General features: G+C 42.5%; 54 protein-coding genes and 2 pseudogenes (2 of these 56 only partly in view). 29 read left to right on the top strand and 27 right to left on the bottom strand.

What is annotated here, in order from left to right:
• The 4 genes in view from ABD036_RS05220 to hemB are tightly spaced (at most 22 nt apart) and all read left to right on the top strand, a layout consistent with a single transcriptional unit that may run on beyond the window.
• Positions 1–143, top strand: the end of a protein-coding gene (locus ABD036_RS05220; RefSeq protein ID WP_343857206.1) for a hypothetical protein. Its footprint begins 433 nt before the window's first position; only the last 143 of its 576 coding nucleotides appear in the window; its start codon lies beyond the left edge, outside the window; its stop codon occupies positions 141–143.
• Positions 144–145: 2 nt separating this feature from the next.
• Positions 146–943, top strand: coding sequence for a TatD family hydrolase (locus ABD036_RS05215; RefSeq protein ID WP_343857204.1), 798 nt, complete (start codon positions 146–148; stop codon positions 941–943).
• The gene (locus tag ABD036_RS05210; protein WP_343857202.1) at positions 933–2,831 is read left to right on the top strand and encodes a sensor domain-containing diguanylate cyclase; all 1,899 of its coding nucleotides are present in this window, start codon (positions 933–935) and stop codon (positions 2,829–2,831) included. The genes ABD036_RS05215 and ABD036_RS05210 overlap by 11 nt, the downstream gene beginning before the upstream one ends.
• A 22-nt stretch (positions 2,832–2,853) precedes the next feature.
• Positions 2,854–3,855, top strand: coding sequence for a porphobilinogen synthase (hemB, locus tag ABD036_RS05205; RefSeq protein WP_343857199.1), 1,002 nt, complete (start codon positions 2,854–2,856; stop codon positions 3,853–3,855).
• 74 nt (positions 3,856–3,929) lie between these two features.
• Here hemB and ABD036_RS05200 read toward each other — a convergent pair whose 3' ends face one another.
• On the bottom strand, positions 3,930–5,141 hold the full coding sequence (locus ABD036_RS05200) for an MFS transporter (RefSeq protein ID WP_343857197.1): 1,212 nt from the start codon (positions 5,139–5,141) through the stop codon (positions 3,930–3,932).
• A 229-nt stretch (positions 5,142–5,370) separates the two neighbouring features.
• Between ABD036_RS05200 and ABD036_RS05195 the strand changes: the two genes are divergently transcribed.
• The 7 genes from ABD036_RS05195 (at position 5,371) to ABD036_RS05165 (ending at position 9,978) form a co-directional block, all read left to right on the top strand.
• Positions 5,371–5,547, top strand: coding sequence for a DUF1328 domain-containing protein (locus tag ABD036_RS05195; RefSeq protein WP_343857195.1), 177 nt, complete (start codon positions 5,371–5,373; stop codon positions 5,545–5,547).
• 64 nt (positions 5,548–5,611) lie between these two features.
• Positions 5,612–5,788, top strand: coding sequence for a DUF1328 domain-containing protein (locus ABD036_RS05190; protein WP_343857192.1), 177 nt, complete (start codon positions 5,612–5,614; stop codon positions 5,786–5,788).
• Between the two features lie 56 nt (positions 5,789–5,844).
• Complete coding sequence (locus tag ABD036_RS05185) at positions 5,845–6,093, top strand: hypothetical protein (protein ID WP_343857190.1); 249 nt, start codon at positions 5,845–5,847, stop codon at positions 6,091–6,093.
• A 59-nt stretch (positions 6,094–6,152) separates the two neighbouring features.
• Positions 6,153–6,335: a hypothetical protein gene (locus ABD036_RS05180; protein WP_343857189.1), complete on the top strand. Its 183-nt coding sequence runs from the start codon at positions 6,153–6,155 to the stop codon at positions 6,333–6,335.
• Between the two features lie 24 nt (positions 6,336–6,359).
• On the top strand, positions 6,360–7,679 hold the full coding sequence (locus tag ABD036_RS05175) for a DUF2254 domain-containing protein (protein ID WP_343857187.1): 1,320 nt from the start codon (positions 6,360–6,362) through the stop codon (positions 7,677–7,679).
• 225 nt (positions 7,680–7,904) lie between these two features.
• Positions 7,905–8,456, top strand: coding sequence for a BON domain-containing protein (locus ABD036_RS05170; RefSeq protein ID WP_343857185.1), 552 nt, complete (start codon positions 7,905–7,907; stop codon positions 8,454–8,456).
• Positions 8,457–8,577: 121 nt separating this feature from the next.
• Complete coding sequence (locus tag ABD036_RS05165; RefSeq protein WP_343857183.1) at positions 8,578–9,978, top strand: hypothetical protein; 1,401 nt, start codon at positions 8,578–8,580, stop codon at positions 9,976–9,978.
• 99 nt (positions 9,979–10,077) lie between these two features.
• On the opposite strand, the gene ABD036_RS05160 is transcribed toward ABD036_RS05165, so the two are convergent.
• The 7 genes and pseudogenes from ABD036_RS05160 to ABD036_RS05130 all read right to left on the bottom strand — a co-directional run bounded on the left by ABD036_RS05160 (position 10,078) and on the right by ABD036_RS05130 (position 17,190).
• Complete coding sequence (locus ABD036_RS05160; protein ID WP_343857181.1) at positions 10,078–11,079, bottom strand: mechanosensitive ion channel family protein; 1,002 nt, start codon at positions 11,077–11,079, stop codon at positions 10,078–10,080.
• A gap of 13 nt (positions 11,080–11,092) precedes the next feature.
• The gene (locus ABD036_RS05155) at positions 11,093–11,584 is read right to left on the bottom strand and encodes a hypothetical protein (protein ID WP_343857179.1); all 492 of its coding nucleotides are present in this window, start codon (positions 11,582–11,584) and stop codon (positions 11,093–11,095) included.
• Between the two features lie 483 nt (positions 11,585–12,067).
• A pseudogene (locus ABD036_RS05150) lies at positions 12,068–12,745 on the bottom strand (transposase); the annotation flags it as partial.
• Between the two features lie 276 nt (positions 12,746–13,021).
• Complete coding sequence (locus tag ABD036_RS05145) at positions 13,022–14,005, bottom strand: transposase (protein ID WP_343857177.1); 984 nt, start codon at positions 14,003–14,005, stop codon at positions 13,022–13,024.
• Between the two features lie 196 nt (positions 14,006–14,201).
• Positions 14,202–14,438 (bottom strand): RNA recognition motif domain-containing protein, encoded by a 237-nt coding sequence (locus ABD036_RS05140; protein ID WP_343857175.1) that lies wholly within the window; start codon positions 14,436–14,438, stop codon positions 14,202–14,204.
• A 373-nt stretch (positions 14,439–14,811) separates the two neighbouring features.
• Entirely contained in the window at positions 14,812–16,152 is a 1,341-nt protein-coding gene (gene gdhA, locus ABD036_RS05135) for an NADP-specific glutamate dehydrogenase (RefSeq protein WP_343857173.1), read from the bottom strand.
• A gap of 24 nt (positions 16,153–16,176) precedes the next feature.
• Positions 16,177–17,190 carry a mechanosensitive ion channel family protein gene (locus ABD036_RS05130; RefSeq protein ID WP_425542555.1) on the bottom strand — a complete coding sequence of 338 codons (1,014 nt, stop codon included), beginning with the start codon at positions 17,188–17,190 and terminating at the stop codon, positions 16,177–16,179.
• Between the two features lie 429 nt (positions 17,191–17,619).
• On the opposite strand from ABD036_RS05130, the gene ABD036_RS05125 reads away from it, so the two are divergent.
• The gene (locus tag ABD036_RS05125) at positions 17,620–17,778 is read left to right on the top strand and encodes a YqaE/Pmp3 family membrane protein (RefSeq protein ID WP_343857169.1); all 159 of its coding nucleotides are present in this window, start codon (positions 17,620–17,622) and stop codon (positions 17,776–17,778) included.
• 75 nt (positions 17,779–17,853) lie between these two features.
• Positions 17,854–18,810 carry an endonuclease/exonuclease/phosphatase family protein gene (locus ABD036_RS05120; protein WP_343857167.1) on the top strand — a complete coding sequence of 319 codons (957 nt, stop codon included), beginning with the start codon at positions 17,854–17,856 and terminating at the stop codon, positions 18,808–18,810.
• A 62-nt stretch (positions 18,811–18,872) separates the two neighbouring features.
• Here ABD036_RS05120 and ABD036_RS05115 read toward each other — a convergent pair whose 3' ends face one another.
• The 9 genes and pseudogenes from ABD036_RS05115 to proB all read right to left on the bottom strand — a co-directional run bounded on the left by ABD036_RS05115 (position 18,873) and on the right by proB (position 27,965).
• Positions 18,873–19,319 carry a ferritin-like domain-containing protein gene (locus tag ABD036_RS05115; RefSeq protein ID WP_343857166.1) on the bottom strand — a complete coding sequence of 149 codons (447 nt, stop codon included), beginning with the start codon at positions 19,317–19,319 and terminating at the stop codon, positions 18,873–18,875.
• A 309-nt stretch (positions 19,320–19,628) separates the two neighbouring features.
• Positions 19,629–21,269: a diacylglycerol kinase family protein gene (locus ABD036_RS05110; protein ID WP_343857164.1), complete on the bottom strand. Its 1,641-nt coding sequence runs from the start codon at positions 21,267–21,269 to the stop codon at positions 19,629–19,631.
• Between the two features lie 497 nt (positions 21,270–21,766).
• The gene (locus ABD036_RS05105) at positions 21,767–22,723 is read right to left on the bottom strand and encodes a phospholipase A (protein WP_343857161.1); all 957 of its coding nucleotides are present in this window, start codon (positions 22,721–22,723) and stop codon (positions 21,767–21,769) included.
• A gap of 350 nt (positions 22,724–23,073) precedes the next feature.
• Positions 23,074–23,631 (bottom strand): redoxin domain-containing protein, encoded by a 558-nt coding sequence (locus ABD036_RS05100; RefSeq protein ID WP_343857159.1) that lies wholly within the window; start codon positions 23,629–23,631, stop codon positions 23,074–23,076.
• A pseudogene (locus tag ABD036_RS05095) lies at positions 23,618–23,809 on the bottom strand (HVA1 family protein); the annotation flags it as partial. The gene ABD036_RS05100 and the pseudogene ABD036_RS05095, both read right to left, overlap by 14 nt.
• 56 nt (positions 23,810–23,865) lie before the next feature.
• A complete protein-coding gene (locus ABD036_RS05090) occupies positions 23,866–24,300 on the bottom strand; it encodes a hemerythrin domain-containing protein (RefSeq protein WP_343857156.1) in 435 nt (144 codons plus the stop codon).
• A gap of 453 nt (positions 24,301–24,753) precedes the next feature.
• The gene (gene proC, locus ABD036_RS05085) at positions 24,754–25,605 is read right to left on the bottom strand and encodes a pyrroline-5-carboxylate reductase (RefSeq protein WP_343857154.1); all 852 of its coding nucleotides are present in this window, start codon (positions 25,603–25,605) and stop codon (positions 24,754–24,756) included.
• Between the two features lie 9 nt (positions 25,606–25,614).
• A complete protein-coding gene (locus ABD036_RS05080) occupies positions 25,615–26,862 on the bottom strand; it encodes a glutamate-5-semialdehyde dehydrogenase (protein ID WP_343857152.1) in 1,248 nt (415 codons plus the stop codon).
• On the bottom strand, positions 26,859–27,965 hold the full coding sequence (gene proB, locus ABD036_RS05075) for a glutamate 5-kinase (RefSeq protein WP_343857149.1): 1,107 nt from the start codon (positions 27,963–27,965) through the stop codon (positions 26,859–26,861). The genes ABD036_RS05080 and proB overlap by 4 nt, the downstream gene beginning before the upstream one ends.
• A 443-nt stretch (positions 27,966–28,408) precedes the next feature.
• On the opposite strand from proB, the gene ABD036_RS05070 reads away from it, so the two are divergent.
• On the top strand, positions 28,409–28,897 hold the full coding sequence (locus ABD036_RS05070; protein WP_343857147.1) for a MarR family winged helix-turn-helix transcriptional regulator: 489 nt from the start codon (positions 28,409–28,411) through the stop codon (positions 28,895–28,897).
• Positions 28,898–28,997: 100 nt separating this feature from the next.
• Here the strand turns inward: ABD036_RS05070 and ABD036_RS05065 are convergent, their stop codons facing one another.
• Positions 28,998–29,456 carry a BLUF domain-containing protein gene (locus ABD036_RS05065; RefSeq protein WP_343857144.1) on the bottom strand — a complete coding sequence of 153 codons (459 nt, stop codon included), beginning with the start codon at positions 29,454–29,456 and terminating at the stop codon, positions 28,998–29,000.
• A gap of 100 nt (positions 29,457–29,556) precedes the next feature.
• On the opposite strand from ABD036_RS05065, the gene ABD036_RS05060 reads away from it, so the two are divergent.
• The 5 genes from ABD036_RS05060 to ABD036_RS05040 are packed head-to-tail and all read left to right on the top strand — an operon-like array spanning position 29,557 to position 37,148.
• Positions 29,557–30,546: a hypothetical protein gene (locus ABD036_RS05060; RefSeq protein WP_343857142.1), complete on the top strand. Its 990-nt coding sequence runs from the start codon at positions 29,557–29,559 to the stop codon at positions 30,544–30,546.
• A 1-nt stretch (position 30,547) separates the two neighbouring features.
• Entirely contained in the window at positions 30,548–34,003 is a 3,456-nt protein-coding gene (locus ABD036_RS05055) for a hybrid sensor histidine kinase/response regulator (RefSeq protein WP_343857140.1), read from the top strand.
• Entirely contained in the window at positions 33,996–34,823 is an 828-nt protein-coding gene (locus tag ABD036_RS05050; protein ID WP_343857138.1) for a CheR family methyltransferase, read from the top strand. Before ABD036_RS05055 ends, ABD036_RS05050 begins: the two co-directional genes overlap by 8 nt.
• 55 nt (positions 34,824–34,878) lie before the next feature.
• Positions 34,879–35,448, top strand: a complete 570-nt coding sequence (locus tag ABD036_RS05045; protein ID WP_343858003.1) for a chemotaxis protein CheB — start codon at positions 34,879–34,881, stop codon at positions 35,446–35,448.
• Positions 35,445–37,148 carry a two-component system response regulator gene (locus ABD036_RS05040; RefSeq protein WP_343857135.1) on the top strand — a complete coding sequence of 568 codons (1,704 nt, stop codon included), beginning with the start codon at positions 35,445–35,447 and terminating at the stop codon, positions 37,146–37,148. Before ABD036_RS05045 ends, ABD036_RS05040 begins: the two co-directional genes overlap by 4 nt.
• 43 nt (positions 37,149–37,191) lie before the next feature.
• Here ABD036_RS05040 and tamB read toward each other — a convergent pair whose 3' ends face one another.
• The 5 genes from tamB to ABD036_RS05015 form a co-directional block, all read right to left on the bottom strand.
• Positions 37,192–40,935 (bottom strand): autotransporter assembly complex protein TamB, encoded by a 3,744-nt coding sequence (tamB, locus tag ABD036_RS05035; protein WP_343857133.1) that lies wholly within the window; start codon positions 40,933–40,935, stop codon positions 37,192–37,194.
• Positions 40,932–42,683, bottom strand: a complete 1,752-nt coding sequence (locus ABD036_RS05030; protein ID WP_343857131.1) for an autotransporter assembly complex protein TamA — start codon at positions 42,681–42,683, stop codon at positions 40,932–40,934. The genes tamB and ABD036_RS05030 overlap by 4 nt, the downstream gene beginning before the upstream one ends.
• Before the next feature lie 137 nt (positions 42,684–42,820).
• Positions 42,821–44,158 carry a magnesium transporter gene (locus tag ABD036_RS05025; RefSeq protein ID WP_343857129.1) on the bottom strand — a complete coding sequence of 446 codons (1,338 nt, stop codon included), beginning with the start codon at positions 44,156–44,158 and terminating at the stop codon, positions 42,821–42,823.
• Between the two features lie 64 nt (positions 44,159–44,222).
• The gene (locus ABD036_RS05020) at positions 44,223–45,218 is read right to left on the bottom strand and encodes a zinc transporter ZntB (RefSeq protein WP_343857126.1); all 996 of its coding nucleotides are present in this window, start codon (positions 45,216–45,218) and stop codon (positions 44,223–44,225) included.
• Between the two features lie 13 nt (positions 45,219–45,231).
• Positions 45,232–46,095, bottom strand: coding sequence for a mechanosensitive ion channel family protein (locus ABD036_RS05015; RefSeq protein WP_343857124.1), 864 nt, complete (start codon positions 46,093–46,095; stop codon positions 45,232–45,234).
• Positions 46,096–46,297: 202 nt separating this feature from the next.
• On the opposite strand from ABD036_RS05015, the gene ABD036_RS05010 reads away from it, so the two are divergent.
• Positions 46,298–46,810 (top strand): hypothetical protein, encoded by a 513-nt coding sequence (locus tag ABD036_RS05010; RefSeq protein ID WP_343857122.1) that lies wholly within the window; start codon positions 46,298–46,300, stop codon positions 46,808–46,810.
• On the opposite strand, the gene ABD036_RS05005 is transcribed toward ABD036_RS05010, so the two are convergent.
• Entirely contained in the window at positions 46,807–47,649 is an 843-nt protein-coding gene (locus ABD036_RS05005; RefSeq protein WP_343858001.1) for a mechanosensitive ion channel family protein, read from the bottom strand. The two genes, ABD036_RS05010 and ABD036_RS05005, sit on opposite strands and share 4 nt — an antisense overlap.
• Before the next feature lie 97 nt (positions 47,650–47,746).
• Here ABD036_RS05005 and rimK point away from each other — a divergent pair, with 97 nt between their 5' ends.
• The 7 genes from rimK (at position 47,747) to ABD036_RS04970 (ending at position 53,995) form a co-directional block, all read left to right on the top strand.
• Positions 47,747–48,652: a 30S ribosomal protein S6--L-glutamate ligase gene (rimK, locus tag ABD036_RS05000; RefSeq protein ID WP_343857120.1), complete on the top strand. Its 906-nt coding sequence runs from the start codon at positions 47,747–47,749 to the stop codon at positions 48,650–48,652.
• Positions 48,652–49,680: a succinylglutamate desuccinylase/aspartoacylase family protein gene (locus tag ABD036_RS04995; RefSeq protein ID WP_343857118.1), complete on the top strand. Its 1,029-nt coding sequence runs from the start codon at positions 48,652–48,654 to the stop codon at positions 49,678–49,680. Before rimK ends, ABD036_RS04995 begins: the two co-directional genes overlap by 1 nt.
• A gap of 18 nt (positions 49,681–49,698) precedes the next feature.
• Positions 49,699–50,145 carry an ATP-dependent zinc protease family protein gene (locus tag ABD036_RS04990; RefSeq protein ID WP_343857116.1) on the top strand — a complete coding sequence of 149 codons (447 nt, stop codon included), beginning with the start codon at positions 49,699–49,701 and terminating at the stop codon, positions 50,143–50,145.
• Positions 50,146–50,198: 53 nt separating this feature from the next.
• On the top strand, positions 50,199–50,387 hold the full coding sequence (locus ABD036_RS04985; RefSeq protein ID WP_343857114.1) for a DUF2065 domain-containing protein: 189 nt from the start codon (positions 50,199–50,201) through the stop codon (positions 50,385–50,387).
• A gap of 248 nt (positions 50,388–50,635) precedes the next feature.
• Positions 50,636–51,934, top strand: coding sequence for an adenylosuccinate synthase (locus tag ABD036_RS04980; RefSeq protein WP_343857112.1), 1,299 nt, complete (start codon positions 50,636–50,638; stop codon positions 51,932–51,934).
• 223 nt (positions 51,935–52,157) lie between these two features.
• Positions 52,158–53,567: an aldehyde dehydrogenase family protein gene (locus tag ABD036_RS04975; protein ID WP_343857109.1), complete on the top strand. Its 1,410-nt coding sequence runs from the start codon at positions 52,158–52,160 to the stop codon at positions 53,565–53,567.
• 2 nt (positions 53,568–53,569) lie between these two features.
• Positions 53,570–53,995 carry a VOC family protein gene (locus ABD036_RS04970; RefSeq protein WP_343857107.1) on the top strand — a complete coding sequence of 142 codons (426 nt, stop codon included), beginning with the start codon at positions 53,570–53,572 and terminating at the stop codon, positions 53,993–53,995.
• 205 nt (positions 53,996–54,200) lie between these two features.
• Here ABD036_RS04970 and ABD036_RS04965 read toward each other — a convergent pair whose 3' ends face one another.
• The 3 genes from ABD036_RS04965 to ABD036_RS04955 are packed head-to-tail and all read right to left on the bottom strand — an operon-like array spanning position 54,201 to position 55,835.
• Entirely contained in the window at positions 54,201–55,226 is a 1,026-nt protein-coding gene (locus tag ABD036_RS04965) for a hypothetical protein (protein ID WP_343857104.1), read from the bottom strand.
• A complete protein-coding gene (locus ABD036_RS04960; RefSeq protein WP_343857101.1) occupies positions 55,207–55,416 on the bottom strand; it encodes a helix-turn-helix transcriptional regulator in 210 nt (69 codons plus the stop codon). Before ABD036_RS04960 ends, ABD036_RS04965 begins: the two co-directional genes overlap by 20 nt.
• Positions 55,413–55,835, bottom strand: a complete 423-nt coding sequence (locus ABD036_RS04955; RefSeq protein ID WP_343857099.1) for a hypothetical protein — start codon at positions 55,833–55,835, stop codon at positions 55,413–55,415. The genes ABD036_RS04960 and ABD036_RS04955 overlap by 4 nt, the downstream gene beginning before the upstream one ends.
• Before the next feature lie 550 nt (positions 55,836–56,385).
• On the opposite strand from ABD036_RS04955, the gene ABD036_RS04950 reads away from it, so the two are divergent.
• Together ABD036_RS04950 and ABD036_RS04945 are read left to right on the top strand one after the other, a co-directional pair.
• The gene (locus ABD036_RS04950) at positions 56,386–56,874 is read left to right on the top strand and encodes a chloramphenicol phosphotransferase CPT family protein (RefSeq protein WP_343857097.1); all 489 of its coding nucleotides are present in this window, start codon (positions 56,386–56,388) and stop codon (positions 56,872–56,874) included.
• A gap of 231 nt (positions 56,875–57,105) precedes the next feature.
• On the top strand, positions 57,106–57,671 hold the 5' portion of the coding sequence (locus ABD036_RS04945) for a hypothetical protein (protein WP_343857095.1). Its footprint extends 220 nt past the window's final position; the window shows 566 of its 786 coding nt (coding positions 1–566); its start codon is at positions 57,106–57,108; its stop codon lies off the right edge, out of view.

The following is a 57,671-nucleotide window of genomic DNA, read 5'->3' as shown; positions in this document are numbered from 1 at the left end:
GCCATGTCTGGCGCGAGACCGAAGGAAGTTCGTTCAAAGTGGATAACAATGATCTGATTTACATTGAACGCGGAGCGATAGGATCTTTTCACTTAAGCAAAGACGATGTTAATCGTCGGATCAGAGTGAAAAGAGTTAAGTAATTTTGACGCACTGGTTTGATATTGGGGTAAATATGCCCGATAAGCGGTTACCTCTCGAAGAGGTAATCAATGGCGCTGAAGCACAAGATGTACTTGGCATCGTGTTGATCGGTACTGATGTTGAGCAAAGCCAACAAGCACTTGAATTGACCCGCGATGCTAGTGCTGTGCATTTGGCTGCTACGGCGGGGGTTCACCCGCATAATGCTAAAGACGTAAAGCAAGGCTATATTGAAGAATTACGTCAATTAGCGTCAGCGCAAAACGTGGTTGCCATCGGTGAGTGTGGGTTGGATTTTAATCGCAATTTTTCACCGGCTGATGCGCAGTTAAGGGTTTTTGAACAGCAGTTAGAATTAGCCTGTGAACTTGGTTTGCCAGTGTACTTGCATGAACGTGACGCATTTGAGCCGCAAATACGCTTGCTGAATCAATATGCTCCTCGGTTGAAAGGCGCCATCGTGCATTGTTTCACTGGCAGCAAACAACAAGCGGAAGCTTATCTGCAACTGGGTTTTTCAATCGGTATCACGGGGTGGGTTTGCGACCCAAAACGCGGCGATGCGTTAAGAGAAGCTCTGTCGGTGATACCATTGGACAGATTATTACTTGAGACCGATGCACCTTATTTAATGCCGAAAACCTTAAAAACTAAGTCACGAAATAATCAACCTGCAAATCTACCGCATATTGCTCAGGAAGTTGCAGCAATTAAAAAAGTCGACATTCAGTACTTGAAGCAATGTTGTTGGCGAAATAGTATTAATTTTTTTGAGTTGGAGTCTGATTTTGCAGGTTAATGGGCAAACTGTCCGATTTAATCAAACCTGGTCAGTTGCGCTGGTTTGTATTTTTGCATTGTTGTGTATCTTTGCTATTTCTCAGGTAAGCAGTGATAGCAATCCACTGTATGGTATTGACCAAAACACGCTGTACTTGGAAGATACTGACGGCTCGCTGACGATTGAGCAGATTCAAACGCTACCGCAACAGGAGTGGCAAAAGGAAACCGGCGAACTGCTGTCGTACGGTATGAATACCAATCCGTTTTGGTTTAAAGCCGTTATCCCAGCCCATTCCAACACGCAACCACGGATACTCGAAATTGATTATGCCATGCTCGATGAAGTCGACATCTGGTATTACCAAAATAATGTATTAATAGCTCAGTACCATGAAGGTGATAGCTATCCATTCGATACCCGTACTATTAAAAATGAGAAGCTACTTTTCCCGATTCCTCAATCTAACGCACAAATCGATTTAGTGGTACGAATTCAAACGGCTGGTACGGTTAAACTGCCCATGCGTGTTTGGGAAGAAGGTGAGTATTTAATCTATAACGGTGAGCACAATTTAATTTTAGGGCTGTTTTTTGGCTTCATGGCAGCCATGACGCTGAGTAATTTATTTTTCTTCGTTACCACCGGCTCAATCACCTTTTTAACCTACAGTCTGTACGTGGTTTCAATGGCGTTAACACTTGCCACTATGCATGGTTTGGGTTTCAAATATTTGTGGCCAGATTGGGTGTGGCTGCAAAGTCGAAGCATTGGCATTTTCGCTACTATGACGCTGTTGTTCGTCACTATCTTCAGCCAGCAATTACTCAATGTAAAAGCCTACAGTGCGCTCATGGACAAAAGTCTTAATGTCACCGCGGGCGTTTTAACGGTTGCTTTGATACTAAGTTTTGTCGTGCCGTATCACATCTTCATCAAGCTATTCTTAGTTATTCTATGTATTACAGTTACTTTGGTTTTCGCCACTGGCTTATTGTTGTGGTACAGAGGCGTCAAGGTCGCTCGATTCTATTTGCTGGCATGGTCAGCACTGCTTATTAGCGGGTTTTTATCCAGTTTTGAAAGTGCCAATATTATCAAAATGGATACTGCCGCGCATTACCTATTGATGCTAGGTGCTTCAATTGAAACTTTTATGTTAGCGTTTGCCTTGGCAATTACTTATGGCACCCAGCGAGACGAACAGTTTCGCACTCAAGAGCTTGCATTGGTTGAAGAGCGTTTGGCACGAGAGTCTCAAGATGAGGCTCTCAGACTCAAAGAAGAAGCCCAAGAAGAGCTAGAATATAAGGTTCAAGAACGCACTTTAGAGCTTGAGATTGCGCTTCGAGAATTATCTGAAACCAACAATGAATTGGAACAACAAACGCTGACAGATAGTCTCACCGGCATTCGCAATCGCAAACATTTTGACAAAAAATATCAGGCAGAGGTACGCCGCTGTCGACGCGAACAAACAGAGTTATCGATTGTCATGCTAGACATTGACCATTTTAAAAGTATCAATGATAACCACGGGCATGTCGCTGGCGATGAGGTGATCAAAGAAGTCGCTCGATTGCTGAAGCGAAATCTTAAACGTACTACGGATGATGCATGTCGCTATGGTGGCGAAGAGTTTGCTTTGATTTTGCCAAATACCGACTTGCAAGGTGCGATGGGGGTTGCTGAAAATGTCAGACAAGAAGTTGAGGCGCTGATAGTTGAGTTGGATGACTTATCGCTGAAAGTGACCTTAAGTGCCGGAGTCTCCACAACCGTGGTGACCACTGCAGAAGATGAGAAAAATTTGCTCGAAGCAGCAGATAAAGCGTTGTATCAAGCTAAACGAAATGGTCGAAATCGTGTAGAAGGTGGCCACCTGCATGCCAGAGATATCCTTTAACTGAAAACTGAGTGTAACAAATATGTCTAATCAACAATTTCCAGCATGCCGTATGCGTCGAATGCGACAGCATGATTTCACCCGAGATCTGATGGCAGAGCATAGATTGAATGTTAAAGACCTGATTTACCCCATGTTTGTCGTTGAGGGCAACAATCGTACTGAATCTATCGCATCCATGCCGGGCATCGAGCGCTTGTCGATTGATCTTTTAGTTAAAGAAGCGACAGAGCTGGCCACTCTTGGGATCCCTGCCATTGCGATTTTCCCCGTAACCCCAATGGCGTTAAAATCTGATTGTGCAAGTGAAGCGTTCAATCCCGAGGGATTGGCGCAAAAAGCCGTACGTGCTGTTAAAGCTGCAGTGCCTGAGCTCGCCATTATTACCGACGTAGCCCTAGACCCATTCACGTCACATGGTCAGGATGGGTTGATTAATGATGCAGGTTACGTGATGAATGATGAAACTTGCGAAGTATTAGTTAAACAGGCTCTGTCCCACGCAGACGCGGGGGCTGATATTGTGGCTCCTTCAGATATGATGGACGGTCGAATAGGCCTAATTAGGCAAGCTTTAGAAGATGCCGGGCACGTGAATACTTGTATCATGGCATATTCGGCCAAATATGCGTCCAGTTACTACGGCCCCTTCCGCGACGCTGTTGGCTCGGCGGGCAACATTAAAGGTGGCAATAAAAAGAACTATCAAATGGACCCGGCGAACTCAAATGAAGCGCTGCGTGAAATTGAATTGGATCTTAATGAAGGTGCAGACATGGTCATGGTCAAGCCCGGTATGCCGTATCTTGATATTGTTCGACGTTGCAAAGACACTTTTCAGGTGCCTACTTTTGCTTATCAGGTAAGCGGCGAGTACGCTATGCACAAAGCGGCGTTTGCAAATGGTTGGCTGAAAGAGGAAGACGTGATTATGGAATCATTGCTGGCTTTTAAACGAGCTGGTGCGGATGGTATTTTGACCTATTTTGCCAAGCAAGCAGCACAAATGTTGGCTTCCAAGTAGTTAATATGAACTTTGGATAATAATTGCTCGCACATCTTATCCAGAGTTCAGATTAACCTTTGAAATAGCGAAAATCAGTCGGATTCTTTTACTTCTTCGAGCAGAAAACTATGTACAAAACCTATGGCCATGAGCATTGCCATAAACAATACGATTGTGACGCCAAACTGACTGTAACAATAAGCATAGAACGCGCCTAACAACAGCAATCCAATACCCACGCAACTATTGGCTGCAGCGACATAACCGGTGCGGTTGCTTCGATCAGTAATGTCTAGCAAGTAGGTTTTCCTGCCGGTGCGGATGCCCGCATGCCCCAACGTGAGAATAAAAAACAAAATCAAACTTGCATAACTAGGTAGCTGCTCAATCCACATTCCAACACATACAGCAGCGGCAATACAAATCACTGTGGCGAATCGTAAAGTTGCTACCGCGCCCTTGTCGGAAAACACTCCCCAAACGTAAGATGAAATCAAAGATGCAAATGCTGACAAGCCTACAAAATAGGCCAGCGATGAAGCCGAGTCGTTATTGGTAGCGGCAGAAGACACCACAAAAGGCACAATAAGCGCACTGTGAAGCAGTAAGATACGACTGATAATGATGTGCCTGAGATTAGGTTCTGATCTGACAAGTTGCATAAATCCTTGCTGATCTCCTTCTTCTGCTTTTGGATCGTATTCGACATGCAAAAATAGTGAGCACAATAAGGCAATCAAAAATAACAGCCCGCCGACGATAAGTAAGCCATAAGAAATAGCTTGAGTAAGAGGTTGCTCGCTCGCTACAAAAACAATGGAAGAGAGTAATGTTAAACCGCCAGAAATGGATGAGGCCAAGCCAATTAACTTTCCTCTGCGGCCTTGCTGAATCGTCTCAGCTTGAATATCTTTCATGGTTAATGAACAAATCGCCCTGCCGCCAGCTATCGCCATTAGCAGTATCAATACTATGATGGCTAATAGGTTGTTTTGAGCAGCAATGATTGTCACTACCAACAATATTATGCCGATCCCCTGAATCAGAGCGCCAAGTCGCCATAAGGCTGTGCGATTGCTAAATCGATGCGCGACTTGTGTTTTTAACAACCACTGTGGCAGCAAGCTACCAGACTCTTTAATTGGCACTAGCAGTGAGATCAGCCATGAAGGCGCGCCACTGGCTGTTAAGATATAGGGCAAAGTGGTTTTGGGAGACACTAGTAAATCAGCCAGTTTCGTCAAACTGGAAATGATCAGCAATATCACAAATGGCTTTTTTGAGCGGTGCTTCTCGTTACTCACCTATTCTTCACCTCTGGTTTAATAATTCTCGTGAAAAAGTTTCTTGTGCCAGTGTAATACTTGCAATTCGCAAAGTGAGATCTTTTTCAATGAAATTTTATAGTCCATAAAAATAGCATGTAAAACAATGGGTTAACGTATTTTTTGAAACTTGGCATGCTCCAAGCATTAGTTAAACCAGACGCGTTATCTTATTAACGTAAACGATAAATAGCAAAAGGAGAAAACTATGTTAGGCTGGGCTATTACATTTTTAATCATTGCTTTAATTGCAGCTGTATTCGGGTTTGGCGGAGTTGCCGGTACGGCAGCGGGCATCGCTAAAATCATCTTTTTTATCTTTGTTGTATTACTTGTTGTATCACTGATCGCAAACGCGATTCGTGGGAAAGGTCCTGGAGTGTAAAAAACGAGTTAATCAGGTTACCAAAAAACATCAGTAATAAACAATAAGCAAGAAGGAGAACATTATGTTAGGTTGGGCAATTACATTTTTCATTATAGCACTGGTAGCTGCAGTGTTTGGCTTTGGTGGTATCGCCGGAGCAGCAGCAGGGATAGCGAAAATCATATTCTTTATTTTCGTTGTCTTACTGGTTATTTCCCTAATTGCGAATGCACTCAGGGGTCGAGGTCCAAAAGTTTAACTTTAATCTATGATTGTAAAAATAGATTAAAACTACCGTTATTCAAGGAGAAACACATGACTACATTTAATAAAACGCTTCAAATGTTGCTAATAGCGGGGTCACTTTTTGCGCTTACCGCTTGCGAGCAAAGTAACACTGAAGAAGCTGGTGATGCTATGGAACAGATGGCAGACGATGCAGGTGATGCAGTAGATGATGCTGCAGACTCGGTAGACGATGCGATGACTGATGCAGGCAATGCGGTTGAAGATGCTTGTGAAAATGTCAAAGACGGTGTGGACGCAGAAGATACAGACTGCTAATCACGGCTTTTTAAACTATGCTAAGGGCCTATCGGCCCTTTTTCTTTGTGAGAAATAGTATGAAACTTAGTTTAATTATTATCGCATTCGTGATCACGGTAGGTTTCTTCTTGGTATCTAGTGGTCTTGGTCAAGGCAGTATGCTCTACACTTTTTTAGCCTCTTTTGGATTATTTATGGTGATCATTGTGGTGGGCGTGATGTTAGCAGCCAAAAAGCAAAAAGATGACGATCAAACATAGCATTTAGCGACCCTGATCCTATAAATGAATCTCCAGACCGGTTTTAAAAAATTTTATTACACTGTCAAAACCAGTTTTTGGTTTATTCCTGTGTTGATGGTGCTTACTTCAGTATTGACTTCCATCTTATGCGTATGGATCGACCGCAGCTTAATATTGGTCGATATTACTTGGTTTAAGCATCTCTATCATCTCGATCAAGAAACGCTACGCTCTTTGGTGAATACCATTGCGGGCTCGATGATCACGGTTACCAGTATCGCATTTTCCATCACTATAGTGACCCTGACTTTAGCGTCATCACAGTTTGGACCGCGTCTTATCCGCAACTTTATGGATGATACGGGCACTCAAGTCGTACTAGGTACATTCATTGCAAATTTTAGTTTTTGCCTTGTTTTAGTGTATGTGATGAGTATGCAAGCGCATCAGAATCTGGCGCTTGGGTTTTCTATCGCATGGTGTCTTGCGGCTACCTTTATGAGTGTGTTTGTACTTATCTACTTTATCCATCATGTAGCGCGAAGTATCCAAGCGGATAACGTGGTTGACCAAGTGTATTGTGAGGTCTTAAAAGCCTTACAGCATTTATCAGATGAGCTCGATTCACCAAAGTGCTCTGACAGTAAAAAAGCAGATAACACGCTGCTCACTATGACTATCACAGCTGGCAAAAATGGTTATCTTCAGGTGCTCAATAAGGCATCATTATTGAAGCTAGCATGTGAGCACGACCTCACCATACGCTTTTCATCTCGTCCAGGAGACATGTTAGCAAAAGATATTAAAGTGGCGGAGGTTGACGCCAACTACCCAGTTAGTGAAAAAGTTATTGAAAAAATCAGAGCATTATTTATTGTCGGTAGTAAACGTACACCAATTCAAGATCCAGAATATGCCATTCATCAATTAGTCGAGATTGCAGTGCGCGCTTTATCTCCTGGCGTAAATGATCCTTACACTGCCATTTCGTGCGTCGACAAACTATCCGTCGCTTTGTGCGAACTAGCGAACGCTAAAGTGCATTCAGGGCGGTATTATGATCAGCAGAAAAATTTGAGATTGCAATGTAAAGCTCACGATTTCAATGGTCTCGCTAGTGCTGCATTTGACCAAATAAGACAGTATGCAGAAACGTCTATTGCAGTTACCATTAGGCTTGTTGAAAGTTTACAGCGCTTAGTCAGTATATCTCAAAGACAGGATGTCCATCAGTTTGCAAAGTCGCAGTTACAAGCGATTCTACAGAAAAGTAATGATCACGCTTTTGCCGAGCAAGACATGCAAGATATCAACGCTATTGTGAACCAAGTACGTAAAACATTGATATCCCATTCGGATTAATTGTTTGCTTCATTTACGTTTCTTGAACGCATTATTTTATTGTCAAACCTGCCATTAAACCTCTTTATTTATCATGAAGATCTTACAAAGATGTGTTTACAAACTACACAGCCATTCACTTTTCTAAATACCATAAAGTTCGATATTTCATTTAAAAACAATGGGTTAGTAGTTGGCATTAAATTGGCAATACCATGGGTGTCTTTACAAAAAAAGGAGTAAATTATGAAACGTACTACATGTTCACTAATGATTGCCGCTGCCCTGACAACAGCATCAATGAGTGCTAATGCAGAAAACACTTGGACGGACACAGCGAAAGACGCGTGGATTGACGGTAAAGCCGAAACCACCTTAATGTTTAATGGTAATTTAGATGCTTTTGACATCAATACTGATGTCAAACAAGGTGTTATTACTCTAACCGGTAAAGTCGATACTGAAGTAGACAGAGCGCTAGCGGAAGAGCTCATGTTATCGCTTGACGGAGTTGAAGGTGTTGATAACCAGCTAAGTGTTGAAGGTGATACAGAGCGATCAGATACTGCGATCATTATGCAAAATTTGAAAGATTCGAAAGTAGAGTCTGTGGTTAAAACCCGCCTGCTGTTTGAATCAGAAGTTAGTGGTACCGATATCGAAGTGGAAGTGGAAGAAGGTATTGTGACACTAACGGGTAAAGTAGACAGCAACGCTGAGCGTGACCTAGCAGTTAGCATTGCTAAAAAAACCAGTGATGTGAAAGACGTAGTTAGTAACTTAACTATCGGTAAATAGTCACTAAATAACGATTAGAAAAGCGCCAGCAATGGCGCTTTTTTTTGCTTTTTTTTCGTTGTGGGCACTGGTGTAGCGTGTTTAAATAACACTCACTCATTAGCCCCTACACGATGGATACATGAAAAAACAAGCGGTGGTGCTGGTTCACGGAATAGGTGAGCAACGGCCTATGGACACAGTGAGAGAGTTTGTTAAAAGTGTTTGGGTTAAAGACAAAGCACTGGACAACACACGGTATTGGAATAAACCCAGTGAAATATCAGGATCCTTTGAACATCGTCGACTGACCACTGATTACGCAACAATTAAGGGGCAGAATAAACAGACTTCAAGAGTCGATTTCTACGAATACTATTGGGCGCATCACACGGTTGGCACCAGCACTGAGCATCTCAAAGCGTGGTTATTTTCGGTTTTATTGAGAAAGCCATCAGATTTTCCAAAACCGCTCCAAAGATTATTGTTTTTGGTTTGGTTTTTAATTGCGGCCATATTCGCGTTAACCTGGTTTATTGCCGATCCGTTAAATCAATCTTCGATGACTGCGCCTGATGTTAGCAAGTCACTTCTTGTTAGCTTGATTAAGCCGCTGATCGTAATTGTGCTTAGTGCGCTATTGGTAAAAATTGTCAGCTATCTTGGCGATGTTGCCCGATATGTGATGGCGTCACCCAGTAATATAAGAGTAAGACAGGCTATTCGCGACGGAGGCGTGGACTTACTGAAAAACATAGCAGCTACGGGGAAATATGATCGAATTGTGTTAGTCGGCCACAGTTTAGGTTCGATCATCGCCTATGACGTGTTAACTCAGTATTGGGCACAAAATAATAAATTTAAGAATGTACAGGGTGAACCACTTGAATTGTCGAAGCCTGCTTTGACTTTGATTGAAAAAATGGAAACTTTGTCTGTTGAAGAGGAATGCGAAGAATATCAGCGATTACAGTACGCACTTTTCCGTCAGCTACAATTAGACTGCGCCGATGTCGAAAATGACCGAGCTGCGCATTGTCCCTGGCTTATTTCCGACCTAGTTACCATTGGCAGCCCTTTGACCTATGCTGATTTTTTGTTGTTTAAGCATGCTCAGGAATTTACGGACCGCAAATTGGATAGGCAATATCCCACACTTCCCCCTGTCAAAGAAAATGGTCACTACACCTATCAAACCGGTGAACGTAAATACTTGCACCATAGTGCAGTATTTTGTCTGACACGTTGGACTAATATCTACTCGAAGCCTTTCTGGGTTTTTGGCGGAGACATTGTTTCAGGTCCAGTGGAAAACGCGTTTTCTGCTCCTTACTCTTGCGGGAAGACCCAATCGGAAAAAACAAATGGGTTGTTGCCTATCAAAGATATTGATGTTGAGGCTGCTTTTCCTGGCTTATTTCCACGATTATTTACCCACACACATTATTGGCGCTGGCACCCAGAGTTTGAAAAAAAGTTACCTGAGCATATCGTCGTATTGCAAGACAGTTTGGATCTTAAGCGAAAGCGATCCCCGAACTAAATCCATTGACGTGACTGCACCTATCGCAAATAGAAAACCGCGTATTTAATAGTTAAAATACGCGGTTTATTTCCGTGTTTCTATACCTCTTAAGCGCTATCAGTTCTCTCCCTCAGAATCACCATTAGCCGTGTCTGAGCCTGAGCTAGTGTCAGGCTCACCGTACTTTTCATTGGTCGATGCAGAAGATTGCTCAGATCCGTCCGATTTTTTCTCAGACAACATGGCATTTAATTTCTCTCCACCTTTGGCTCCAAAATCTAAGGTTCTGATTGGGAACGGGATCAGAATATCTGCTTTCTCTAGCGCTTTTTTGATTTCGACAACCGCTGTGTGTCTGGCTTTCATAAAGCCAGTTTGGCCAGGATAATCAATCCAAAACCAAACCAGCAAATTAATGCTACTGTCCGCGAACTCTTTGGCAAAAACGGCGGTTTCGTCTTGTTTTATAACAAAGTCGCAGGCGTTTATAGCTTCTACAATTACTTCAGCTGCCTTTTCAGGATCATCAGCATAGGAGATACCCACAGGAACCTCTATTCTTCTTACCCCTGTCGTTGAGTAGTTGGTTAAAATGTTACGAAAGAGAATTTTGTTTGGGACAACTTCTATTTGGCCAAAAAAAGTTTCCACTAAAGTATTACGCAAGTTGATGGTTCTTACGGTACCAAAAACGTCGTCCGCCTCAACCACGTCTCCTATCTGGAATGGCTTCCGGATCCCCATGGCAATACCAGCGATTAAGTTCTCAGCCATGTCTTGGAAGGCAAAACCTAAGGCCAAGCCGATGATACCTGCCCCTGCTAGAAGTGATGTTACTGTGCCGGTTAACCCTAAAAATTCTAAGGCGATGAAGAGCCCAGCAATGAGCACTAAAACTTTAATGATTGAAGCAAGTAAATCGGCAATTTGCTCAGACTCAAGTGTTCGGTGTAAAACTTTCTGCACTACTCTGCCAACATATTTAGCGATCAAACCGAATATCATAGCTAATAAAATAGCGACAATGAAATTAGGCAAATGTTTGATGCCCGATTCTAGCCAGCCTTGTAGCTTCTCATTGATAAGTTGCCAGAATTTATCTAGCGCAATAATATCCATAGATATAAGGTTCCTATTGTTTAGAGTATTCGTTCTTCAGAGCGGATTCAGCTAATGTATTTAGCTTATCCAAGGTTGTTTGAATGTGTGCTGCAATATCAGACAAGTGATTTTTTATATTGCGATCTTGAATCTGCTGGATAGAATCCTTTAAAGCCGATAAGTTTTGGTACTCCATTTTACTTAAAGCTACAATAGTCTCTTCTCCAGTTTGAGTGGCAATTTGCTCGATATCTGCGTCATAAACTTTTTCAATGTGGAATTGTGACACTTTATCCTGTTGTTTCTTATGATTGTTGTAAGTGGCAGTTCTGTTCATTCTGTCAGCTAAATATTGATAATGCTTGGCCATTTCAAAACATACTTTTTTCAAAGAATAGCTTTTTACGATCATTGCAATTTTTTGATAAAAAAGATCGCCTTGATGACAAAGACTAATAATCGATTTGACGATACCCTTGTTGCTTGGGGTTTCTAACGTCGGCTTCATTTCAGGTAAACTCATAAAGGTCTACTCCTACCTGTTTACTCATGCTTAAATTTAGGATTGAGTGCGCAAACACCACAGTATTAGTTTCTTTACAAGTTGCGTGCCACAATATAACTCATTGATATTTTTAGTATATTTTAATATCGATGTGTTTAGGGAGAAGAATAATGGTAACTTTTACAATAAACAGTATAGAAATAGTAGGATGAGTTTGCATAAAATTTTTATCTAGACACCCATGTTTTCTAGATATTTATCAAATATTTATCAATATTTATCAAGACAGTCATGTTAAGCCAGACTATTTATCAAGACAGCCATGCTACATGAGTTAACTCGTTTAGAGTCTAATGAATTCTAGTGAGGTAAAAGTCGGGGTTCGGATTGTGAATTAGCTTATTCTAGGTTCAGTTTGTTTAAAAGTAATAAAATTCCATATATACAGCCATAACAAAAAGCACCTGCAGGTGCCAAGAGCTGGTTGTTGGGGGAGGGGGCTTAAGAATGGCCGAGTAGGGTTCTTGCCTGGCCCATACCCCGCAACCGTTTATGGTTGGTATGTGATTTAAATTTGTTCATCACCAGCTCTGAACCAGCGGCGTAGCAAAAATGCTTTTCGAAATTTATACTTAAACTCAGCCATTGGTTAGAGTGCAATCCTAAACGTTCTAAAATCGGGTTTTGAGTATTTTCAATATAGGCAGCTTTGTCATTACGAATACATCGGCCTGTCATATCCACAAGTTCAAAATAATCGTTTAAATTAAAAGCAATACCCTTTCGTCTGCTTTGTCGTTGGCCACCTATAAAAGGCATGAGTATTGATGCCTGTTTCCCCTTATTTTTAACCGCTTCTATGCGTTTTTTAATGCTGGTGAACTCGGCCGTTTCCGGCGCTTTGCTTATCTTGGCTCGTATAGGATTTAAGTCAACATAAGCCATACAAGATAGCAGTGCACTTTCGTCCAACAAAGCTTGGGACTTAAATCTACCTTCCCAAAATCGACCAGAACAATTATCTTCTTTGTTCGCTTGGCGAGCAATATGCTCATTAAGGTCGCGCATAAACCAACTTATATTGTATAAACGAGCCCGGTAAACCTCGACGGTCTCAATAAAACTGACGTATTCAGCCGAACTAAGCTCGTTACCACTCATGTATTTCTGGGTTAATAGTTTTATCTAGACACCCATGTTTTCTAGATATTTATCAAATATTTATCAATATTTATCAAGACAGTCATGTTAAGCCAGACTATTTATCAAGACAGCCATGCTACATGAGTTAACTCGTTTAGAGTCTAATGAATTCTAGTGAGGTAAAAGTCGGGGTTCGGATTGTGAATTAGCTTATTCTAGGTTCAGTTTGTTTAAAAGTAATAAAATTCCATATATACAGCCATAACAAAAAGCACCTGCAGGTGCCAAGAGCTGGTTGTTGGGGGAGGGGGCTTAAGAATGGCCGAGTATGGTTCTTGCCTGGCCCATACCCCGCAACCGTTTATGGTTGGTATGTGATTTAAATTTGTTCATCACCAGCTCTGAACCAGCGGCGTAGCAAAAATGCTTTTCGAAATTTATACTTAAACTCAGCCATTGGTTAGAGTGCAATCCTAAACGTTCTAAAATCGGGTTTTGAGTATTTTCAATATAGGCAGCTTTGTCATTACGAATACATCGGCCTGTCATATCCACAAGTTCAAAATAATCGTTTAAATTAAAAGCAATACCCTTTCGTCTGCTTTGTCGTTGGCCACCTATAAAAGGCATGAGTATTGATGCCTGTTTCCCCTTATTTTTAACCGCTTCTATGCGTTTTTTAATGCTGGTGAACTCGGCCGTTTCCGGCGCTTTGCTTATCTTGGCTCGTATAGGATTTAAGTCAACATAAGCCATACAAGATAGCAGTGCACTTTCGTCCAACAAAGCTTGGGACTTAAATCTACCTTCCCAAAATCGACCAGAACAATTATCTTCTTTGTTCGCTTGGCGAGCAATATGCTCATTAAGGTCGCGCATAAACCAACTTATATTGTATAAACGAGCCCGGTAAACCTCGACGGTCTCAATAAAACTGACGTATTCACCCGAACTAAGCTCGTTACCACTCATGTATTTCTGGGTTAATAGGGTCCCTTTATGCAACCTATGATAACGCAGTAATACTTCATTAATTGTCCAAGATAATGCTATCTCTTTATCCACGTGAACCACAACGTGTGTGTGGTTGCTCATTACCGCGTAAGCACAAAGTTGAATGGAAAATATGTCGGATAAAAATAAAAGGCGATTCTCAACCCAGCTTCGCCGATGCTCGTAGCTCTGTCCTGAATAGATATCTTTTCCACATAGAAACGATCGCCTAACGCAGCGTGAAACACAGTGGTAAAAAGGAGTATCAAATAAACTTATTTGATCTTTACGTGCCTGAGGCATAAATCACCATCCATTGGTTTTATTTCCTTAACTAAGCCTAGAAGAAGGAACTTTTTTTAGCAAATTGGATTGAAAGCTTGGATAGGAGTCTATGTTACTGCTGGACTAAAAGGGCAATGTGGTACGATTGTCCAGAGCTAATTCAAAAGTGGGATATGGTGGGCATTCTCATCTTTAACGTTGAACACAACCAAGTCTATTGCGCTAACTTGACGCGTATTTTACTTTTGTCTACCTCTTTATAATTTAATTCAGCTATCGCAGCGTTAGCTTCGGCGTCATTCGACATCTCTACAAATGCAAATCCTTTGGATTGCCCTGTTATTTGATCAAAAACCAAACTACATTCTTCGACTGTTCCAAGTTCAGAAAATAGATTATTGATATCTTGTTCAGTTGTTTTACGAGATAAATTACGGACTAAAAGTTTCATAAGTAACCAGATGATAAGTAGGATGAGATTGGATTGTCTCAGTAAAAGGCTGTTAGACCAAGTTATTCATCGTTAAAGCTGGAATTAATTTGTTTTTAAAGAGTGAGATCAAGCCGATTTGTTTGTTTTGTCGTGATTCTATAAAAATATTTAAATATGGATGTCTCTGTAATTCTGTAATTTGGGAGTGATGATTGTCTTTGGAAATTGTTCCGTATAGATGGGTGTCTTTTTAAATTCATGATTGTCTTTGGAAATTGTTTCGTAAAGATGGGTGTCTTTTTAAATTCTCTGGGCTGCCGCCAGCGCTATTGCAGAAATGACGGCATGTGTTAAAAAGGGGGATTGTTTAAAGTATGCGGCTGATTGGGTATCAAACGCCCTGAGCAACTAATGCCGAAGCGAGTCGATTGAACGCTGCGCGGTTGGCTCCAAGTGCATAGTCAATGGTGCCATCTTGCCGTCTGCCAAACTCCACACATTTGTCGTGAATGGTTTGCATGATTGATTGCAATTGACTGTCCAATTCTGCAAATCCACGGCGCTCAAATCCAGCGTTTTGGGACATTTCCAAACCGGATACTGCTACCCCTCCGGCATTAGAAGCCTTGCCTGGAATGTGAACTACTCCGTGTTTTTTAAACACATTCACTGCTTTTGCCGTGCACGGCATGTTGGCGCCTTCAATAGTGAATTTACATCCGTTATTGGCTAAGCACTTGGCATCGTGTTCATCAAGTTCATTTTGTGTTGCACAAGGTGCAGCAATATCACATTCAAGTTGCCAAGGTTTTTGGTCTGCTAACCAATTAGCGGAGTCATGTTCTTCAGCGAAGGATTTCAATACATTGTCTTTGTCTGAGTGAGCTTTGAGCCAATATAATTCGTCTGAACTCAACCCTTTTTCCACCGAGAGCGTCCCTTTACTGTTAGACATGGAAACAATCACAGCGCCTTCTTCAATTGCTTTTTGAGCTGCGTAAGTTGCAACATTTCCTGCCCCGGAAAGCGTAATACGTTTGCTTTTAAGGTTTACGTTGTGATGTTTAAGGACATTCTCCAAAAAGTAGATCACACCAAATCCCGTTGCTTCGGTCCGCACATGGCTGCCACCAAATTCGATGTCTTTGCCCGTTAGGTAACCGCCAAACTCATTTTTGATACGTTTATATTGGCCGTACAAATACCCAATCTCTTTGGCTCCCACGTTAATATCGCCTGCAGGAACGTCCGTTTTTGGACCAATGTGACGGTGTAGTTCCATCATAAATGCCTGACAAAATCGCATTATTTCATTGTCAGACCGCCCTTTGGGATCAAAGTCTGCCCCTCCTTTACCGCCGCCAATAGGCAAGTCAGTCAGGGCATTTTTGAAACATTGCTCGAAAGCCAAAAACTTAAGCACGGACTCATTTACCGTTGGGTGAAATCTCAGGCCGCCTTTGTAGGGGCCTAATGCATTTGATTGTTGAACACGCCAGCCTTTATTAATTTGAATTTCGTCGTTGTCGTCTACCCATGTTATACGAAACGAAATGATGCGGTCAGGTTCCGCTAATCTTTGCAATATTTTGTTGTTTTTAAAAGTTGGGGAGTCATTTATCATTGATTTGAGATTCAGTGCTACCTCTTCAGCTGCCTGCAAAAACTCTGTTTGTTCGCCGTGCTTTTGTCTTAACCACTCGACAAATTCCGTTGGTTCGAACTGACTCATATAAAATAACTCCTGTTCTTTTTCTTAAAGTATATTTTCGCCTTGCTCGGGATCTCGAGCCTGCTTTGCTTGCTCTCTTATATCTTCTGCGTCACTACTAAGATCAACTTTTTGTCCCTCAGCAGCAATCAGATCCTCTTCATTACTCTTAGGTTTAGGCTCTTCTTTTTCCTGTTCAACAATTGGCGCGGCGCGTTTTTCATCGTGTTGGTGAACGGTGATACCTTGAGGGAAAATAATTTCTCTGGCGTCATCTGGCATACTCATTCCGGCTTTTTCAAAACTACGCATAATGGTTCGCATCAGCAGTGACTTTACCTTCAAAAGACTATGCTCATGAATATTGACCCAAAAATAGATTTTCAGGTTGATAGTCGAAGACGCAAGAATATCCACTAACACCTGAGGCTCTGGATCACTGAGCACCGCAGAGGTTTCTTTAAGTGTATCCATCGCTAATTGTTGGGCTTTAATTATGCTCGAGTCATAACCAATACCAATGACGAAATATCCACGGCATTTAGGATTTGCAGTCATATTGCGAATAACATTTTTATATACAGTAGAGTTAGGAATCTGTATGTGATTACCATCAAAATCGACCAGCGTTGTTGCTCTAGCAGTAACTTGTTTGACAACTCCCATGTGACCCTGAACTTCTATCACATCATCAATTTTAAATGGCTTTTGAACGCTAAGTAGCAAGCTTGAGATGAAGTTTTCCGCAATATCCTTAAAGGCAAAACCGATTATTAGACCAACGACGCCTGTTCCACTGAGAATGGCAATGGCAAACTCTTCGAGTCCAGCAAGTCTCAGAAATATATAGATTCCTAGCAATATAACTAACAAGCTAAAAATACGCCTGACAACCTTCTGGATCAAAATACTTGAACTGATATAAGAAATCGGTTTAATCATTTGCGAAGACAATGGTTTTGCAAGCATTAACATCACTAATGCAATGACAAGGCCAATTGTTGCTAGTGGTAAAGCTGCAACAAATTCAGACCAGTAAACGGATAACTCTTTACTCATTTCACTTGTTTGCGAAAACAAACTTTTGCTGCTATCCGTTACTTGCGCATTCACGTTGCAAACCTGCAGTATTAAACTACAAAAAATGATGCTCAAAGATCGTATTGAGATGAATGTTAGACGTTTCTCTTGCATATTGTTGCCTTAAAAGTATCGAACATTTAATGTGGTCCCTACTATTTCGATAGGTACTTATGGAGTTTCAATAAATGGAGCAAATACAGTGCCAACCGCACATTAGAAAACCATATTCGAAGTCGGTAGAAACATAAATAACGAAAATTAGGTGTTGGTAAGCATGGCATTTTTCGCTATTTATGCTTAAGGTATAGCAGATACTTAGCTATTTATAATTAATGCTGGATTACGGCACCGTAAGGGTAAGATCGTATCCAGGCCTCACAATTCACTGTTTCAAAGGAGTATATAATGGACTTTATTCGAATTATTATCGCAATTATATTGCCGCCACTTGGCGTATTTTTACAAGAAGGTATTGGCAAACACTTTTGGATCAATATTTTACTCACGATACTTGGATACATTCCTGGAATTGTCCACGCGGTATGGATCATCGCTAAACGTTAAGCGTATTTTTTACCGAGCTAGAAAGTAACTTTCTGCCAAGTTACTTGTCTGCAATTCATTGAACGTGGATGTAACGTGTTTTATTTGTTTTTACTGACAACCTTGCTATTTGTCACTGTGAGTCTGTTGCCTCTATTTCCGTCTAATCATTGGGTGGTTAGAGGCTGGGAATTCCCTCGAGTGCAAATAGCTTCGCTATTGTTTGTCAACATTTGTGCGATATTGCTATTTCAAGACTACGATACAGGGTTACTCGTTTTGCTGTGGTCAAATATTGGATGCTTGATTTGGCAGTTAAAATGGATATTACCTTATACTGGGTTTGTTTCTCCCGAAGTTGAAAAAGTAATGTCTCCACCTAACCGGCAATTGCGAATATTGACGGCTAATGTTTTGATGGAAAACACCCAAACCGACAAACTGATTGAATTAGTTAACGAGTATCGGCCAGACGTATTTGTAACGTTGGAAACAAACCAATGGTGGCAAGAACAACTTAGCCAACTGCACGGACAATTTCCTTATCGAGTCCCTGTGCCTCTGGAAAACCTTTATGGGATGCATGTTTATAGCAAACTACCATTATGTGATGTGCAAGTGTGTGAATTGATAGAAGAGGGGGTCCCCTCGGTTGCATGTAAGCTAGAAGTTGAAGGTGCCGAGGCAATTAACGCGTTTTTCCTGCATCCTGCGCCACCGAGTCCAACGGAGAATGAACACGCTACTGAACGTGACCACGAATTGAATTTAGTTGCTAATCGTATAAAAAATCTGAATGGTCCAGTAATTGTTACAGGTGATTTGAATGATGTTGCATGGTCTCCTACAACCTTAGCTTTTAGAAAATCAACCGGATTAAAAGACCCTAGGATTGGGCGAGGTATGTTTAATACGTTTCACGCCGAATATCGATTTGTAAGATGGCCCCTGGATCATATTTTTCATAGCAACCATTTTAAACTTGTGGAAATTAAGCGACTTAGTTACATCGGCAGTGACCATTTCCCCTTGTTTACTGTGTTGGCTTATTAGTCTTTGTGGGGCAATAAAAAAAGGCCACTAGGTGGCCTTTTAACTGAAACCTTACACCAAAATTATGACGTAGTTTGTTGCAATGACTTCATCTGACTGTGCGTCTCATTCGCTGTGTTGAGAACATTCATCAGTGCCATTTTGCACGCTTTAGGTTGATCTATTTCTAATGCTTCGTGGATCACTGCCCTCGTTTTATCCTCAACTTCTTCGAGTTGCTCGACATAGGTATGATCGTTGTCGGAAGTCAATTTTGATAACACTTTCGTGTAAGCGTTCCTAAAATCGACAGCCATGTCAGAGTCTTTCTCGAACTCACCGTTTTCAGCTATGGCAAATGGCTGAAGCTTTTCTACTGAAGAGCGTTTGGCAGACACCATTCTGCCGAAAACTGTTTTCGCACCATGAGAATCGACTTTCTCCATCGCTTCCTCGTAGAATTTTATACCGCCATTTAATACACGAATGATGTCGGTTACTTTTTCTACTTTTCTTACTGGCTTAGTCATATTCATCTCCTTTGTTGCTAAAAATGGAAGGGCGACGCCACATCACTAACGTTATAGGTGCAAGACGCAGACCAGCTTGCATAATCCAATGGGAGGTGCGTCTGTTAGGCAAATATAAACGGATTTAGCCAAAGACAAGTACTGCACAACGGACTCAAACTCCAGTTTAAGCATGAAAAAATTGGATAAGGATGAAAATATTTCAAACTCAAGGTGACGAGTGCCGACTAAATCGGACTTTAGGATAGATATACCTAATATTGTCGCTAATTACTTCATATCATTACTGTTTTATCACATTAAAAAACTCTAGTAGGGTAAACAGTATACTGTCAATGAGAGAGGGTTCACTTCAATCCTAATCTTCTCGGCTTCGCGATTTTCACCATCAATAACGTACTTTAGTGGTCCTTTACTATCACTCTCAATCGTAATCGAGCTTGCATGTCGATGTTGAATCGCATCCTCATGGTGTTGACTATCCGGCTTAGATTCAGACAAGCTACGCATCGCCAATTCAGCCAAATTTATTATAGTTTCACTTGTAGATTCAGTTTTAGGTAGCCAAGTTATGTCTAACAATCCATCTTTCACATCGGGATTCCCTGCACCTTGCGCTAAGACCGTAGTTGAAGGTGCGGCATTCGCTATAATTAAGCTGCCTGTTTCAATTGTGAAGGGGTCTGCATCGTCTAATTGAATGGTTAATGTGCTCGATTGATTGGTTTCAATCGCATCATACAGTGCACCTAAATAAGCCATTTGACCGCTCTCATTTTTGCTTTCTCTATCCGCTTGGCTGATCATTTCTTGCTCGAAACCAATCCCTACCACCATTAGCGCAAGCTCGTCATTGCAAGTTGCGGTGTCGATCTTCATGGTCAATCCGGCAATAATTGCGTCACACGCAGTTTCAACTGGGATTATTTTGGTGCTTACGCCATATAGAGCATGACTAAATGCATTGGCGGTTCCTAGCGGCATTATTCCCAACGGATAATCAGTACCAACAAGGGCTGAGGCCGCTTCAGTCAGGGTACCATCTCCTCCACACGCCATAATTGAATCAGCGCCTTCTTCAAGTGCTTGCAAGGCCATTTTTTGAGCGTTGCAATCCTCCGTGGTCTCATATACGGTTAAGTCAAAGTGAGGTGAGAGGCGCTGCAACACTTCCTCTTTATACTCTGACCATTTTCCACCACCGGCCACTGGGTTAGCTACAATCGCTAAATGTTCTTTTACGTGCAGCTCACCTGCTTGGTGAATTGTTTTTAGCTTTTTAAGTTGATGAGAATTTAACCTTGCAGTCTGTCTGGTGGTATTAATCTCAGCAACAGCTTCTTCAGCACTTAGGTTTTTGTCGAGGCTCATGAGATAGGCGGTCATAATTAGTACTGAGCGCCCCCTACCAAGAGCGCAATGCACTACAACGCTACCACCATCATCTATCTGATTCTGGATCCAATTGATGGCCTGCTGTAATTCTGATGCAGTTGGACTTTGGTGATCGAGCACAGGAATATTAAGATACTGCAGGTGCTCACTTTCGGCGGTCCAGTCTAAGCCGTCAAACTCTGCAGTGGCATCCAATATGGCGGTGATGCCCTCATTTTTAAGAGTGTCTACATCTGAAGGAAAAAGCCTAGCGGCTAAAAATAAATTATCTCGAATTTTCTGTATAGGCGGTACTGAGTCATTTTTTCTAGACCATGCATTGTATAGCTGAGCGCCTAGTAGGAAAGGAATAAACAACCATCGAATGTAAAAGGGAATAGATCCATTCGTTTTTTTTCTGAATATTCCTGGTGCTTGAAAAATATAAGCAGTGCTAACCAATGACAATGAAACACATATCCATGCGAAAAAGAGTTTAAAATAAAGATTATCTACCCAAACGGTCATGGCTAAAGCTGCCAATGCAGCTAATACGTAATATTTGACTATAAACATGGCTAGTTCCTTAATATTAAACTATTTAATTTTACTATGACTTTTTACAAAGCGAGCATCGTGCCAATTTTTCCATTTTTTAACTAATCGAAAAATATATGTAAAAATCATCCTATAAGCTGAGTCATAGATTCAATCCGAAAAAAACACATCGGAATAGAAAGTCTTACCGAATTACTCAATTTTTGCTGAAGGACTAACGTCACCATTGGTTTCATCTATAGGATAAACTAGGTGGGTTTCAACGCTAGCTTTGCTGTTGTAAGAGAGATCGATAGTAAAGAAGCAAACGTATCCACTGCGCTTTTGGTCACATTTCTTCCAAATCAAAAATCCACTAAACCCTGTGTGACTTTTGGATGGAAATTGCATTTTGTAATCATGGGTGTCTTGTTAATTTTGCTATCAAGTAACAGGCGAAATACACACTTATAATGCCTCTATGACACTAACTGACGCTGCGCGAATACCCCCATATAATCTGGTAATGTATGGGATTACAAAAACTTTAATTGAACTCCCATGCTAATGCGTTGTTGGTGGTGATTATAGTCGATTAACGAATCACCATAGCCGTTAAAATACTGTAATACGAAATCGTACCTTTTGTTTATTGGATAAGCTAAGTGCAGTTCAATGCTGCCTTTGTTATCGGACTTCAGGTTGTTTCTTAGCAATGTAAGAATATTGAAGTTCCCCACTTTCTTACCATAGCCCAATTCAAAATGGCCTAAAAATCCGGTGATGTCAGGATTATCATCGCCTGTCGCACTGGTGGGTGTCTTTTTAACTTCTTCTTTAATTCGATACCAAGTTTTAAGGTAGTAAATGGAATCCTCATCACTAAAAAGGGCTGAGGCGAAAAGGCGATTCCAACTTCGAGATTTTGCTCCACTTTGACCATTCGATTGATGATTAAACCCTACTTGTGCTTGGTTAAATTCAATCCCCAAAAACTGATAATTGGTTTGCCAACTGTAAAAAATCTCTGGCTCGTAGTTGGTTTCTCTAAAAGGTTTCGAAGCTTGGCTGTTGTAGACTTGCCAAAATGAAACCGCGGTAAATCCCATGTATAGCCCACTAACACTGTCATCTTTTAGATAGATTGGCAACTTAACACTAAGTTGGTACTTGGCCTCAAAATTGTCGATATTCTGTTGATCTAATTCGGTGACATCGGCTGGATTTAAATCTGAAACATAAGAAACAGGTAAAATATAATTCAATCGATGTTGTGAAATTGAGTAGAGGTTCTTTAAAGCTTCACTATCGGAAGTTTGCCGTTGATAAAGAATGGAATAGGCTTTGTTATCTTTTTCTGGAGGCTGCTCTTGCGAAACGGCTGCCTTTTCATTCACTTGCTGTGCAGAGACGGAATAGCTAATAAGCAAAAAAATCGCAACACCGTAGCCAAATGTTTGTTGGACGCCACTTCTCACGTAATTTAACAACATGCATACCCCTATCAAACTCAATCAACAAATCTTTTCATTGTTCACTCACTTTGAACAGTAAAAAGTTGTTTTATTCTGAGATTAACTAAGGTGGGTGTCTTTGTAATTTTGTAATTATTGCTTCGGTATTCATCATCGTCGGTAACCATGGGCGTCTTAATAACTTTTACGATGGGTGTCTTAATAACTTGTAATCAATAATTTTACGATGGGTGTCTTGATAACTTTGTAATCAATAATTTTACGATGGGTGTCTCTATAATTAATTAAGGTGGGTGTCTCTATATTTATAGGGCGATCTTTTCAACGTGTTTTTGATAAACGAAGTGAAAAGATCGCCTAGTTGGTGATTAGTTTGTGTGGGTGCCACGGATTGGATAGTCATTTTCTCGCGCATAAGCCAAGCCTTCATAGAGTTGGTCTATATTGGGGCGAGAGAATGGACCGCTAGCAATATCAATCAGCTGCATTTGATTTTTCTCATTTAGTACAAATAGCCCTGGTTCGGCGAATGCATGATCTGTTTCAGCTTCTGAACGTGGGTCAGAGATGTACAAACCCAAAGTCTTCATGTCCGCTTCTTGTAAGCTGTGGAATAAGGGAAACGAAACTTGTAAGTCGTTATCGATATTTTCTTGCAACTGCACTGCAGAGTCAGCTGATACGGCAACGATGTCTACTTTGATCCCTTGGAAGCGGCCGTACATTGAATCAAGGGCGTTTAGGAAATTAGTACAAATTGGGCAGTGTTGACCGCGATAAACAACCACCACTTTCCACCAGTCCGCGTTTTTGTTGCTGTTAGCTGGATCTGAGTTCACATCAACTAACAGTGTTTCTCGATTATCTAAGGTCTTTACTAATATGGGGGGAAACTGACTTCCCGCTTCTGGTTTAGTTGCTAGCATAGTGTCTCCTAATCTGCTCGGTTATTGATAGCTCTGAGTGACCTTTCAGGACTACAGAGCTGTCCTCTTGTTCTACTAGGTATGCAGGGGCATTGTCATCTGCTTTACGCTTAGCTTGCTTACCTTTCATGGTCTTGGTTACATCCTCAGTAAACAGGTCAATAGTCTCACCTGATGCTGAACCTTGCCCTCAATATCAAAAAACTGTCTTGCCTTTGCGATGAACCTGCATCCCTAGTGACTGGTATTCATCTCGTCTACATAGTCATCAGCCAGTGCCTCTTTTTGCTTATCCGACAGCACTTTGCCTGCCTGCTGAAACACTTCTCTTTCTTCTTCGGCTAAGTGGTGTTCTACGAGCTTTTTCAGCGCTTTCATGTAATGAAGCCAAGCTGACGAACTCATATCTGTTTCATCTAGCTTCTCGATCAATTCATCTATCTCGTGGTGCTCAGCAATACCATGACGTGACTGCTCAATTGTCTTGTCTGATTGCATCAATGGAGAATAGAAATAACGCTCCTCAGCAACGGCATGATCTACTAGGCTTTTCTTAAGCTCTGAATAAAACTCTTTGCGGCTGTAACTGTCACCTGAAGTCTCAACTAATATCTTCAACAATAAACGCTGCTTTGCATGATCCCTTCTAATCGCTTCAAAAATTTCCATCGTTTGCTCCTACATTAATATTTAACTAGATCATTAAAGTTTATAGATGCTAAACCGATGCCAAGATGTCACTAACTTATAATTGTCTGATATTTAAAATGAAATACCTGTTTTTTAGAATAGTTGTCTGAAATAAAGGTGGGTGTTTGGCGTAATATTTACACTGGGGTTGTACCTTTTTCTTAACAGCCCAATCGACCTTTTTAAGGTGTGTCGCAACCCCTCAAAGGGCACTTTATACTAGTGCAACCCTCCAGTTAACCTGAACTCGGTTTAAAACAATTCGGTTAAATTCACATAACCACACTAAAGAAGAGGGATGAGGATAAGACTAACTACGGTATTTATTGATTTGGGCAGAATGGCGACGACATATCGTCAACCTTTTCATTGGTGTTGGCAAAACCTGGCGGTCAACGCGCCTTTGGAAAACTCATCGCGTTGAAATATCACTCAGTTATTTCGCTGATATATTTCATCAACTCGTTTTGCTGCACTTTTCATTGCTTTGGATACGAGTCCATCAATGTCGCCACTTTGGAAGGCACTCACCGCTTTTTCGGTTGACCCTTTAGACGATGCCACATCTTTGCGTAATTCGCTGAGAGACTTTTCACTGCGCATCGCTATAGATACAGCCCCTAAGGCACTTTGTAAAATTGACGACTTGGCAATGTCAGGATCTAATCCTTGCTCTATTGCGGCTTTTTCCATTGCTTCCATAAACAAATAAAAATAGGCTGGTGAGCTGCCTGATGTCGCCACTATAGATGACATCAGTGATTCAGTTTGCAACCACACTGTTTCTCCCACCGCTTGCATGATTTGATCGCAGAGTAATCGGTCGTCTTGTTCAAGTGCCGACGATGAGTACAACCCGGTCAATCCTTTGCAAATGGAAGATGACATATTTGGCATAGCGCATACAATTCGACTCGTGCCGCCAAGATTTTCAGATAGCTGCTGAAAACTTACTCCGGCTGCAACGCAAATGACTAAGGCTCTTTGTTGTTGTGCTTCCATCTCATCATTAAGCTGTAAACACATCTCACTGACCTTTTCAGATTCAACGGCCAGTACAATGACATCAGCAAAATGGACTGCTTTACTGTAATTAGCATCTGTATTGATGAAGTATCGTTGGTTTATCTCTTGCCGAGATTGGTTGTTTGGCGACGTGACTAAAAGATGATCTCGAGGATGGCCATGTTTGATGAGGCCAGATAGCATGGCTTTCGCCATACTATCTCCACCAATAAAGGCAATCTTGGTGTTTGCATCGAGTAGACTTTCCTCAAGGCCCATATTCATCGCCTAAGCTCTGACTTGCCCCGTGCCCATTACAAGGTATTTCTCAGTGGTGAGCGATTCGAGTCCCATAGGACCGTATGCATGTAGCTTAGTCGTGGCGATACCGATCTCCGCGCCTAAACCAAGCTGGCTGCCATCTGAGAAGCGCGAAGAGGCATTGACCATGACTACTGAAGCGTCAACCGTTCGCTGAAAACGACGGGCTGTAATTTCATTCTGAGTACAGATAACTTCAGTGTGATGGCTGCCAAAGCGTGAAATATGCTCCATTGCATCATCAACACTTTCGACCGTTTTAATCGCTATTTCTAGGCCAAGATATTCCTGTCCAAAATCATCATCACTGATAACTTCGGCGTCAGTAAGGTGCTCATCCGAGCGCTCACACACGTGCATTTTAACCTTGTGATTGTGCATCGCCTCATCAACGATAGGTAAAAATTGGGCTGCAATGTCTTGATGAACTAATAAGCCTTCAATCGCGTTACAGACTCCGGTTCTTTGGGTTTTACCATTTAACAGCAATTGCATTGCCACTTCAAAATCCGCATCTTTATCAATATACAAATGGCAAACGCCTTTGAAATGTTGGATGACCGGAATCTTGCTATTTTCCGTTACGTAATTTATCAGGCCTTCACCACCCCTTGGGATCACAACGTCGATATGATCACGTTGCTCTAATAATTCTTGCATCAGGCCACGGTCTGGATCGGGTACTACCGTAATGAGTTCAACTGGCAGATCGTGTTGCTTGAGTACATCTTGCAAAACGCTAGCAATTGCTTTGCTTGAAGCCAAGGCTTCTTTACCACCTCGCAAGATCACACCGTTGCCCGATTTGAAACACAAAGCGCCAGCATCTGCAGTGACATTGGGGCGTGCTTCATAAATCATACATACTACGCCAAGCGGCACTCGCATCTTGCTAATCTGCAATCCATTTGGACGTTGACCGAGCTCTCGTTCAATACCCACAGGATCGGCTAAATTGGCTATGGTCTCAATGCCCACCGCCATATCTTCGATTCGCTCATGTGTGAGTGTCAACCGATCCATCATGGCGTCAGATAGCTGGGCTTGTCGGGCGTTGTCTAAATCAACCTCATTGGCTTGCAAAATCGTATCGGCTTTCGCTCTGATCATCGCCGCCATATCGTTAAGTACTTGATTCTTTTTTTGGGTACTGAGTACCGCTAATTTACGAGCTGCCGTTGCAGCACTCTTTGATAATTCTTTAATTAAACTCATGACTTCTCCAAAAGGGCAATATTCTGTTGTGAAATGATCGGGCCTGTTTTTTGCTGAAATTCGCTGGCAAAATTCTGGTCATCTTGATCAGCTATAAAGGACAACAGACAGCTACTGTAATTTGACTTGGCTTTCGCTAGCCTAGTGCCATCACCTTTTCTTACTAGGACTGTATCGCCTACAGCAAACCGTCCTTTGACTTCGACTATCTCGTCGCTGGTAATCATTTCTTCGTCGTTACTGGTATCTAATTTCACATCATTACCTACAACCACAACACCTTGTTCTTTAGACGTGTGTTTCATCCAATGCTCATGCTCTTTCATTGGGTTTTCATGCGGGACAAAATGAGTGCCTGGGTTTTTACCGTCTAACAACATATTAAATGTCAGTTCAGTAAATCCATTCACAATGAAGGTGTCAATTCCATGCGACACCGCTTTTTCGGCCGCTTCTATTTTAGTGCGCATGCCTCCTGTGCCTGTGGCGCTCGTTGCTCCGCCAGCCATCTGGTATATAGCGCTGTCTATTTCATCTACCCTAGACAGCAGCTTGGCGTTGTCATGAGTATGTGGGTTCTTGTCATACAGACCGTCAATATCGGAACAAATGATTAAGGCATCAGCGTCTGCTGCGGTAGCGACCATAGCCGATAAATTGTCATTGTCGCCGACTTTCAGGTTGTCGGTGGTAACGGTGTCATTTTCATTGATAACCGGCAGTATGTTGTGTTCGAGCAAGGTAAAAATAGTTTCTCGAATACTGATAAATCGTTCGCGATCTCGCAAATCACCATGGGTTAGAAGGATCTGCGCTGAAGCAAAATCAAAAAGTCTATCCCAAGTCGCCATCATTTCTGTTTGACCTGCTGCAGCCATCGCTTTTTTCACTGCGATGCTCTCTTCACTGCCAGCGGTAAATAAATTGCGGCCTGCGGCTACTGAGCCCGATGATACTAAAACAACCTCAATACCTTTTGCTCTGCAGCGCACGATGAATTGTGCAATTCCGAGTAAAAAGTGTGAACTGCACCCTTGATTTTTAGGGGCAATCAACGCGCTGCCGACTTTTATAACAATGCGTTTCCAATTAAATGTGTTCATTTATCCTGCTTGTGAGTTTTCACGTTAAAATTAATTTCTATACAATCGATTAGAATAGTAATGATTAGTACACTAACTATATTACACTGATTTACGCTGTAAGTTCAAGTTTATAAGGGATTTTAATGGATAGAGCTGTATTGAATATCTTATAATTTTGGATGTTTATTCACGAAAATAAGACTAATACGATTAAATATGCCTCTAAATCGTCGTTTTTTGCAATTTGAAAGCAACTAAGCAGTTTATTTTTCGTTGTTTTGAATTACTATGCGGATATTATTTGATAGAGTTCAAATTAATTTGACCGAGTGTGAAATGTCGCATTAAGATCCATTAGTGCCATTTTTGTACCCTGAAAAAACTAAGATGCAAGACGGAAAGACATGCGCAAAACTTGGCATTATCGCCAATGCGAGTGATTCTCGTCACTAGGAAAAAGTATGAAAAAATATGAGGCTTTGTTAGTTTCACTGCGAAAAGTGATTAGAGCAATTGATTTATATTCGAAAAAATTAAGCAAAGAAACCGGTTTAACCTCGCCACAGTTAATCGTGTTGCAAAACATTGCGGCCCATGATGGCGTGATGGTCAAGGATATTGCGACCTGTATCAATCTCAGCTCTGCCACAGTCACCAGTATTCTTGACCGCTTAGAGTCACGAAACTTTGTGATCCGCGAACGCTCCACTGTGGATAAACGTAAAGTGGGGCTTCATCTTACTGAACAAGGAAAAATAGCGATAAAAGATTCTCCTACGCCATTACAACATCACTTTATTGAACGTTTTGAGGCCATGGAAGAGTGGGAACAATCGCAAATGTTGGCAACCATGGAGCGCATTGCCAAAATGATGGATGCCGATGACATCGATGCCGCTCCAATGTTACAAGTAGGCGGGATCCAAGTCGAGGACAGTGAGAAACACTAACCTTGACTCGGAATCGGCCATGCTTATCAACATCGTCATTTCTTATTAACCGTCAATCTAACCTTTTATGTCAACATGCTTTGTTGATTTGCGCTGAGGATTAAACACCCAACAGGCTTTTACGCATATCGTCGATCATTTGCTCAACGGATTTTGCATCATCAGTATCTAAGATGTTGAGCGTTTTTTTCCCTGACTTTAAATACTCATGAAAGTAGTTACTATAGCCTTTTACCGGTATATCGTTGATTTTATCAAAGCGCATAAAGGCCATACTCCAATCGGCAAAACGGCGACTTGATATTGGATTATACAATATACGTGTCACTTTACTGTGCCGTGTATCTCTCAATAAATTGCTATAAAGCGTATCAATTTCTGTTTTAGGACCTTCAATAATTTGATAAAAAATGCGCTCTGCATACATCAAAAAGCCAGTAATTTTATGTTGCTGATTTTTATCAGTTGCAACGTCAAGGATTGCTTGTAAGTCAGCACTGGTTGGTTCCGACGTGGCAGAGCTGATATAAGCTAATTGTTGCAATGAATTTGACTCCATGATTTCTCCATTTTAAAAAATAATCGACTACACTTATTTGAAAATTAAAGTAATAATCCAAAATACCTGTTTTCGGATCATCACCCTGGTTAGAGATTTTATGACTATTTATAAGTTGTTTGGTTATGTCGCCTTTGCATTATTCGGGTTAACTTTGACTAGCATTAGCGTAGTAAAGGCTGCAAATACGTGTCAATTACAATACGACAATTTTGCACCTTTAACACAAAATATTTCTGACGCTGCTGACAATATTGACATGGATTCGATCGAACCTTCAGATGTGTTTAAATTGACAGAAAATCTAGCAAGGCTAATGGAATCCGGCGGCGTTAAAATACAACATATTGAGCCCATACTCAGTATAGAAGAAGCTCTACCTAGAACTAATTTATTACTCGCTTATGATATTTTTTTGTTATCCCAGCTATACAATCAGCAGCAGCTCGGGTTGATATCTGTACCCCCGCAATTAGCGTATCCATCTGACACGGTGCCAGCTCATGTTTATCAATGGGTGGATGCAACGATCAGGCTATGGCAATGCCATTGGCCTTCCAATGTAACGAATGAAGATAAACCAAGTTCTATGAGTATGCAGATCACGCCTAGCGAAGTGTATTACCTGATGACGGATATTCAATCCCACTTGATGCAGGTAATCAAACCGGATTTATTACGTAATTTTTTGGTCTTGCGGATGCTCGAAGTCGAATTTTTATTACAGGATATTGTTCTCAGTCGAGGATTGCGACTAATTGAAGATGACGAGATCGAGTCAGACTCGCCCAGTACCGAACAATATATGCTTGACTCGCTCAAGTTACTATCAGAATTAAACGGTCAATTGTATCTGAGTAATAAGCAACTCCAAAGGTTTGATGATCCGCTAATGAATTTGCGATTTAGAGTTACTACTAGCGCGCTGCTAGCCGGTGAGCTTCTGTACTTTAATATTCATAATCAATCGGTGGAACTTCCGCCAATGTTGCCCATTCTAAATCGCCAGCTTTCCGAAGAAGCGATGCAGGCAAGGATATCCAGAATTTATCAAATGCTAGATACTATTATTCAAAATAAAGAAGCCTAGTATGTCAGCAACTACTAGCTTGAAATTGTTATTAGATCAGTTATTCACTCGCCTGATAGGGGGAGTGTTAGTAGTCGTTGCCGGTGTCTTTTTTATGTTCAGCTTGCTATTCGCCGAATATCGCAGTTCAACCAATGCTGCGCTAACATTTGAAAAGAATCTGTTCGACATATTACAACAAATTAATAAAACCAACTTAGACGTTGAAGCATGGCGCCTCAATGGAAAATCGGTCAACCGAAAACAAATTAAACAGCATTGGCAAAAATTAACCGTAAAGTTAGTCAATATCGAACAGACGGATGACACTGTTGAATTAACAACGTTAGCGTCGTTAATGCGCCAACTTGAAGCGCGCCATAAAAGGGTTGTCGATATTGTCCTGTTCGATTTAGATAAACCCCATGATAAGTTGTTTAACGAACAAATAGTCCCTTCTCAAGTCCAATTATTCTTATCTCTAACTAACTTGGTAGAGAGCAGTGTTGAGGCTGCCAATCTTGAGCTAGTTAAAGCGTCCGCTGACTTGCGGGGATATTTCACTAAGTCTCAAGGGATTCTGTCGGAGCTAGTGCGAAATAACCCTCGAACTACCTGGCAAACTTTTAATCAGGCATTGCAACGTGTCGATACAAATTTAAGCCTTGCTAGGCAGTTCAGGGGGCAGTCAACTCGTTACGATCAAGAACTGGAAAACTTCAACACTGAATATCTTAAATTTTTGCATAACGTCCGAAGCTTCAAGCAAATGACCACTAATCATCTCTATTACGACCTTGCAATGCACAGTTTACAAATCAACAAACTAAGCCAACAAATTGATAAAGAAGTTTCTAGGTTAAATGAACATTATTTTGCAAGCCTACAAAGTGTTGAAAGAAATTTGTGGCTTATGATCGCGTTATCGTTGTTGATAACTTTATTGGGACTGATATTTTGCGTGCGTTTATTAACACGCTGGAAAGAGAGTTTTGTTCATACTATTTGTAATCCAATTTCTGCTATTTGTACCCAAAGCCAAAAGATTGCCAGTGGTGACACCGACGTGATCCTCGAAACCGAATCCACGGTTTCGGAACTGGCAGAGTTAATTACAGCGATTGATGATATTAAGCGTATTGTTGCCAGCAACGTGAATGAAACTAAGCTCAGACAACGGGTACACAAATATAAAGAAAAGTTTAATCAACTGCAGTATCAAGAATCTACCCTTGAAGGACTGGTAACCCTTTCGCTTGATTTCGTTGTCAAATTCAGCGGCGCTTTAGCAGCAGCATTATATTTGAAACCCGACTCTGAAGATCAGCCTTTAACGTTATTTGAAACTTACAATAAATCATCACGCAATCTCCAAGTCGGTCAAGAAATGCATGAAGGCTTATTAGAGCAAGTGACTAAATCTAAGGAAATCGCATTTTACGACTTATCAGATCAGCAATATAATGTGGATAGTGCGTTAGTTACCTTACGACCCAGCCATTTGTGTATTTTCCCGATGCTAGATAATGCTGAGCTGGTGGGTGTGCTAGAGCTAGTATTACCGCGGTTGAATGAATCAGAACAGCGGCGCGTTTATGAAATCCTTGAGCGATTTACCATTGTCATTGTGTCACGCCTGAACTTAACGTACACCGAACAGCTACTGCAAGTAACGCAGCAGCAACAAATCAAACTTGCCGAAGCCATGGATGAAATGAAACAGCAGCATGCGGCCCTGCAACGCTCAGAAACCGAATTGGAAGTCCAAGCTGATGAACTTAAATTAGCTAATTCACAACTCAAAAAACAAAATGAAGAAGCTGAAGAACATCATTCTCGTCTGGCCGAACTCAATACGACGTTGAGAAAAACCAGCAACGAGTTGAAAAAAGCCAGTGAACTCAAAAGTCAGTTTTTGTCTAAGGTTTCCCACGAACTGCGCACTCCTCTCAATAGCATTATTATATTGATTCAAACGCTGCTTAGAAAGCCAGAAAGCTTAGATCAACAGCAATTGAAATCCCTTGAAGTAGTGCATAACAGCGGTCAGGATCTTCTAGAACTTATCAATGATTTACTCGATATGGCCCGCATTGAAGCTGGCGAAATCAAAGTGCATTTTGATCAATATTCAATTGCAGATGCAATGGAACGCCTTAAATCGATGTTCATGCCCATTGCACAAGACAAGCAGCTTGAATTCATTGTTGAGATGAGTGGTGAATTACCTAAGGATATTTACACTGACATTCAACGATTGCAGCAGGTGCTAAGAAATCTGCTATCCAACGCATTCAAATTTACCAAACAAGGTCAAGTAACTTTGATCGTCACCTGTGAAGACGAATGGCTGAAGTTTACCGTTAAAGATACCGGAATTGGAATTGAACCTAACGCGCAGGCTAAGATTTTTGATGCTTTTAATCAGGTTAACAATAGTGGCTTGTCTGCTCGAGAGGGCACCGGTCTTGGTTTGAGTATTTCATCTCAACTGGCAGAAGTGCTTGGAGGGCGAATCGAAATACACTCTGAGGTTGGCAAAGGTAGTATCTTTACCTTTCTTGTACCAAATAGTCAGAGTGAACCTAACAATGCGAGTAAAACGAAAGATTCAGTTACGCTGAAACCTGAGCGCAGTAGCAACCAAATCAGTAGTCAGTCGACCCAAAGCCCACAACCGTCAGCTCCGCAATACTGGTATGTATTAGGGGCAACTAATGCGCTTTGGCAAGCGGTTTCGAGCAGTAATAAATCTGCGCAGTGGCTAGTGCGCTCTGAATTATCAGATTTAGCCAGCCTAGCGCAAGACAGCGATCTGATTGCTGGGCTTGTTATTTTTGTGCAAGACGAAATTTTAGCGCAGCTCAATAAGAGTAAAGTCAAAAAGCAACTCGAATCCTTGGCCAGTACTATCAGCATCATTGTTATTTCTATTGACAGCAAAAAGCAGGTAAATCCATGGTTGGATGCGTTGGCGTCGCAAAGTTTGGTTTGGAATGATCAAGCGATTAAACATCTACATAATGTCATTGTCGAACAACAACGTGTTTCTGCCGACTTAGCAGCATCGTCTGTGCCGCTTCTTCCAAGTATTACTTTTTCAGATAATCGGCGAGTTTTAATCATCGAAGATGATATGCGTAGTTTATTTTCGATGGGGCAACTTATGAAGCTAGCTGGGTTGGAAGCTGAATTAGCGGATAATTTAACGTTAGCGAAAGAAAAAATTCAAGAGTTCAGCTTCGATGCCGTGATCACGGATTTAGTGTTGCCTGACGGCGATGGTCTTGCCTTTATTAAAGAGTTAAGACAAATAAAGCATTATGACTCTATTCCCATTATCGTGCTATCGGCTAAAAATCTTCAAGAAGATAAGGATAAGTGTCAAGCAATGGGCGCTAGTTATTTCGATAAACCTACCAATACAAACCAGCTATTGGCAGAGCTTCATCGCGTGTTAGAGTCCGGCAATGATTGACCCAAACATTGCTACCGATCTTATTCTGCATTTGTTAAAGCGAATAACCGATTACGATTTTACCCATTATTCGCTACCTGTGCTGCAACGCCGAATAGATGCGTTTATCAAGAAACATTCGTTAACAGGTTATTCCGATTTGTTCGTTAAACTACTTGAAGGCGATGAGGGGTTAGCTCAAAAACTGATCCAGTCGTTAACTATAACCTATTCGATGTTTTTCCGAGATCCGGAGTATTTTGAACGACTACATTTTAGTGTGATTCCCAAAATAAGTGTCCATGCAAAAATCAAAGTATGGAGTTTAGGTTGTGCAACGGGCGAGGAAATGTATTCTTTGGCGTGTCTTTTCAAAATAAACCAAGTACTAGAGCGGACTCAGCTGATTGGCACGGATATTAATGAAGTTGCATTGGAGCGCGCCAGACAAGGCAGTTATGCTCTAGAACGTTTAGATGAGTTGGAACACCAATTTAAAGTCATGAAGCTCGATCGTCGATATTCTTTAATTGACGCAATTGATGTAACAGATCAAAGCTTTAGCTTTAATCAAAAGATGAGAAAGCAATGTCAATTTACCAAACACAATATTGTCAGCGGTGGGTCTTTAGGTCTCATGCACTTGGTGTCTTGTCGCAACCTATTAATCTATTTACATCGTGATGAACAACTGCGAATTATTCAAGACCTGTTAATCCCCAGTGTTGCTCCAGGCGGCTATTTGCTTTTAGGCAGTGCAGAAAGTATCGATTTAGAGTTTGAGCTAAGCAATATGAAGAAAGTCGCCAATGGTGTAAATATTTATCAAATTCCTCAGTAATATAGACTATTATTTAAACATGTCGTTCTAATTTTGATAAGCATGGAGAAAGCAGATTAGTTCCATTGAACGCATTTTAATCGGCGGCTCGGCGGGGAGTGTAGAGCAAGTAATGCAAATGTTTAGTCAACCTTTTACGCGCTCGTTACCTCCGGTTGTGTACGCTTGTCATATGACCCAAAGTGAAGGTGTAAACAGGGTTCGCGACGCGTTAAATAGCTGTTTGCCAATACCGGTTTTAGTGGCAACGCCGGGAGTTGAGTTAGCCCGTGAACATTTTTATGTTTCACCGGCAGCTTATCATTTATTACTTGAAGATGAAGGACGTGTTTTCCGTTTTTTCGATGACGAACCCTATTTGGCATCTAAGCCGTCGATTAATCTTTTTTTCATGTCTTGTTGTGGACATGAGGCTCGTTCCACTTTGGCGATTTTGCTATCGGGCGCTAATACCGATGGTGCTGACGGATTGCATGCGTTAAACCGCAGCGGGGCCTGCTGCGCTGTAGCGGACCCAGAACACTGTCAATTTGATATTATGCCCAGAACTGCGGCGAGCTTATTAGAAAATATTCAGATCATTCCCCATTGTCGGGAACATCAGTGGTTGGAGAAGGTGTTATGAATCAGCTGAATGAAAACGAAGATATGGTTATTTTAGTTGTTGATGATTTACAAGCCAATTTGTATTCCATGCAACAAATGTTATTGCCTATAGGTGCGACTATTAAAACCGCAATATCAGCTGAAGATGGTTTGAAATATATGCTTAACAATACGGTGCATATATTAATTCTAGACTATTCAATGCCGCAAATGAACGGTGCTGAAATGGCTGAGTTGATTTCGTTGCAATTCAACGAGCCGCCGCCTATTTTGTTTGTCACTGCTCATGGTCATAATGTCCCTGGACTGGAAAAGCTTTGTTATCAAACCGGAGCGATTGATTTTATTGAAAAGCCGGTTAAAGAAGAGGTTCTACTCGCCAAACTCAAGGTGCTACTTACATTGATCCGACAAAAAAACGAGTTAGGCCGTTTAGCTCGAATCGATCCCCTTACTCAAATAAAAAATCGTTTATCGTTTAATGATGAATTAGAAAGACATATGTCAATGGCTAGCCGACAAGCCTCTAGCCTGCATAACACTGACGCCTCTATTTTAGCGATATTGGCAATTGATCTAGACGAGTTTAAGCAGATTAATGATGAACATGGCCATGATGCTGGTGATGCTGTATTGGTAGGTTTTGCACAGCGATTGACCGAAACGGTGCGCTGTTCTGACTCTGTGGCGCGATTAGGTGGTGATGAGTTCATTGCCTTATTGTCGAATATTTCCCATCCCGAGGAAGCGGAAATAGTCGCACGTAAACTTATGCTGGCCTGCGAGGAGCCAATAGAATATAAAGGCCTGAAATTGCCTATCAAACTGAGCGTCGGCATCTCACTTTATCCACAGCATGGCGCAACTAATCGTGACATGATGAAAGCCGCGGATCTGGCTTTATATCAAGCAAAGAAAAATGGCAGAGGCAATATCAATATATTAATAGACAGTAATATTCTTAATGAAGCTGAGTTGGAAAAGTTTCTCGATATTAATTGTCAGCCCGTATTTGATAATGCTGACAATGTGATCGGTGGCGAAATTTTAGCTCAGGTCGATCGTTTAGAAGGAAAACAAAATATTGGTGATGTGATTCATCAGTTTAGGCAGTCAGGTCATGCCGATAAATTTGAACGTATTGTTAGCGATAAGCTTACTCAACAAATTGAAGCGACCAGTGACGATGTAGGATGTCATGGCTTTATGTTGTTTGTGAATAAGTGCGTGCAAGACTTGATACGTCATGCTCAAGTTGAAAAAATATTAGAGACCAATCGGCTGTTAAAAATGCGTGGTGTTACCATGGTTATCGATATTGATGGCTGGGCTCAACTGTCAGTCGATTCGCATTTTTTCAAGCCATTAAAGTACCTCGCAAACGAGGGCGTTGCTTTGTGTTTGCAAGAAGTTGGAGGACATACGATCCCGTGCGATCTCATTCAAAAAATAGACTTCGCCTTTATCAAGGTATCCCGTTCGGTCATCGATAAAATGGAAAGTGATAAAGTGGCGCATATGATAGCAAGTACCATTTGTCAGCTTGCCCATTCCAATGGCGGAAAAGTGATTGCTGTGGGCGTGGAAAATAGTTACCAGCTTTCACATTTAAAGTCACTGAGCTTTGACTATTTTCAAGGTGACTTATTTGACCGACCAATGCCGTTTGAGAAATTCGATGCGCGTTTTATTCATGTCGGTCAATTAACCCAACATTAGTACCGCTGAAACCTTAACTCAGGTTAACGAAATGTGTTGAAGCTTAAGGTTTAGTTTGGGGCTCGCTTTTTGCTGTTGGCCGCTTACCTAAGGTAAATTGATAGAGTAATTCCAGAGAGTTTTCAGCACCGCTGATGGCCTCTAAATACAGTTGCGGCAGCAACTGATATCGAAGCGTCACTTCTGAAGTGGAGTCAAATACATTGACGCCATATTTCAATTGAACACCTGGGGCAATGTAGCCTGATAATGCCACTTTGGAGCCATCTTCAGCGCCCAGCGATAAGTCTTCAATGCCGACACTTCGACCCAAGCGGTTTACGTTGTTTTCACCACTTTGTAGTCCAGCACTAATCAAGAAGGAGGCCAGCATTTGCTGTTCATCGCTTTGGCCTTGATTACCGCTATTTAAATCTTTGCCTTGCACCAAATAGGATAATGCTCGGCTTTGACTCATCGGTGGTTCCGAATAAATCTCGACACTAGGTTGCTCCGCCGGACCATACACTTTGATCCCCGCAATCACATCATCTTCGGTTTTTGCCGGATCACGAATCGCCACAATATCGATGTTTGGCGAGTCCAGCGGTCCAGAAAACATGATGTCGCCTTTTTGAATGATCAAATCTTGCCCATAGGCTTTATATTTGCCGTTAACTAAGCGCAGCTCACCAAGCCCGGATAACTTGCCAACGGCCTGTTTAAGCTCCAGCTCACCTTGCAAATCGGTTTTGAGGCCAAAAGCTTCGAGTTTGACATTATTACTTTTAGATTGATCTATATTAATCTTTACGTGAATGTTTATTGGTCGAGCCGATGTTTCTTGGGCCTTGGTTTCATTGACCAACACCACATCATCTGAGGGTGTTTGCGCATCTGGCGGTAATTCTTTCACTTTGATCCGGGCGTAATCAACATTAACCTTACCACCCACGTCGATGGCATCTTTTTTCATCGTGACTTTCATGTCTGGTGAAAATCGTGCTCTAACGGTATCTCGATATTCCAGCTCAAATTGATCGCCCTTGAGACTCATCTCGCCAATTAAGTCAGTAGACCAATCCAGCCCGCCACTGCTTTGCCCACGACCATTTCCAAAGCCGAATTCGCCTTTAAAGGTCGCCGACTCGCCTGCAAACTCGACATCTTGCTGCCAGTTGTCGACTCTACCGGGCAACGCTTCGCCGGCCAGATTAACCTCCGATACTGCGAGTTTTCCAGTCACCAATGGTCGTGCGAGGTTACCGGTGATCTGTAGTTCGCCGTTTATCTGGCCACTAAGTTCACTGAGCTGCGGAACCAGTTCTTGATAGGGACGTAATAACAATTCATTGATATTCAGGCTGAGATCTAAATTTCCCTGTTGCCTATAATTATTGACTGAGCCAGCCAGTTTGATTTTGCCCGAATACTTAGTTTGTAACTCCACTTGAGAGATAACATTTTGACTATCTAATTCAACTTGGAAAGCCATCTTTTGCATTTCAATGGGTTTAGGGAAGCCCGCGAGCTTTATCTCTGATGGTGTCAGTCGACCGTCTATTTTTGCTTGCGGTGAAGCATCTAGTGACCAGTCGCCATAGGCATTAAAAAACAATCGAGTGTCTGAAGATATGGACTGGATTTGAGGCACGAAGGCACCCACTATTTGCAGTAATTCCAATTGTTCACCAGCAAGATCAAAGGTCACTTGGTTGTTTGCCATGCGCGCTTGTTTGACACACAGGGAAGCGTTAGCATCTTGCCAGCAATGTGGGCTAATACGGTAAGCTTGTTTGCCCCAATCCAATGAAATATCGGGCTCGCTATCAAGTACATAGGTTCCCCATTGGCTACCAAACTGACCTTTATCCCAGCTACCTTGCCAGTCGCTTTGCTGCAATGTGCCAGAGATTTTAGAGTCAATATTCATCACATTTGAGCGCAACACTGTGGTGATCTTGTGCGCCTCGGCATTGCCCGCAAGTTCGACACTTAATGTGTCGATCTGCGCGTCGTCGGCCATCAACTGTGAAGCAAGTAGCGTGATATTTACCGGCTTTTCTTCGTCCCACACCACAGATCCAGTAGAGTTGAGCGAGTTAACACTGGCTCCTGCATAACGTATGTTTTTAGCATCAAGTTGATAAGTCAGCGACGGTGTTGTTACCGGCCCCGTGATCTGAGCTTGTAATTGCGTTTGTCCAACTAAATCAGGGTAGAGTTGAGATAGATTAGGGGCATTTAGCTGCAGCTTAAAATCCAGCGCTTGTTGAGTGTTTAATGTGCCGATTATGGACACTTTGTTATCGCCATTCGCTATCATCACATTAGGCACGTTTAAGCCCGTGTCTGAATCGTAGGTTAACGCCCCTTGAGCATTCAAGTCGTAACCTAACCAATTTCCGGTCAGTTGCATTTGCGTAACTTGGGCAATTATCTGCTCTTTCTTCAGTGTGCCTGTCACCTGTAATTGACCATTAATATCGCCGTTATATTCCGTCCAGTGTTGTTGCGGTTGTATATCAGAAAGCTGCACACCGGCTTGAAAATTCAGTGCAGAATTAATGTTATATTGACCATTTATTTGGATCTCGCCACCGAGGGTTGAGATTCGCGTATTACGCAATTGCGCTTGTCGATGATTTCCAGTGGCGTTGAGCACGAAATTTACTTTTGGTAACTGTGCAATCAGCAAGCCTGAGTGCATATCGAGTTGATAGGCTTCAATATCACCATCGATTGACAGTTGCCCTGGAATGAGTGTGATGCCTCCTTCTCCAGGTAAGCTCATTTGCTGCCATGTGGCTTGCAATGATAAGGGCAGGCTTTCTGAGGAGAAGTTGACCCAGCCTGCTAGCTCGGCGGTGTAATTGCCTTTGCTAGCAGCCGAAATGTTGAGCTTAGAAGGATCGCCAGATAATTCCAGTCTCACATCTATGGGGTGGGGGGCGCCGCGATTGCTTAGCCAACTTGCGTTGAGTTGCACGTCATATTCAGGGGATAGACTTCCATCAGCTTTTAGCACTGCATCTAACATGGCGAGGTTAAGCTTTTTCAAGGTGATCTGGCTATCGTTAATCGTTGCCGCCAATTCAAGACTGGATACGCGCTGAATAATGTCCGCCTGTTGCTGTAGCGTCAGATCAGAAATAACTAGCTTGTTTATTTTCGCATCAAGGGGGATAAAGAGAGGTGGTAACTCCGGTGGTTGATATTGCCAAGATGCAATACTGGCAAAGTCAAAGCCTTGTTCATCCTGAGTCTGTTTTGGTTCAGCTTTCGGTTCTGGCAGGATCACGGCCGGACTTTGCAAGGTTAACTGGGTTATGTTCAGCTCTTTATGCATGTTCAATTGCGTGCTCAATGATTGCCAGCGAATTTCGGCTACTTCTTGGATATTTACTTGAAGATCTTTGACTTTAAGTTGTTTAACAATCACCGGAAGCGGCAATTGAATTTTTTGTTCGCTGGGCGACTCTTCATCGGTGGGCGGTTGAGGCGCAACGTGCACATTAACGCCGCCAATGGACATGGATTCAATACACATGCTTAAGGAAAAGGTGCATTGCCAATCCATCTGCAGTTGAACGTCAGAAACGTTGGCGTCAATGCCCTGTGACTGCCAGTGAATGTTGTTAAGGTTGAGTGTGCCCCATAAGCCTCCAGATTTTCGTTCAATCTGTAATTCAGGCAATTGACTTTGAACAGTGCTAAGAAGTAATTGCGTGCCCCAAGGGGTGCCCATAAATAGCCCCAAAGCAAATAGGGCTAAAATAACGTAACCTAGTCCCCGTAACCAAATCATAGCGCTGGCCCCATAGCGATGTGGAGTTTCACACCGTCTTGACCGTAATCACCAAATCCTTTGGCTAAATAAAGGCGAATAGGTCCGACGGGCGACATCCAACTAGCGCCTATGCCGAAACTGTAAGCTATGGTTTCAAAAGGTTTATCACTGGCTCCGCCGACATCGGTAAACAGCATCGCACGCCAATTATCTGAAACTGGATAAGAGTATTCGAGACTGGCCACATTTAAGTATTTGCCGCCGAGCAATTTACCTTTTACGGTATTGCCTTGGTCGTTTACTGTAGCAGGGCCTCGCGGTGCAAGTTCTTTATAATCGAATCCGCGAATGCTTTGGTCACCACCGGTAAAGTAGCGCAGTGAATCAGGAACTCGGCTGAAGTCGTCGGTTTTCAACGCGCCAATTTCGCCACGAATTAGAAACCGATGATCGCCAATACTGCGCAACCACTTGGTTTCAAAGGTTACCCTAGCAAGATCTATGTCAGACACGATCGCATCACTGGCAACCTCGATGGTCAGCAATTGTGAATCGCCCCAATCAACATCTAACCCGCCTCGACTGCGGTGGCGGCTCAAAGTAAAGCCCGGCACCAGTAGGTAAGTTGTTTGTTGTGGTTCATCCGCTTGTTCAAACCGCGAACGTGAATAGCGCAAAAAGGCAATCTTGTTCCAATCCTGAGCGGCATCAGTCCAGTGCCTTTGCACGGCCACAGAAACCGTATCACTATTCGAGTCATTGTTATCGATAGCGTTGTAACCACTTTGGATAGAAAAATAATTATGTAAGGGGTCTTCAAGTGGAATTTTGTATCTCATACTCGCCGATTGCTCGAGCTTAGAAACAAACAGGTCCGCCTTGATACTATGGCCATGGCGGTTAACCCACGGACGCTGCCAGGTTAGTGAGCCCGTTGGACCTTTATCAGTCGAGGCACCGCCACCTACGTTAAAAATGTCTCTGGGTTGCGTCACTGCCACAATTTCAATCGGAATTTGATTATCAACGGATTGCTCTAATATTGGGCGCGCTACCACTTGCTGGAAGTATCCGGTTTGCCCCAAATTACGGTTAAATTCACCTAGCAATGAAGCGAGGTAAGGCTGACCAAGTGAAAATGGAATAATATTTGAGATTAATTCCTTAGCAAGCAAATCTTCAGGGTAAATGAGATTGCCAAACTGGTATCGAGGGCCCGTTTGATAATGCAAGGTTATGGATGCCGTGTTCGCTTTAACATCAACTTTTATTTCGCTGGTGATAAATCGACTGTCAAAATACCCGCGGTTTAGCGCCAACGAATCTAACTGTCCCTTGGCTTTTTTATATTCGTTGTGGATCAGAGGGGCGTTAAGCCTTAATGGTAAATTTTTAACCAGTTGAATAAATTTCTCATCCGTTTCACCGTCCCCGGAAATTTTTACATCAAGTTGAGTAATGGTTACTTGCGCATGTTGCTGTATTGACACCACAATCTGCTCACAGTCATTCTCAGTCATTTTAATGTCATCAATAGTGAGCTGATAAAAGCCTAAAGCTTGAGCGGCTTTAGTGACTTTTCCTTCAATTGTGGCTAATGCATCTTCAGATAATCGACAGTTAGATGGCGTATTCAATTGGCTTAGATGAGCTTGTATGTTTTCCTCCAGCGCACTGTTTTCAATACCACGTAGCTTAGCGTCAAGCGCCGAGGCAGTAGTAGGGAGTACACACCAAAAAACGAACAAAACGACTCGGTAAAACAACGGATTTCCTCACCCAATTACTTGGATTAATAGTGCGGGTTCAATCTCAAAAATGCGTACTTGGTCCCCGCGCATTGTTAAATTTGTTGATTATGGTTAAGCAATTTTCATGACAGCTTTAGCAAAATGGTGCCGGATTAAATCAAAAAAATCGCACCCAGTCCTAAAAATGCTACAAAACCCACAATATCTGTGACCGTTGTAAGAATAACGGAGCCAGAAAGGGCCGGATCGAGTTTGAGCTTATCCAATAAAACAGGAACACCGACACCGGCCAGCGCCGCCGCACAAATATTGACTAAAATAGCGATACCAATGACCACCCCTAAGGTCATACTGTCAAACCAAATGGATGCGACTGTGGCGATCACCAAAGCCCAGATAACCCCATTTAAGCCACCCACTTTTAGCTCTTTTACTAACAAGGCTTTAAGGTTGGCTGCATTCACTTGCTTGAGCGCTAAGCCGCGTATTATCAGAGTGAGCGTCTGGCTACCTGCAATTCCCCCCATACTAGCTACCACCGGCATGAGCACTGCTAAGGCAACCACCTGTTGCAACGTGGCCTCAAACAAGCCGATAAACCAGGATGCTAAAAACGCGGTGAGCAAGTTGATCCCCAGCCACAAAGCGCGATTTTTGGCACTGCGTCGAACCGGTGAAAACAAATCCTCGTCTTCATCCATACCGGCCCCAGCCATGAGTTGTCGTTCGTACGATTCATTTAACAATTCACAGGCTGCACCTATATCGACGCGACCAAGAAAGCGAAAATCGTCATCCACTAACGGTAAACTGGTATAGCCTGAACGCTGCACGCTTAACGCCGCTGTCGTGCAATCTTCTGATGCCTTGATGACGGAAATATCGTCTTCAGCTAGATCCACTAACGGCGTATGCTCAGGTGTTGAGTGGATTTTGTAGAGTTTTACCGCCTCTGAGAATTGGCCTGCGCGGTTCACCAGATAGATGCAGTCCGTGTAGTTCGGTACTTCCCGTCGCAAAAATCGTTTGGCATCGCTGACCTTAGCGGTCAGCGGCAGTACCAAGTTTTCACGGTTTCCCCAGTGACCTATTTGCTCTTCAGTAAATTGGTTCGCACCAGCAAAGTATTGCTGCTGCTTTTTGTCCATGGCAGCCACAGCGCGATCAATTAATTTATTGGGTAACGAGTCGGATAACTCGAGTAGCGTTTCGGCGTCTATGTCACTAAAAAGCTCATCTAACTCATCGTCTGCGGTTGCATCTAACAAGGTTTCCCGCGGATCACCACGCATTTCAACCAAGACTTCAAGTCGTTTATGCTTAGGCACCGCTTCCCAGATATTTAAGCGCTGTTCTAAAGGTAAAGATTCAAGCAGCAGGGCGATATCCATCTCGTCTTGTACTGCGATTTTACTGTTCAATACTTCCAAATCAGCGGCATCATCGATATTCACCACTTCTTGGACTAAATCGGTAATTAGCTCAGTCATAAATCACCTTATTGTATAAGTGCCGTTTGTATTTTTGCGATAAAACGCATTGAGATCCCAACGACTAAAGCCATTTTTTCCAAAGCATTGCAAAGAGCATCACAATTGCCACTATAATCATGCCGATGGCCAAGTAAGTAAAGGCTTGTGGTTCCTCAGTGCCCGGCAATCCTGCGACGTTCATACCGAAAATCCCAGTCAAAAAAGAAAGTGGTAAAAAGATTGCTGTGACCAAAGAAAGCACATACATGCGCATTCCTTGTTGCTCGGCAATGCGGTTGCGTAACTCGTCTTGCAATACCATAGCCCGTTCTTTGGCTAAATCCAGATCTTCCACATAGCGGGTTACCCGGTCTGTAATATCCCGAAGTTGGAAGGCTTGCTGTTGATCGAAAAACTTAGTCATTCGGTAAAGTGTATCCAACGCGTCTCGCTGCGGAGCCAAATATCGTCGCACTGCAGCCGCTTTGCGTCGAATCAAACTCAGTTGATAGCGAGCTGTGCTATCCATGCCGCCTTCAGCCTCAAACGTGGTGAGTTCATCATCGAGGGAGTCGACGACTTCGCTGATGCGAATGGCTATTTTTTCAATCAGTTCAAGTAAAAACTGCGACGATGATGTGGGTCCGCCGCCTGCTTCCAACTGCAATCTGGCATCTTGCACGGATAATAACTTACGGTTTTTTCGTCTGGCAGAAATAACCGTATGCTCATTAAACCAGATACGTAATGACACCATGTCTTCGGGATCTGCATCAGGATTTAAATTAATTCCTCTAAGGTAGACCAATACCCCTTCATTTATTTGAATTGACCGAGGGCGTGTCTCCAGTGCACACATAGAATCACATGTTTCATCATTAAACCCTAAATGTTTCATGGTGTCCCATGCGTCAGCCGTGTCCGCTTGCAAATGCACCCAATTGAACCCTTGTTCAGGTGTTTGTTTGATAATATCGGTCAGTTGGTCGTTGGCAGTGACGCCATTGTCATCGACATGGACAGACCATAATTTACTGGTTAAAGGGGCTGAATCATTCATGTGGTTTTGTGCTTGCATGAGCGTATTCCTATTACTTTGTATTGGCGTTATGAACTGTAATTGCGCCGTCGATATGCACATCACGTTGTGGGAATGAAATCACCACTTCGTTTTCTCTAAATAACTGATCAATACGAAAACGAATATTACTGCGGATCAAACGCAAATCACGTTCTACTGCAGCGTTAATCCAAAAAAACACCTCAAAGGCCAATGCATTGTCGCCAAAGTCATCAAAAATTACCGTTGGATCGGGTTCGGGTAATACTTCCGATTGTTCTTTCACTGCTTGATAAATCAATTCTCGGACACGCGTGCAATCTGAGCCATAGGCAACGCCAACTCGGACTGATGTGCGGGTAAGTTGGTCCATGAGTGTCCAATTGACCACGGTATTTTCCAACAGTTTACTATTGGGAATTAACATGTGTACGCCGTCTGTACGACGAATTCGCGTCGAGCGAGTGTTGATTGCTTCAACCCGTCCTCGGGCATCATCCACTTCTAAGAAATCTCCGATGCGAATGGGCCGTTCCCACATTAAAATCCAACCACTGATAAAGTTATTGATAATGTTTTGCGCGCCAAATCCAAAGCCAATTGCAACAGCACCAGACAAAAATGCAAAGGCGGTGATCGGCACATTAAGAAAATCGAGGGTGGAAATGACTAAAATCACCAACGCCAGAATATACATAATGCGTTTAATTAAATGCACCATGTCGGCGCTTGCGCCTTTGGCAATCAAGCGGTTGGCAATGAGCTTGATGATTTTTCGGGTCAACCAAAATCCAAATAAAAGAATAACCGGCACTAATAACAACTCGCCGAAGGTAAAGTCATGTCCGGCTAGTTTGAAGGCTTCGCTTTGCAAAAATGACAGAATTTTTTCCATGGTCTACTCTGAATTTAGCTAACTAGGATAACAATCGTTGATATTCACTTGAAAGCAGCTAGTCGCCCGATATTGATACCTGATAGAATAACTTACCATCATCGCCAATGCATTCTTTTATAAGGCGATTCAGCAATTCATTTAACAACAATGCCTTTCTAAGGCGCAATCCTTAAGTAACTGGTTTAAAGAGAGTTTATCGATGAAAAAAAGCTTATATATGTTGTTTGTAGCGGTCTGTTTGTTAACCACATTTCACGCTTCTGCTTTTGTGCTGACAGTATCAGAGAAACAACTTAATAATATGCTCAAGCTGACCTTTCCGATTGTCAGAGAGTATCAAGGAATTTACGCCACTTTTGCAGATCCTATGGTGCAGTTAGATGCTCTCGACCAAAAAGTGTTGATCACCACGACCATTACTGCGGTTCAAGATGGTAAAACGTTAAAAGCCCGAGGTACTATTGAAGGGGTGTTTGATTATGACCCTTTGGATCAGCAATTGCGGTTCGAAAAGCCTAGCTTGAAAGACTTCACTATCCTTGAAAATAATATCGAAGGGGCAGAGCATGCAGTAAGAACGCTAAAGCAAACCATTGGCCGTAACTTACCGGTAATTCTGTTGGTTGATTTCAAACAATTGGACTTTGGGCTTGGCAGCGTTGTCCCCAGAGAAATCGATATTACTCCTCTGGGACTGGCGATTACTCTTTAGCGAGCGTTATTCTCCGGTTTTATTTTTTGGTACTCAGCAAACCATAAATCCATAAACTCAGACATGATTTTTTGTTCGATTTCGATCGCTCTGTCAGTTGGACAAAAAATAGTGACACGGATCTGTGTATGCCCAATTTCGCTGGTGGACACTTCTAATAACGGCTCAGGGCCGGCGATCTTAACGTCTAAACGGCGCTCAATGATCTGATTATAGCGGGTCGCAACGTCGTAGAAATCAGCACATTGAGCTTTGGTTCGCTCGGTGAGTGTCTCAATAATTGCAAACGGATTGACGTCTTCGTCGCGGGTAATGGTAAATTCGTGGGTAACGTAGCGTTTTAGGAAGTTTAGATTTTTGATTGGGCTGGTGATCAGCTTATTGTTCGGGATATACAAGGTTTTACCTGTGTATTGATAACGATGCAGATCAACTTCCAACAGGGTACTTTTAATCCAGTCGGTGGCGGATACTTCACCTGCAAAACCGTCTACTTGAATCCAATCCCCGATCCTAAACGGACGGGTCGACATCAAATAGAAAAAGCCAATAATGCATTGAATAAATTCACGTGTGGCCAACACGATGGCAACCGCGAAGGCAGCAATGGACAAGGCAAAGTTTTGGATTTCGTTGATCCAAAACCCCAGCAACAACATGATCAGAATAAAATTCAGTAGGTTTTTAATGTTACTGATCAGATACCGTTTATCTTGGCGTTTCTTTTTCGCTCTCGCGCGCACCAAACTGACCAACGAATACTTGACCATAATCATGACTATGGTGAGCAATAGTGTTGATAACAAACGATATTGATAAATCAGTTCTATAATATTGATGACCAAACTCCTAAGGGAAAATTTTTTAACAAAGTATTGGTTGTTTATACGCAGCTGCGTAATATAGATAGTCACATTATTAGAGGATAGATCCTATATGCGAATTGCAATTTTGTCGCGCAACCCGAAACTTTATTCCACTAAACGCCTCCAAGAGGCAGGACAAGCGCGCGGTCACACGGTTGATATCATTGACACCATGCATTGTTACATGGACGTGACCAGCAGTCGACCTCAGGTGCGCTACAAAGGTAAAGCATTACCTAAATATGATGCCGTGATCCCCAGAATTGGGGCTTCGGTGACATTCTACGGAACATCGGTGGTAAGACAATTTGAAATGATGGGGACGTTTTCGATCAATGAGTCTGTAGCGATTAGCCGCTCTCGTGACAAACTGCGTTCACTGCAACTACTTTCTCGCAAAGGGATCGGTATGCCGCGCACTGGCTTTGCTAATCATCCTGATAGAATCGATGATCTCATCAAGAATGTGGGTGGAGCGCCTGTTGTGATTAAACTTCTAGAAGGCACCCAAGGAATAGGCGTGGTGCTGGCCGACACTCAAAAAGCCGCAGAGTCGATTATCGAAGCCTTTATGGGGCTTAATGCCAGTATCTTGGTGCAAGAGTTTATCAAAGAAGCCGGAGGCTCTGATATTCGCTGTTTAGTGGTAGGTGGCAAAGTGGTCGCTGCAATGAAACGTCAGGCAGCTGAAGGCGAGTTTCGTTCTAATCTGCATCGCGGTGGTAAAGCGACCATCGTTAGATTGTCTCCTGAGGAGCGCAAAACGGCAGTTGCTGCCGCCAAAACCATGGGGTTGAACATGTGTGGTGTTGACTTGTTGCGTTCCAATAATGGTCCTGTGGTGATGGAAGTTAACTCTTCTCCCGGACTAGAAGGCATTGAGATGGCGACCAACAAAGATGTCGCCGGTATGATCATCGAGTTTATGGAAACCAATGCCAAACCGAATAAAACCAAAACCAAAGGAACAGGCTAGTGAGCGCGATTACGATTGGCGGTGTTGAAATACGCCCAGGTGAGACAAAGCAAGTTCAATTGCAAATGCCGCACTTATATACCGACACGCAAATGTCGATTCCGGTGCATGTGCAGCGCGGTAAACGCGTTGGACCCACCTTGTTTGTCAGTGCCGCAATCCACGGTGACGAGTTAAACGGTATCGATATTGTCGGCCGATTAATCCGTAGCCGCACCATCAAAAACTTACGCGGAACCCTGATTGCCGTGCCGATGGTCAATGTCTACGGCGTGCTCAATCAAAGTCGTTACCTGCCTGATCGTCGAGATTTAAATCGTTGCTTTCCAGGCAGTAAAAAGGGGTCATTAGCGGGAAGGATTGCGCATACATTTCTGACTGAAATCGTGTCTAAATGTGATTATGGTATCGACCTACACACCGGTGCTATACACCGCAGTAATTTACCGCAAATTCGCGCCAATCTTGATGATGAACAAACCTTAGCAATCAGCAAAGCCTTTGGGCTTCCAGTGATGTTAAATGCCGATATTCGCGATGGTTCATTACGTCAGGCGGCGGCGGATCTGGGCGTTAAAGTGTTGCTGTACGAAGCAGGACAAGCCCTACGCTATGATGAATTCTCGATTCGTGCTGGCGTGAAAGGCATCATCAATGTGATGCGTGAAATTGGTATGCTTAGCCAAAGCCGTAGCAAAAAAGGTCATGATATAGAGCCCTTTATCGCGCGACAAAGTGGTTGGGTGAGAGCCCATGAAAGCGGTTTTGTACACCATGTAAGCCAATTAGGTGATCATGTCGCCAAAGATGACGTATTAGCTATTATTGCGGATCCTTATGGCGGTGAATTAGGTAAGCTCTTGAGCCCAGCCGAAGGCATAGTGATTGGAAAGCAAAATATTCCATTGGCGCAAGAAGGTGAAGCTATGTATCACATTGCGTATTTCAAGAAGCCCGACACTGTGGCTGAGAATATGGAAATGCTGCAGGACAACTTAGTTTCTGGTCCCGCACCCATAGTGTATTAAACCACAGAGGAAGATGCTGTGTTCAAGTATCAAGATAAAATAATAGTCGGTGCGTTAGAGTTATGTGATTTGCCATTACTGGCAATCGAAAATCTCAATATTCGGGTTGATACCGGTGCAGCTACATCATCATTACACGTTGATAATATCGATGAGTTTCAGCGTGGTGACGAAACTTGGGTCAGTTTTGATATTCATCCCGACATTCATGATGTAGATGAAATTGTCAGACGCGAAGCCAAGGTCAAAGCAGTGCGCAAGGTCAAAAGCTCTACGGCCACTGAGGAGCGTCGATATTTGATTGAAACCCAAATTGAGATGGCCGGTATGCAATGGGATATTCACCTGACCTTAACCGATCGTTCAGAAATGACCTATTTGATGTTATTAGGAAGGGAAGCGATGAATGGCCGTTTGGTCGTTGATCCTAGTCAGGAGTACCTGCTCAACTTGAAATCGGAGTAGTCTCAGCTCAAATGCTTTGACTATTTTTCGTTTCCCATTTTTTTGGAGAAATTATGACAGATACACTGCTTCTGGCCGCTGCATTGGTACTAATAATTGAAGGCATCGGCCCTATGTTATTTACCAAGCGTTGGCGTAATTATGTGCTCAGCGTGGCGTCGCTTCCACCACAACAATTACGCAGCGTAGGTGGCGTGATGGTGGTTATTGGGGTCGTGAGTTTGGTGTTCGTGTTAAGTTAACTTTTTCCTTTTTTCATTTGTCGAGCTCATTCTAGCAACAAAATTATCCACAATTTTCTTTTTCCAAAATGGGGCTTTAATTACAAAAAAGGTTGAGATTATAAGCAGTTAGATTTGTTCATATTTAAGTTAATTACCCCAGCACTTAGAAAAAAACAGACTAATTTGCCTAGAGGTCAAAAAACGAGTGATCAAGACGGTGAATTTTTGATAGAATCCCCGCCTAATTTTCTAACAGTTTCTGATTCATGGCTAAAAATGTGGTTGTACTCGGCACTCAATGGGGTGACGAAGGAAAAGGTAAAGTTGTAGATTTGTTAACTGATCAAGCCACTTATGTAGTGCGCTATCAGGGCGGTCACAACGCCGGGCATACACTGGTAATTGACGGTGAAAAAACCGTTCTGCATCTCATTCCCTCTGGTATTTTACGTGCGAACGTAACCTGTGTGATCGGCAACGGCGTGGTATTGAGCCCTGCCGCCTTGCTAAAAGAGATGAAGATGCTGGAAGATCGCGGTGTACCGGTTAAAGAACGATTGGTGATAAGCGAAGCCTGTCCGCTAATTTTGCCTTATCACATTGCGATGGACGTGGCTCGTGAAACAGCCAGGGGCAGTAAAGCAATCGGCACCACTGGTCGTGGAATCGGTCCAGCCTACGAAGACAAAGTGTCTCGTCGCGGTTTGCGCGTTGGCGACTTGTTCAATAGCGAAGACTTCGCGGTTAAGCTTAAAGAAATCCTCGAATATCATAATTTTGTACTCACTGAGTATTACAAAGCCGATCCGGTTGATTATGATGAAGTGCTCAAGGAAGCCCTTGCCGTTGCTGATTTATTGAAGTCGATGGTTGTAGACGTAACAGACGTGTTAGACAAAGCGCGTATTCGTGGTGATGCCATCATGTTCGAAGGTGCGCAAGGGACTTTGTTAGACATTGATCACGGTACTTATCCCTATGTTACCTCTTCAAATACTACCGTCGGTGGCGTAGCCACGGGCGCGGGATTTGGTCCATTACACTTAGACTACGTACTGGGCATTGTTAAAGCCTATACCACTCGTGTGGGCTCAGGTCCTTTTCCAACTGAATTAGATTGCGAAGTAGGTCAGCACCTTGGTGTTAAAGGTCATGAGTTTGGTGCAACCACTGGGCGTAAGCGACGCACCGGTTGGTTTGATGCAGTGGCGATGAAACGCGCCGTGCAAATTAACTCAATTACCGGTTTTTGTTTGACCAAGCTCGATGTACTAGATGGTTTAGAAGAGTTAAAAATCTGTACGGGTTATGAGCAAGCTGACGGCACAATTAAAGATGTTCCGCCTATGGCCGCTGATGGTTATGATTTAATTAAGCCAGTATATGAAAGTATGCCAGGCTGGAGTGATAACTCCTTTGGTGTAACCTCATTTGAAGCCTTACCGCAAGCGGCTAAGAATTACATCAAACGTCTTGAAGAGCTAACGGGCGTGCCAATTGATATTATCTCTACTGGTCCGGATCGAAACGAAACTATTATCTTAAGACATCCTTTCGACGCTTAATTATATTAGGCGAGACAAACCGCTTTTATACACTGTCCAGATACGATCTGGCGGTTCGTAAAAGCGGTTTTTTATTATTCACTGTTTCTTTTGTGGGTCCAGTCCCCATCTCTGTAGATAATGCAGTTACACTTTTTGTGCGATAATCAAGTAATGAAAAGTGCCTAACTGGGCAACAGGGTGTTGCGGCAAATGGTTTAACTGAAATCAAATTGAGGTGTGTATGAGTGTTGCGAATAATTCTGTGTCAGAAGAAAAGACCATATCTGCTATTGCGCAAGTAGTGTCTGATCTTAAGAACACGTTCGCTACAGGTGTGACAAAAAGCGTCGAATGGCGAGCAGAGCAACTCACTCAGCTTAAGCGGATGACCGAAGAGCAACAGGATAAAATTCTCGCGGCCTTGGGCTCGGATCTAGGCAAATGCAAGGCTGAAGCTTGGACTTCCGAAATTGGCTATACCTTAAGCGATATAGATCACACCCTTAAACATCTAAAAAAATGGATGAAACCACGCAAGGTTTCAACGCCAATTGCAGCACAACCAGGTAAAAGTTACCAGTTGGCCGAGCCTCTGGGTACAGCGTTGATTATTGGTGCTTGGAATTATCCGTTTCAATTAGTTTTTGCGCCCCTAATCGCTGCCATTGCGGCGGGAAACTGTGCGGTGTTAAAGCCCTCAGAATTGGCTCCAGCGACGTCATCACTGATTGCCAAAATGGTGCCCGAGTATTTAGATAGCAACGCCATTGCGGTGGTGGAGGGGGCGGTCGACGAAACCACTGAACTACTCAAGCAACCCTTCGATCACATTTTTTATACCGGCGGTGAGACGGTTGGTAAAATTGTCATGCGCGCTGCGGCAGAGCACCTCACGCCCGTGACCTTAGAGTTAGGTGGTAAGAGTCCCTGTATTGTTGAAAACTCAGCGAATATTGATGTAACGGCGGCCCGAATCGTCTGGAGTAAGTGGATGAATGCCGGCCAAACCTGTGTTGCGCCCGATTATGTGCTGGTGGAAAAGTCACTCTCAAACAAACTGATTGCCGCTATTCAAACTAAAGTTGAGGCGTTCTACGGAACCGATATCGCCAATAACCCAGACTACGGCAGGATCGTCAATGAGCGTCACTTTCAACGTCTAACCGGTTATTTGCAAGGTCAAAACGTAGTGTTTGGCGGACAACAAGACGCACAAACAAAGTTTTTGGCACCGACAATAGTGCTGGATCCTGATCCGCAAAGTCGGTTAATGCAAGAAGAAATATTTGGGCCTATTCTGCCGGTGATCACATTGGACTCGATTGACCAAGCTATTCCTTTAGTCAATCAACGTGCCAAGCCATTGGCACTTTATGCTTATACAAATGATAAAACTTACGAGCAAAAGGTGCTAAATCAAACCTCAGCAGGAAGTACCTGCATAAACGATGGCTTCATGTTTATGGTGAATCCGGAGTTGCCCTTTGGCGGAGTAGGAAATAGTGGCATGGGGAATTACCACGGCAAGTTTGGTTTTGATACTTTCAGTCACCTTAAAACGGTCATGAAACGTAGCTTTAAATTTGATGTGAGCCTGCGTTATCCTCCGTTTAGCAATATTAAGTCAGCAATTTTAAAAAGGTTGTTATAAGCATGACAGGATCACTTAGACCATTTCACTTAGCCATTCCAGTTGACGACCTTGCTAAAGCTCAACAGTTTTACGGAGAGCTGTTAGGATGCGAGCGCGGAAGGTACAGCGAGCATTGGGTTGACTGGAATTTCTTTGGCCATCAATTGGTGACCCATCTGGTAGACACCATGCCGAGTGTGCCACCGAGCAATCAGGTTGACAACAAAGCAGTGCCGGTGCCGCATTTTGGCGTGGTGCTGAGCATGTCCGACTGGCAAGGTTTAGCCCAACGACTAGAAACCTTAGGCATGGACTTTGTGATCAAGCCTTATATCCGTTTTGCTGGGCAGGCCGGTGAACAAGCAACCATGTTTTTCCATGATCCGGCTGGTAATGCGCTTGAATTTAAAGCCTTTGCAGATTTAACACAGTTGTTTAAAGTCTAAATTCATTCAATCGAATAAAATCAGCCAAGTTCTGATATATCAGATGATATTTGAGACTTGATATCACTGACTATGGCTGTGTTTTGAAGTGCAAAGTTTTAGGCCATTAAGATCTTGTCAATGTCTCAAATTTGATAGCCAATGTCCCATTTTTAAATGGTTTATTAGGTTATGGCAAAACTAAGCATTTGCTTGGCTGACAGTGCTACTGATTATAAAACCACAACAGTAGTTGTATATCGGCATTCACCGCTTGAAGGTGGAGCTTATGTAAAAACTCGCGGTAGCGCTTATCATTTTTTTCTAATCTGCACGTGCTTGTCTGTGACTCTGGGTCTTTAATCTCGCCATGCTGACCGAATAGGGGCATATCATTTTCGATATGATAGCGTCCAAAATAGCTATCGGCTTCAGGCGGGGACCAGAATACCTGCCAACTTACCTCTGGGCAGTCTGGGATTGGTGTTTGTAATAACCTTCGGGTATAAAACTCATTGCGTTGCAAAAGCTCAGGTAGTGGCTGGCCTGATGTACTAATGGACTCACAATCAATGGCGTTTTGCACTGACTGTTTATCAATTGCGTACTTATCTACCTGATCATGAATGGCAAACTTATTCTCTGGGCGATTTTGCTGCATATAGCGCACTAATGGTGCAAGTTGATTGGGGCCAATGTGCTTTATCGCGGTAGGTCCGTGGTATACCGGGACAATGTGAGCCGGCACAGTGGCATCTTCCAATAAATGCGCTATCGCGCCAACAAACAGCAGTTTGTCATGTTGGTCGGGGTTGTCTTGTAATCCTTGTTGAGCCAGTTCCCAAAGTTTACTCATGGACTGATTAATAACGCCCACCTTGGCCAGATGTTGACGTTGCGAGTGGATAAAATGCCAGTTTCGAGCGCGTGTTTGAAAACTAAATACGTTGGTGTGTTTAACAAACAATCTATCCCAGAGCCGCCATCCCAGTGATTTGTCCATGGCAACATTGCCTTGTAGCAACCGCGCCTTCGAATCCTCGCTTGTTATTGTGTTAGGAAAGCACTGAGCAAAAGTATCTATCGCTAATTCAAATAATACCGTGTGACCCGATTCAGGCGCGTAGGCCATGACTGACGATATGGGCTGTAGCAAACACAATAGCAAAGTGAGCTTTGCCATGAGGTGTTTGATTTTCAAAGCAACAACAGACCCCGAGGGTCTGTTGTTGTTAGTGGTTTGAGGTTTCATATTCATCATCAAAAATTGATTCAATTGGCATGTTGAACAGTCTAGCTGCTTTGAACGCCAATGGTAAACTGGGATCAAATTTGCCTTTTTCGATGGCATTGATGGTTTGCCGACTGACATCTAGCTCTTCGGCTAAGTCAGCCTGCGTCCAATCTCGTTCAGCTCGCAGCACTTTCAAACGGTTCTTCATGCATACCTCCGATAACCTAAACCAATTGCGATCCCGTAGCTAATTCCCATCACAAAAAGTATGTTAGATGGATTAGGTGAATGGCTGATCATTTTGACAGCATCAAGCAAGCCGTATACTGCACCAAACACCATGCTGACACCCAATGATATAGCCATCGCTTCTAATTGAATTCGGCGTTCCATTTCGTCCATGTCCATCAAATGGTTTTTGTTGGCCATGATCATTTTATATCCACAAGCAATGTTGATGAAAATTGCGATCATGGTGAAAGTAGTACCAAAATTCCATAGATACATAGGGCCAAATGCTACTAATGCCAAGCTGGCTACCCAGGAAAAGGTCCATATCATTAACTGCTTCGTTGAGCGCTTCATGCGCTGTTTTAGTTTTTCAGGCTGTTGGTTGGTTGCATTCACGTGTCTATCTCCTTTGAGGTTGGGTTAAGTTTGCTTTACTTATTGGAAAGGTTAGATGACTCCAGTAGTTGTGTCAAGCATATTTGACAAAAAGGATATTTCACATGACATTTTGTGCGTTGAGTGGTTTTTCCAACTGGGACAGTAATAAAGTGGGTACTGTCCCAACTGCTTTGAGCCCCCTTCATAATTAACAATAAAGAAGGCAATTAAGAATTATCAAATTAACAAGACACCCATCCAAATTAAGAAATTAACAAGACACCCATCCTTATACCCTTAAGTTTTCTAATTTTGAGATGGGTGTCTTTGTAATTTCTTTGTAGTTTGTTCGGTAGATGGACAAGACTGTTAGCTCTTTTATAAATATAGGAACTTGAAAACGGTCCCTGTGCAGAAAATATTAATTCCTATACTATGCAACAAACTCAAAATCAGAGATGCGGTAATTGAAGCCATTTACTACAGGTTCCTCCAGCGTAGAGAATTACGCAGTAAGAAGACTAGTTAATAGTGTACAAGTTAAATTCAGCATCGGACTGTTCAACCAATGAAGGGTAATGTGATCGTTCTCAATGGCACGTCAAGTTCAGGGAAAACAACCTTAGCTAGAGAGCTTCAATCTATCCTGCCTGAGGTCTACTTATTGTGTTCTCTAGATGCATTTTGGGATATGACACCTTTAGGCATGCCAGCAGGTTCAAAGAACTTTCCAAATATGAAACTTGCTCTGGCAAAATCAGTTAGGGCGCTTGCTGAAACAGGGCACAATGTCATTGTTGACATTGTTTTTTGTGGCCAGAAAACAGGTACTGAATTAGCAAAGGAGTTTGCAGGATTAAATACGAAAATCGTTAAGGTAGAATGCCCCTTAGATGAGCTAAGTAAACGAGAAATTGCGCGGGGTAATCGTACAATCGGGTTGGCTAAGTCGCAATATGAAAGTGTTCATCTTGGGGTGCACTACGATTTGATAGTAGATACATTAATCCATTCTCCAAAGCAGTGCGCAGAAAAGATCATGGATAGCATGCACTAAGTTCCACTTACATCGTTTATTTGTTTGTCGAAACAAATAAACGAGTAATAAAAGAATAAACGAGACACCCACTCTAACCTGCGCCATTCATAGATTTCGCATAATGCTTTATTTTTGAGCAAAATGACCGGATAAAACTTTTCTGAAGATTTTTTGTTTTAGCGTAAGATAACGAAAATGAAAAATATTTTTCTAGACCGGAAGTTCGGTTTGGCAGAGGAGTATTAGATAGTGTTTAGGGTAGCGATAACTCAAACGTTTACAGTGTTCTTCCGGTTTAGTGTCGGTTATTTGACTCTATTTTCCGCTTCGTTACAGGCAGAAAACGCCACTACTATCCTCTATCTTCAACCTATCCCTTATTACATGGAAAGTGTTGATAAGGGAACTTATGTCAACCTTGTTCGACGCTTTAGCGATGAAAATAGTCTCGATTTCGAGGTTTTGATGGCCAGCAGCGAACGAATCGAAAAACTATTGAGCCGAGGTAACCAGCCATACTGCTCATTGGGATTTAGCGTCGAGTTGGCAGTTGCGGAAGGCTTACCTACGGAGCATCTCATTGAATCTCAATCTTTTAATCGAATTTACACAAGTATAATCTCCCGTTTAGAATCCCGAGTTGACAGTGTGCATGATTTAGATCAAAAAAACCTTGTCGTATTTCATGGAAATTACCAAGATGCAAAAGACAGAATTCCTGAAGAGATTGAGACTAGTATAGTGACCGTCTTCAACATAGACTCTTTAATAAAAATTGTTAAAAAGGGACGAGCTCATGCCGGATTTGTCACTTC

Origin of the sequence: Aliiglaciecola litoralis, from assembly GCF_039523355.1 — a bacterium.
GTDB lineage: Bacteria > Pseudomonadota > Gammaproteobacteria > Enterobacterales > Alteromonadaceae > Aliiglaciecola > Aliiglaciecola litoralis.
This window is presented reverse-complemented; position numbering and strand designations above follow the sequence as displayed.

Coding starts and splice junctions, on each gene's coding strand:
- hemB (WP_343857199.1), top strand. CDS start 2,854: ATGTCTAATCAACAATTTCCAGCATGCCGTATGCGTCGAATGCGACAG.
- ABD036_RS05195 (WP_343857195.1), top strand. CDS start 5,371: ATGTTAGGCTGGGCTATTACATTTTTAATCATTGCTTTAATTGCAGCT.
- ABD036_RS05190 (WP_343857192.1), top strand. CDS start 5,612: ATGTTAGGTTGGGCAATTACATTTTTCATTATAGCACTGGTAGCTGCA.
- ABD036_RS05185 (WP_343857190.1), top strand. CDS start 5,845: ATGACTACATTTAATAAAACGCTTCAAATGTTGCTAATAGCGGGGTCA.
- ABD036_RS05180 (WP_343857189.1), top strand. CDS start 6,153: ATGAAACTTAGTTTAATTATTATCGCATTCGTGATCACGGTAGGTTTC.
- ABD036_RS05175 (WP_343857187.1), top strand. CDS start 6,360: ATGAATCTCCAGACCGGTTTTAAAAAATTTTATTACACTGTCAAAACC.
- ABD036_RS05170 (WP_343857185.1), top strand. CDS start 7,905: ATGAAACGTACTACATGTTCACTAATGATTGCCGCTGCCCTGACAACA.
- ABD036_RS05165 (WP_343857183.1), top strand. CDS start 8,578: ATGAAAAAACAAGCGGTGGTGCTGGTTCACGGAATAGGTGAGCAACGG.
- ABD036_RS05160 (WP_343857181.1), bottom strand. CDS start 11,079: ATGGATATTATTGCGCTAGATAAATTCTGGCAACTTATCAATGAGAAG.
- ABD036_RS05155 (WP_343857179.1), bottom strand. CDS start 11,584: ATGAGTTTACCTGAAATGAAGCCGACGTTAGAAACCCCAAGCAACAAG.
- ABD036_RS05145 (WP_343857177.1), bottom strand. CDS start 14,005: ATGCCTCAGGCACGTAAAGATCAAATAAGTTTATTTGATACTCCTTTT.
- ABD036_RS05140 (WP_343857175.1), bottom strand. CDS start 14,438: ATGAAACTTTTAGTCCGTAATTTATCTCGTAAAACAACTGAACAAGAT.
- gdhA (WP_343857173.1), bottom strand. CDS start 16,152: ATGAGTCAGTTCGAACCAACGGAATTTGTCGAGTGGTTAAGACAAAAG.
- ABD036_RS05130 (WP_425542555.1), bottom strand. CDS start 17,190: ATGAGTAAAGAGTTATCCGTTTACTGGTCTGAATTTGTTGCAGCTTTA.
- ABD036_RS05125 (WP_343857169.1), top strand. CDS start 17,620: ATGGACTTTATTCGAATTATTATCGCAATTATATTGCCGCCACTTGGC.
- ABD036_RS05115 (WP_343857166.1), bottom strand. CDS start 19,319: ATGACTAAGCCAGTAAGAAAAGTAGAAAAAGTAACCGACATCATTCGT.
- ABD036_RS05110 (WP_343857164.1), bottom strand. CDS start 21,269: ATGTTTATAGTCAAATATTACGTATTAGCTGCATTGGCAGCTTTAGCC.
- ABD036_RS05105 (WP_343857161.1), bottom strand. CDS start 22,723: ATGTTGTTAAATTACGTGAGAAGTGGCGTCCAACAAACATTTGGCTAC.
- ABD036_RS05100 (WP_343857159.1), bottom strand. CDS start 23,631: ATGCTAGCAACTAAACCAGAAGCGGGAAGTCAGTTTCCCCCCATATTA.
- ABD036_RS05090 (WP_343857156.1), bottom strand. CDS start 24,300: ATGGAAATTTTTGAAGCGATTAGAAGGGATCATGCAAAGCAGCGTTTA.
- proC (WP_343857154.1), bottom strand. CDS start 25,605: ATGGGCCTTGAGGAAAGTCTACTCGATGCAAACACCAAGATTGCCTTT.
- ABD036_RS05080 (WP_343857152.1), bottom strand. CDS start 26,862: ATGAGTTTAATTAAAGAATTATCAAAGAGTGCTGCAACGGCAGCTCGT.
- proB (WP_343857149.1), bottom strand. CDS start 27,965: ATGAACACATTTAATTGGAAACGCATTGTTATAAAAGTCGGCAGCGCG.
- ABD036_RS05070 (WP_343857147.1), top strand. CDS start 28,409: ATGAAAAAATATGAGGCTTTGTTAGTTTCACTGCGAAAAGTGATTAGA.
- ABD036_RS05065 (WP_343857144.1), bottom strand. CDS start 29,456: ATGGAGTCAAATTCATTGCAACAATTAGCTTATATCAGCTCTGCCACG.
- ABD036_RS05060 (WP_343857142.1), top strand. CDS start 29,557: ATGACTATTTATAAGTTGTTTGGTTATGTCGCCTTTGCATTATTCGGG.
- ABD036_RS05055 (WP_343857140.1), top strand. CDS start 30,548: ATGTCAGCAACTACTAGCTTGAAATTGTTATTAGATCAGTTATTCACT.
- ABD036_RS05050 (WP_343857138.1), top strand. CDS start 33,996: ATGATTGACCCAAACATTGCTACCGATCTTATTCTGCATTTGTTAAAG.
- ABD036_RS05040 (WP_343857135.1), top strand. CDS start 35,445: ATGAATCAGCTGAATGAAAACGAAGATATGGTTATTTTAGTTGTTGAT.
- tamB (WP_343857133.1), bottom strand. CDS start 40,935: ATGATTTGGTTACGGGGACTAGGTTACGTTATTTTAGCCCTATTTGCT.
- ABD036_RS05025 (WP_343857129.1), bottom strand. CDS start 44,158: ATGACTGAGCTAATTACCGATTTAGTCCAAGAAGTGGTGAATATCGAT.
- ABD036_RS05020 (WP_343857126.1), bottom strand. CDS start 45,218: ATGCAAGCACAAAACCACATGAATGATTCAGCCCCTTTAACCAGTAAA.
- ABD036_RS05015 (WP_343857124.1), bottom strand. CDS start 46,095: ATGGAAAAAATTCTGTCATTTTTGCAAAGCGAAGCCTTCAAACTAGCC.
- ABD036_RS05010 (WP_343857122.1), top strand. CDS start 46,298: ATGAAAAAAAGCTTATATATGTTGTTTGTAGCGGTCTGTTTGTTAACC.
- rimK (WP_343857120.1), top strand. CDS start 47,747: ATGCGAATTGCAATTTTGTCGCGCAACCCGAAACTTTATTCCACTAAA.
- ABD036_RS04985 (WP_343857114.1), top strand. CDS start 50,199: ATGACAGATACACTGCTTCTGGCCGCTGCATTGGTACTAATAATTGAA.
- ABD036_RS04980 (WP_343857112.1), top strand. CDS start 50,636: ATGGCTAAAAATGTGGTTGTACTCGGCACTCAATGGGGTGACGAAGGA.
- ABD036_RS04975 (WP_343857109.1), top strand. CDS start 52,158: ATGAGTGTTGCGAATAATTCTGTGTCAGAAGAAAAGACCATATCTGCT.
- ABD036_RS04970 (WP_343857107.1), top strand. CDS start 53,570: ATGACAGGATCACTTAGACCATTTCACTTAGCCATTCCAGTTGACGAC.
- ABD036_RS04965 (WP_343857104.1), bottom strand. CDS start 55,226: ATGAAACCTCAAACCACTAACAACAACAGACCCTCGGGGTCTGTTGTT.
- ABD036_RS04960 (WP_343857101.1), bottom strand. CDS start 55,416: ATGAAGAACCGTTTGAAAGTGCTGCGAGCTGAACGAGATTGGACGCAG.
- ABD036_RS04950 (WP_343857097.1), top strand. CDS start 56,386: ATGAAGGGTAATGTGATCGTTCTCAATGGCACGTCAAGTTCAGGGAAA.